This window comes from Acidovorax cavernicola (genome assembly GCF_003581445.1).
Map to the genome: position 1 here is coordinate 1 of NZ_QXMN01000020.1, position 56244 is coordinate 56244.

Sequence of the window (56244 nt, forward strand, 5' to 3'; positions counted from 1 at the left end):
GTGGCCGCCCCGGCCCCGCGCCCGGTGGCAGCACCGCCCGTGGCACAAGTCGCCGCCGTGCTGGTCGAAGCCCCCTGCCGCCTGTATGCCGACAAGGCCGATGCCGCCGCGCCGGTGCAGGGCGGCTGGCTGGTCGTCGCCGACATGCCACCTGAGGCCGACGGCCGCCACGGCGAGCCCTTCGCGGGCGATGCCGGCCGCCTGCTCGACAACATGCTGCGCGCGCTGAAACTGCACGACGGTGGCACGCCGGTGCACCTGATGCGCACGCACCGCGACGTGGCCATCGGCCAGCCCGGCAGCCCGCAGCCGATCGACACCGCCTTCGATGCCCACGCGGCGGCGCTGGCGCCGCGCGTCGTGCTGGCCATGGGCCCGCTGGCCGCGCAGAGCCTGATGCAAAGCCGCGATCCGCTGGGCAAGCTGCGTGGCCGTGCGGTCCCGCTGGCGCAGGCGAATGGCGTGCCCGTCGTAGCGACCTACCACCCCGCCTACCTGCTGCGCAACCCGGCCGACAAGGCCCGCGCCTGGGCCGACCTCTGCCTGGCCGCGGAGCAGGCCACGCCCTCGGCCTGAGGCTGGCGGGCGGGGTCCTTAAAATCGGGCCTCATGACTTTTCTCGACAAGCTGGCCGCCGCACAGCAAAAAAACGGCTCGTTGCTCTGCGTGGGCCTCGACCCGGAGCCCGCCAAATTCCCGGGGGCGTACAAGGGTGACGCCAGCCGCATCTATGACTTCTGCGCGCGCATCGTCGACGCGACGGCCGACCTGGTCATCGCCTTCAAGCCGCAGATCGCCTACTTCGCGGCCCACCGCGCCGAAGACCAGCTCGAACGGCTCATGGAGCACATGCGCCGCAACGCGCCCCATGTGCCCACGATTCTGGATGCCAAGCGCGGCGACATCGGCTCCACCGCCGAGCAGTACGCGCTCGAAGCCTTCGAGCGCTACGGCGCCGACGCCGTGACGCTGTCGCCCTTCATGGGCTTCGACTCGGTCGCGCCTTATCTCAAGCACGAATGCAAGGGCGCCTTCCTGCTGTGCCGCACCAGCAACCCCGGCGGTTCCGACCTGCAGGGCCAGCGGCTCGCGAGCGTCGAGGGCCAGCCCTTCCTGTACGAGCACGTCGCCCGCCTGGCGCAAGGCCCGTGGAACCTCAACGGCCAGCTCGGCCTCGTGGTGGGCGCGACCTACCCGGCGGAAATCGAGCGTGTGCGCGAACTCGCGCCGACGGTGCCGCTGCTGATCCCGGGCGTCGGTGCCCAGGGCGGCGACGCGGTCGCCACCGTGCGCGCCGGCTGGCGCGCCGATGCGCCGATCATCGTGAACTCGTCGCGGGCGATCATCTACGCCTCGTCGGGCGAAGATTTCGCCGATGCGGCGAAGAACGCCGCGCGCGCCACGCGCGACGCGCTCGAAGCAGCCAAGCCCTGACGGGCCTTCAGTTCCGCCTTAGGCGGGTGAAGAGCTCGAACTCCCAGTTGCGCATGCCCAGCAGCAGGGTGTAGCCCTCGCGGTCCTTGGCCGACAGCTTCTGGTCGGTCTGGTGCTGCTGCGCAAAGTCTTGCGCCACGCGCTGCAGCCGCTCCAGGAAGGCTGGCGCCAGCGACCGGCTGATCGAGCCGTGCACCAGCAGCAGCCCTTCGGCCGGACCGTCGAAACCGCCCTTGTAGTAGTCGAGCACGACGTTCTCGCGGAAGAACTCCATCACCGGACCGTGCGGGCGCCAGCGGAAGGTCTTGGCGAGCTTCAGGCGATACCGGTTGAGCGGGCGCAGCTCGATGATGCCGATGCGGTCCAGCTGCGCCAGGCAGCCGATGCACTCGGCCTCGGTGATCCGGTACGACGCCACGATCTGCTCCAGCGTCCACTGGCTCAGCACGCTGATCGCCACCAGCAGCAGCTTCTTGTCCTTGACCACGGCTTTTTCCTGCTCGTGGGTCAGCTCCTTCAGCAGCGGCTGGGCGTCGGCCACGCGCCGCGCCAGCTCGGCGAAATCGATCTTCAGGGCGCGGCAGATCGCGTCGACGCGCGACAGCGGCATGTCGCTCTTGGCCAGCATGCGCTTGACGCTGGATTCCGCCATGTCCAGCGACCGGGCGAGGTCGGCGTATGTCATGCGGGCGCTTTTGAGTTCGTTCTTGAGGGCCTGGACCAGGTCGACGGTGGTGCTCATGAAGGGAGGGTACGGGTTGAAGGTATAGAAAAAGGATACCGAAGGGTGTGAAATAGTGCCTCGTATCGATTCTCGATGCCTGGGGGAGGGCTGGCAACTAAATTCCACCCCGCCAGCCACCACCCCCACCGAGGAACGCCATGCTTCTGCCCACCCTGACACGCCGCGAACGCGGACTGCTGTTCACCTTCGCGCTGCTTTTGCTGGTCGCCTTCTTCGGCCCGGCACTGCCGGCTGCCGATGTGGCGATCGCCTCGGTGTTCGCCGACAACCGGCCGCTGCTGCACCTGCCCAACGCGATGGACGTGCTGAGCAACCTGCCATTCCTGGTGATCGGCTGCCTGGGGCTGTACCGCCTCAACCGCATCGACCGTTCGCACCAGGAGGCGCTGGCCGGATTCCCGCTGGCACCGCCCGCCAACGACCCGCCCGACAACACGCTGGACTGCGCCTGGCTGTTCTTCGCCGGCCTGATCGCCACCGCCGCCGGCTCGGCCTTCTATCACCTGATGCCCGACGCGCCCCGCCTCGCCGCCGACCGTGCCGGCATGGCCGTGGCCTTCGCGGGCCTGATCGGTATCGCGGTCTGCGAGCGGGTCAGCCAGCGCGCCGGCTGGCCAGCCGCCTGGTTCGTGCTCACGGCCGGCCTGCTGGCGGCCGAGGTCTGCCAGGAAACCGGCAACGTGCTGCCCTGGGCGCTGGTGCAGTTCGGCGGCATGGCGGTGGTGCTCACGCTGGCATTGAGCACGCCGATGCGCGGCGCCGTCGGGCTCAAGCTGGGCTGGGTGATCGCGTTCTATGTGCTGGCCAAGGCCTTCGAGCTGGGCGACCACGCCATCTACGAAGCCACGGGCCACCTCGTGTCGGGCCACACCCTCAAGCACCTGGTGGCATCGCTGGCCGGCCTGCCCGTGCTGCTGGCGCTGTGCCGCCTGGAAAAGGGCTGGCGCGCCACCCTGCTGCGGCACAATCCCGACCCAGCCGCGGTCGCGGCTTGACCCCTGAAGCGCCCGTGGCGCAGCGGTAGAAGACAAAGAGGAGATTGCATCGAATGACAACCCCCGCCGCCGCCGCAGCGCCCGCGCCCGTGGTTCATGAGCCCAACGCCCACGCCAACCAGTTCGCGTTGCTCGGCCAGCGGCGCTTCGCACCCTTCTTCTGGACCCAGTTCGCGGGCGCCGCGAACGACAACCTCTTTAAGTTCGCCTTCACCGTCATGGTGACCTACCAGCTGCAGCTGAGCTGGATGCCGCCGGCGATGGCGGGGCTGGTGATCGGGGCGCTGTTCATCCTGCCTTTCCTGCTGTTCTCGGCCACGGCCGGGCAGCTGACCGACAAGTTCGACAAGACGAAGATGATCCGCTTCGTCAAGAACCTCGAGATCGCCATCATGGTGATCGCCGCCTGGGGCTTCGTGCGTGCCGACGCGGTGGTGCTGCTGGCCTGCGTGTTCCTCATGGGGCTGCACTCCACGCTGTTCGGGCCGGTCAAGTTCGCCTACCTGCCGCAGGTGCTCGATTCGCGCGAGCTCACGGGCGGCAACGGCATGGTCGAGATGGGCACCTTCGTCGCCATCCTGCTGGGCCAGGTGGCGGGCGGGCTGCTGGTGGCGCTGCCGCAGATCGGCCACACCACGGTGGCCGTGGCCTGCCTGCTGCTCGCGCTGGTGGGGCGCGGCGTGGCGCAGGCCATTCCGCCCGCGCCGGCCACCGACCCGAGCTTGGTCATCAACTGGAACCCTTTCAGCGAAACCTGGCGCAACCTGATGCTGGCGCGCGAGAACATCGTGGTGTTCCGCTCGCTGCTGGGCATCTCGTGGATGTGGTTCTTCGGCGCGGTGTTCCTCAGCCAGTTCCCGAGCTTCGCGAAGGAAGTGCTGCACGGCGACGAGCAGGTGGCCTCTTTGCTGCTGGTGGTGTTCTCGGTGGGCATCGGCGTGGGCTCGCTGCTGTGCGAGACGCTGAGCCGCCGGCAGGTGGAGATCGGCCTCGTGCCGCTGGGCGCCATCGGCATGAGCGTGTTCGCGATCGACCTGTACTTCGCCTCGCGCGCCCTGCCGCCTTCGGCGGGCATGGGCCTGGGCGCCTTCGTGCACCAGGCCGCGCACTGGCGCGTGATGGCCGACCTGGCGCTGCTGTCGCTCTTCGCGGGCCTGTACAGCGTGCCGATGTATGCGCTGATCCAGCTGCGCAGCCAGCCCACGCACCGCGCGCGGATCATCGCGGCGAACAACATCCTCAACGCGCTGTTCATGATCGGCAGCTCGGTGCTGGCGGGCGCGCTGCTGGGCGCGGGCTTCAGCATCCCGCAGATCTTCCTGTTCACCGGCATCGCCAACGCGGTGGTGGCGTTCTACATCTTCATGCTGGTGCCCGAGTACCTGCTGCGCTTCGTGGCCTGGGTGCTGTCGCGCTTTGTGTACCGCTTCGACATCAAGGGCGACGAACACATTCCCACCGAGGGCGCCGCCGTGCTGGTGTGCAACCACGTGAGCTTCATCGACGCCGTGCTGCTGATGGCCGCGAGCCCGCGCCCCATCCGCTTCATCATGGACCACCGCATCTTCAAGGTGCCGGTGCTCGGCTGGCTGTTCAGGCTGGCCAAGGCCATTCCGATCGCGCCGCAGAAGGAAGACCCGGCCGCGTACGAGGCCGCCTTTGCGAAAGCCATCGACGTGCTGCGCGAGGGCGACCTGCTCGCCATCTTCCCCGAAGGCGCGATCACGCGCGACGGCGAATTGCAGCCCTTCAAGGGCGGCGTGATGAAGATCCTCGAGGGCGCGCGCGCCGAAGGCATCGAGCCGCCGGTGATCCCGATGGCGCTGACCAACCTCTGGGGCTCTTACTTCAGCCGCATCGAGCTGCGCGGCGGCCAGCAGGTCGCCATGGCCAAGCCTTTCCGTCGCGGCTTCTTCAGCCGCGTGGGCCTGCGTGTCGGCGCGCCCGTGCCGCCGCAGGAGGTGCAGCCCGAGACGCTGCGCCAGCGTGTGAGCAGCCTGCTCTCCGCCTGAGGCTGGCCGCGCTTTCGGTATCCCTGGGATATACCGAAGGATTCCAAAATCGCAACCGGTTGAAGTATTCGAGCCTCGCGGCGTGAAGGCGAACCATCATTCGCTCACCTTCACAGCGCCGCGAGGCCATCATGCAACCCCTCTCATCCTCCACCGTTTCGATCATCCAGCGCGGCCAGCCGGCTTCGCGCAAGACCACCCTGGCACGGTCGATGGCCGCCCTGGCTTTCGCCGTCTGCACCGCGTTCGCGGGTGTCGCGACGCCGTTGCCCGCGCAGGCCCAGAGCGAGGCCTCGGCCGCGCTGTCGCTGCTGCCCGTGGCGTCGGTGGTCGGTGCCGCCTCCGTGGTCGGCGCATCGGCCACCGCGGTGGTGGCCGTGCCCGCGGCGCTCTCGGTGGGCGGTTCGGTGCTCACGGTGATCGCGGTCGAGGCCTCGGTCGACGGCACGGTCTATCTGCTCGAGCGTGCCTCGGACGGCGCCCGCGCCAGCGTCAAGGTGATGGGGCGCGCCACCCGTGGCGTGTCGGTGGTCGCCGGCACGGCCGTGGTCGTGAGCGTGATCGGCACGGGGGTCGTGCTCTCGGCCGCCGGCGAGGTGCTGGCCTTCGTGCCCAACGCGGTCGGCCGCGCACTGCTCCACAACGAAAGACTGTCGTGAAGCCCGCCATACGCCCCGCGCTGTGGCTGGCGTTCGCGCTGGCCGCGGTGCTGCCGCTGCAGGCGAATGCCGGCCGCTCATGCGAGCAGGTCAAGCCGACGGCGGCGCTGATCGTCAAGGGCATGCAACTGGCCGAACGCACCTCGCAACAGCTCGATGCAAGCGGCGCGCGCGTGGTCATCCTGGCGCGCGCCGGGCAGGACCTGAGCAAGTACGGCCTGCGCTATTCGCACCTGGGCATCGCCTACAAGACCGACGAGGGCCCGTGGCGCGTGGTGCACAAGCTCAACCACTGCGGCACGGCCGTGGCGGCGGTCTACCGGCAGGGGCTCGGCGAGTTCTTCCTGGATGACCTGTGGCGCTACGAGGCCGCCTGGTCCGTGCCCACGCCCGCGGTGCAGCAGCAACTGCTGGCCGCGCTGCGCGAGCCCGATGCGCGCCTCGTGCGCCTGAACGTCGCGCCCTACAGCATCGTGAGCTACGTCTGGGGCCAGAAGTACCAGCAGTCGAACCAGTGGGCCATCGAGACCCTGGCCGCCGCGATGGAGCCCGCCACCATCGGCACCCGTGCGCAGGCACAGGCCTGGCTGCAGTTCAAGGGCTACGAGCCGACCACGCTGACGCTCGGCCCGCTGACCCGCCTGGGCGGGCGCGTGGGTTCGGCCAACATTGCTTTCGACGATCATCCGAACGAGAAACGCTTCTCGGACCGCATCGAGACCGTGACCGTCGACTCGGTGTTCGCCTGGCTGCCGCGCGCAGGCCTAGGCGCGCCGCAGGTCACACTCAAGCTCTGAGCGAAAAGAAGCAACGAAGAACAGAAAGAAAGAAGGAAAGACCATGAGCAAATCCCTGCGCCTGTCCGAGAAGTGGTTCCGCCGCGGCCTCTGGCTGGTGGCGTTCGTGTTCGCGAGCTTCCTGATCGGGCTGGGCAGCACGATCGTGGGCGACCTGCCGCAGGTCGAGCGCGTGCGCGTGCTCGACGACTTCATCGACAAGCCGGCGGCCGAGCCGCTGCGCGCCACCATCAAGGCGTCCGAGAAGGCCGAGGAGCAGGCCGCGCGCGACCTCGACCAGGCACAGCTGCAGCTCAACACGGCGCAGCAGGCCAGCGCCAACGCGCGCGAGACCTTCGGCAACTGGATCGCCACGCGCCGCGCCACCGCGCAGCCCGACCAGGACACCGAACTCATCGCGCGCACCAAGGCGCTCGACGCCTTCAAGCAGAAGGAAGACGCGGCGCAGCGCAAGGCCGATGCGCAACGCCAGATCGCGCTCGACGCGCGCCAGGCCGAGCAGCGCGCGCGCGAGGCATTGAGCGTGCTGGAGCACGACGCGCAGGAGCGCCTGAACGCCGAATACCGCCGCGTCGAGTTGCGCGTGTTCGCCTACCGGCTCGCGCTGACCCTGCCGCTGCTGCTGGTGGCCGGCTGGCTGTTCGTGAAGAAGCGCAAGAGCACCTACTGGCCCTTCGTGTGGGGCTTCATCTTCTTCGCGCTCTTTGCCTTCTTCGTCGAGCTGGTGCCTTATCTGCCGAGCTACGGCGGCTATGTGCGCTACGTGGTGGGCATCGTGCTCACCGTGCTGGTGGGGCGCTACGCGATCATTGCGCTCAACCGCTACCTGGCGCGCCAGAAGCTTGCCGAGCAGCAGCCCGACCAGGTGCGCCGCGAAGAACTGAGCTACGACGTCGCGTTGGCGCGCCTGGGCAAGAGCGTGTGCCCAGGCTGCGAGCGACCGGTGGACCTGAAGAACAACGAGATCGACTTCTGCCCGCACTGCGGCATCGGTCTGTTCGACCACTGCGGCCACTGCAGCACGCGCAAGAGCGCGTTCTCCAAGTTCTGCCATGCCTGCGGAACCTCGGCGGGTGCGCAGTCGCCGTCGCCCCACACACCTGTGACCGGCACTGCGCAATCGGTCACGCCGGGTGCACCGGTTCAGCCGGCCACGTAGCGGAACCGCCGCACGGTCGTGCTACAACCCCGGGCTGCGGTACGCAACGCCGTGCCGCGGGTTTTCCCATTCACATTGACGGAGCACACCCATGAGCATTTTCGGCAAGATTTTTTCCAAGATTTTCCCGTCGGCCAACGCCGCTGAAGTCGTCGCCGCACCGCCGGCGGCTGCACCGGGCGCACCGGCCGTCGCCGCACCGCCGGCTGCAATCCCGCTGGGCGACGTGCCCGCCGTCCTGGACGCGATGCCGGGCGCCGCCGGCCTGAACTGGCGCACCTCGATCGTCGACCTGCTCAAGCTGCTGGGCCTGGACAGCAGCCTCGCCGCGCGCAAGGAACTGGCCAGCGAAATCCTTTACAGCAACGGCGAGCCCGGTTCGGCCGAATGGAACATCGGCCTGCACAAGCAGGTGATGAGCCGCATCGCCGCCAATGGCGGCACGCTGCCCGCCGAACTGCGCGACTGATCCGGTCCGCGGACCGCGCCAACGAAAAAGCCCGGCTGTGCCGGGCTTTTTTTCGTCCTGTCTCGAAGAAGAGAAGGAGAAGGAAGGTGGGGGCTTAGATCCAACCGGCGTCCACCACGTAGTCCTGCGCGGTGCACATGCGCGAGTCGTCGGCCGCGAGGAACAGCGCCATCGCCGCGATATCTTCCGCCATCACACGCCCCGGCAGGCATTGCGCCGCATCGATCTCGGCGCCCGATTCGGGCTTGACCCACAGCTTGATCTGCCGCTCGGTCATCACCCAACCCGGCATGATCGTGTTGACCCGGATGTTCTGTTTGCCCAGGTCGCGCGCCAGCGAGCGCGTGAGGCCGCGCACGCCTGCCTTGCAGGCCTGGTAGACCGGGTAGCCCCGGCCCTTCATCATCCAGCTGATCGAGCCGAAGTTGACGATCGATCCGCCGCCCAACGCACGCATGTCATCGGCCACCGCCTGCGCGGCGAAGAACTGGTGCTTGATGTTCACGGCCACCAGACGATCGAAGTCGTCGCTCGTCACGTCGGCCAGTTCGTGGCGCCGGTCATTGGCCGCGTTGTTCAGCAGCACCGACACCGGCCCGAAGCGCTGGCGCACCGCGTCGATGGCGGCGGCGAGTGCTTGTGTGTCGGTCACGTCGCAGGGCACGAAGAGGGCGGGGTGTTCGCCCTGCAGCTGCGCGGCGAGCGCATCGCCGGCAACGGTGTCGAGGTCGCAGAAGCCGACCTTGGCGCCCTGTGCATGAAAGGCCCGCACCAGCGATTCGCCGATGCCGCTGGCCCCGCCCGAGATGAACACGGTGCGGCCGGCGAGCGAGGGATACCGGGCGGTGTAGGCGGAGGCAGAGGCGGTGGGCGTCATGCCCGCGAGCCTACCCCAACGCCGCCGCGCCGGCTGTCAGACGCCGCGCGCGCGGTCCGACTTGAACTGCGCCCGGAACGCCGTGAACGTGCCCGCGTCCAGCGCCGCGCGGATCTCCGTCATCAGGTTCAGGTAGTAGTGCAGGTTGTGGATGGTCGTGAGCATCGGCCCGAGCATCTCGCCGCAGCGGTCCAGGTGGTGCAGGTAGGCGCGGCTGAAGCCCTCGCGGCCGCCGTCGTTCCAGCTCACGCCCGAGGTGCCGGCGCAGGCGTGGCAGGTGCAGCTCGGGTCGATCGGCTGCGGGTCGCTCTTGTGGCGCGCGTTGCGCATCTTCAGGTCGCCGAAGCGCGTGAACAGCGTGCCGTTGCGCGCGTTGCGCGTGGGCATCACGCAGTCGAACATGTCGACGCCGTCGGCCACGCCCTGCACCAGGTCCTCCGGCGTGCCCACGCCCATCAGGTAGCGCGGCTTGTTCGCGGGCAGCCGGTGCGGCGTGTGGCCCATGATGTGCAGCATCTCTTCCTTGGGCTCGCCCACGCTCACGCCGCCGATGGCGTAGCCGGGGAAGTCCATGTCGACCAGCGCCGCGAGCGACTCTTCGCGCAGGTTCTCGAACATGCCGCCCTGCACGATGCCGAAGAGGGCGTTGGGGTTCGAAAGGCGCGCGAACTCGGCTTGGCAGCGCTTGGCCCAGCGCAGGCTCAGCTCCATCGAGACGCGTGCCTCGGCCTCGGTCGTGATGTGGCCCTTGGTGTCGTAGGGCGTGCACTCGTCGAACTGCATGACGATGTCGCTGTTCAGGATGGTCTGGATCTGCATCGAGACCTCGGGCGTGAGGAACAGCTTGTCGCCGTTGACCGGCGACGCGAACTTCACGCCTTCTTCGCTGATCTTGCGCATCGCGCCCAGCGACCACACCTGGAAGCCGCCCGAGTCGGTGAGGATGGGCTTGTCCCATTTCTCGAACTGGTGCAGCCCGCCGAAGCTCGCCATCACGTCCAGGCCCGGGCGCATCCACAGGTGGAAGGTGTTGCCCAGGATGATCTGCGCGCCCATCTCTTCCAGGCTGCGCGGCATCACGCCCTTGACGGTGCCGTAGGTGCCCACGGGCATGAAGATCGGCGTCTGGACCTTGCCGTGGTTGAGCGTGAGCGTGGCGCGGCGCGCGTGGCTGTCGGGGTCGGTCTTGAGGAGTTCGAAGTTCAGCATGGTCGTCTCAGTCTTGTTGACGCTGCAGCAGCATGGCGTCGCCATAGCTGAAGAAGCGGTAGCCGTTGGCGATGGCGTGGGCGTACAGCGCCATCACACGCTCGTAGCCGGCGAAGGCCGAGACCAGCATCATCAGCGTGCTCTTCGGCAGATGGAAGTTGGTCACCAGCACGTCGACATGCGCGAAGGCGAAGCCCGGCGTGATGAAGATGCGCGTGTCGCCGGTGGCCTCGCCGCTCTTCGCCCACGACTCGAGCGTGCGCACGGTGGTCGTGCCCACGGCCACGACGCGGCCGCCGCGCGCCTTGCATTCGGCAATGGCGCGCTGCGTGGCCTCGGGCACTTCGTAGCGCTCGGCGTGCATCGTGTGCTCGGCGATGTTCTCGGTCTTCACCGGCTGGAAGGTGCCGGCGCCCACGTGCAGCGTGACGTTGGCGCGCTGCACGCCGCGCGCGTCGAGTTCGGCCAGCAGGCCTTCGTCGAAATGCAGCGCGGCCGTGGGTGCGGCTACCGCGCCGGGCACGCGTGCGAACACGGTCTGGTAGCGGCTTTCGTCGTCGGCCGAGTCGGTGTGCGTGATGTAGGGCGGCAAGGGCACGTGGCCGCAGCGCTCCATCAGCATGTAGGGGTTCTCGCCGGTGTCGCTCTCGAAGGCGAAGCGGAACAGCGCGCCGTCTTCCTCGGGCCAGCGGCCCAGCAGCGTGGCACGGAACCCACCCACCATCTCCAGCGTGGTGCCCACCGGCGGCTTCTTGCTGACCTTCATGTGGGCCACGACCTCCTGCCCCTGCAGCACGCGTTCGACCAGCAGTTCGAGCTTGCCGCCGGTCGGCTTCTCGCCGAACAGGCGCGCCTTGACCACGCGCGTGTCATTGAAGACCAGCAGGTCGCCCGCACGCAGCAGCGAGGGCAGTTCCTTGAAGATGCGGTCGGCCGGGGCGGCGCCGGTGCCGTCGAGCAGACGGGAGGCGGTGCGTTCGGTGGCCGGGTGTTGGGCCACCAGCTCGGGCGGCAGATGGAAATCGAAATCGGAAAGCGTGAAGGCGCGCATGGTGCTTGAGGGCCGGACGGGCCCGTGCCAAGGAGGCATGGGAAAGGGAAAAAGCGGGAAGCGGGCGATTGTCCCATGGCCCGGAATCACGGCACCGCTGCGGGGTCGGCCTGGGGTTGCCGAGGCAGAATCGACGCATGGTCGATTCTTCCGTCGCGCGTGTCACGCCGTCTCCTGCTCCTCCTTCCGAAGGCGAGCTCTTCAAGAAGATCCTGGGCGGGGCCTGGATGGGGCTGCATCCCGACATCCGCCGGCGCTTCGACAAGAACCCCTCGCCGGGCAAGGCGCTGCACTACCTGGGCGCGCTCAGCGAACTGCGCTGCTCGCGCTTCGGCAAGCTGCTGGGGCACCTCACGCAGCCGATGATCCAGGGCGCGCTGATTCCCTACAGCGACAGCCACTTCCCCGTGGAAATCCAGGTCTACGCCAGGCCCGACGATCCGGCCATCTACAAGCAACGCATCTACCGCCTGCACGGGCGCCGGCCCATCCAGTTCACCAGCTTCATGCGCGAGAGCGAACGCGGCGAGGTGCTGGAGTACGTGGGCATGGGGCTGGGCATGAAGCTGGTGCTGAGCGTGGAGAACGGCAGCCTGCATTTCCAGAGCGACGGCTATTTCTGGGAAGTGTTCGGCTGGCGCATCCCGCTGCCGGGCCTGTTCACGCCGGGCAAGACCTTCCTCTGGCACCACAACGAAACGCCGGAGCGTTTCAACATCCGCATCGAGATCCGCCACTGCCTCATGGGCACCACCTTCACGCAGGTCGGCGTGTTCGAAGAGGTGCCGGAGCCGACGGCGCAGGCGCATGAACAGGCGGTGTCCGCATGATCGACACCCACCTGCTGGCCCTGCAGCTCATGGCGGCGCAGGGTGCGCTGGGCGCCTTCGACACGCTCTACCACCACGAAGGCACCGAGGCCCTGCCGCGCCGGGGCACGGCGGGGCGCGAGCTGGCGATCCACGCCACGCGCTCGTCGATCTACTGCGCGCTGTTCCTCGGGCTGTCGGCGTGGGCCTGGCACGGCGCATGGGCGTGGGTGTTGCTGGTGGTGTTCGGCATCGAGATCGTGCTCACGTTGTGGGACTTCGTGGTCGAAGACGGCAGCCGCCTGCTGCCGCCCACCGAGCGCGTGACGCACACGGTGCTGGCCATCAACGCCGGCGCGTTCATCGCGCTGCTGGCGATGAGCGCGGTCGGCTGGGCAGACCAGCCGACGGCGATGGTGTGGCAGCCGCATGGCTGGCTCAGTGCCTTCCTGGCGTTGTGCGGCGTGGGCGTCGGCATTTCGGGGCTGCGCGACGGCTTTGCGGCGCGCGCGCTGTTCAAGCAGCAGAAGCAGGCGCAGGTACGCGCCGTCGAGGCCCCTGTGCGCTTCGGCACCAGGCCGCAGCAGGTGCTGGTGACGGGCGGCACCGGCTTCATCGGCCAGATCCTCGTGCGCCATCTGCTGGCCGACGGCCATGCGGTGACGGTGTGGACACGCGACGCGCGCGCTGCCGCCTGGGGCTTCGGCGGCGCGGTGCGCTGCGTGCAGTCGCTCGACCAGATTCCTGCAGCGGACGCCATCGATGTCGTCGTCAACCTCGCGGGTGCGCGCATCCTCGGCCAGCGCTGGAGCGCGCGGCGCCAGCAGCAACTGCTGCGAAGCCGTGAAGGCCTGACGCAACAGCTCGTCGCATGGATCGCGGCACGTCCGCGCAAACCGTGGCTGCTGCTCTCGGGTTCGGCCATCGGCTACTACGGCGTGCAGCCGCAGGGCGACACCGCGGAGCTCGCTGAAGACGCACCGCCGCAGGACATCTTCATGTCGACGCTGTGCCAGCGCTGGGAGCGGGCCGCGCACGCGGCCGTGGCGCATGGCGTGCGCGTGGCCTGCCTGCGCTTCGGCTTCGTGCTGGGACACCAAGGCTCGCTGCCGCAGCTGCTGATGCCGATTCAGCTCGGCATGGGCGGGCGATTGGGCAGCGGACGGCAGTGGCTGTCGTGGGTGCATGTGCACGACCTCATCCGCGCCATCGCGCATGTGTGGACCGTCGCCGAGCCCGACACGGGTCCCGCTGACGCGCAGGCCTTCAACGTCACAGCCCCCGGCGCATTGAGCCAGGAAGCATTCACCCGCGTCGCCGCCGGTGTGCTGCACCGCCCCTGCTGGATGCCCACGCCCGCCGCGCCCGTGAAGCTGCTGCTCGGCGAGCAGGCCGACCTGCTGCTCGAAGGCCAGCGCGTGGTGCCGGCGCAGCTGCTGCGCACAGGCTTCCAGTTCATGTTCCCCGATGCCCGCAGCGCCTTGACGGACCTTTGCCGTCCACGCTAGAAGCCTTGTCCGTGCCCGCCAAGAAAGAACCGACTCCCCCCGCCGCGCCGGCGCAACCACCCGGTGCCGGCCTGAGCCTCGTGCAGCGCGCGCTGCGCAAGCTCGGCCTCGTGCGCGACATCGACTTCGCGCTCTATCTGCCGATGCGCTATGAGGACGAGACGCGCATCGTGCGTCTGGCCGACACGCGCGACGGCGACATGGCACAGGTCGAGGGCGTGGTCACCGAGTGCGAGGTGGTCTACCGCCCGCGCCGCCAGCTCATCGCCACCATCGACGACGGCTCCGACACCTGCCAGCTGCGCTTCTTCAACTTCTACCCGTCGCAGCAGAAGCAGCTCGCGGTGGGCGCCAAGGTGCGTGTGCGCGGCGAGATGCGCGGCGGCTTAGTGGGGCGGCAGATCATGCACCCGACCGTCAAGGCGGCCGGCACTGCGCTGCCCAATGCGCTCACGCCGGTGTACTCGACCGTGGCCGGACTCGCGCAGCCGGTGCTGCGGCGCGAGGTGCGATCGGGCCTGGCGCGCGCGCTGCTCGACGAGACCATTCCCGTGCAGATCGGCCTGCGCGGCGCGTGGGACCTGCGCAGCGCGCTGAGCTTCCTGCACTACCCGACGCCCGACGTGTCGATCGCCGCGCTCGAAGACCACAGCCACCCGGCGTGGCAGCGCATCAAGGCCGAGGAGCTGCTGGCGCAGCAGCTCTCGCAATTGCAGGCGCGGCTGGAACGTGCCGCGCAGCGCGCGCCGGTGCTGCCTGCGTCCGCTGAACCGGAAGCGAGTTCACTGCATGCGCAGCTGCTCGCCGTGCTGCCCTTCGGCCTCACCGGCGCGCAGCAGCGCGTGGGCGAGGAGATCACGGCCGACCTGCATCGCCAGGTGCCGATGCACCGTCTGCTGCAGGGCGACGTGGGCTCGGGCAAGACCGTGGTCGCGGCGCTGGCTGCGGCGCGCTGCATCGACGCGGGCTTCCAGTGCGCGCTGATGGCGCCCACCGAAATCCTCGCGGCCCAGCACTTCGGCAAGCTGGTCGGCTGGCTCGATCCGCTGCTGGCCGCGCGTGGCCTGCGCGTGGCGTGGCTCACGGGCAGCCAGAAGAAAAAGGAGCGCGATGCGATGTCGGCCGCCGTCGAGAGCGGCGAGGCCGCGCTGGTCATCGGCACGCACGCCGTCATCTCGGAGAAGGTGCGCTTCAAGAAGCTCGCGCTGGCGATCATCGACGAGCAGCACCGCTTCGGCGTGGCGCAACGCCTGGCCCTGCGTGGGAAAGCAGGCGGCGACCTCGAACCGCACCTGCTGATGATGAGCGCCACCCCGATCCCGCGCACGCTGGCGATGAGCTACTACGCCGACCTCGACGTGTCCACGCTCGACGAGCTGCCGCCCGGCCGCACGCCCATCGTCACCAAGCTGGTGGCCGACCACCGGCGCGACGAGGTCATCGACCGCATCCAGGCGCAGATCGCGCAGGGGCGGCAGGTCTACTGGGTCTGCCCGCTGATCGAGGAGAGCGAGGCGGTCGACCTGCGCAACGCCACCGAGACGCGCGACGAACTGGCCGGCACGCTGGGCGAGCACATCCAGGTCGGCCTGCTGCATTCGCGCATGCCCACGGCCGAGAAGGCGGCGGTGATGGCGGCCTTCACCGCCAACGAAATCCAGGTGCTGGTGAGCACCACGGTGATCGAAGTGGGCGTCGACGTGCCCAACGCCTCGCTGATGGTGATCGAGCATGCCGAGCGCTTCGGCCTCTCGCAGCTGCACCAGCTGCGCGGCCGTGTGGGGCGCGGCGCGGCGGCCTCGGCCTGCGTGCTGCTCTATGCACCGGGCGACAGCGGGCGCGTGGGCGAGGCGGCGCGCGCACGCCTCAAGGCCATGGCCGAGACCGCCGACGGCTTCGAGATCGCGCGGCGCGACCTGGAGATCCGCGGACCCGGCGAGTTCCTGGGCGCGCGCCAGTCCGGCGCGCCGCTGCTGCGCTTTGCCGACCTCGCGACCGACACGCTGCTGCTCGACTGGGCGCGCGAACTCGCGCCGGTGATGCTGCAGAAACACGCGGAACTCGCGCAGCGGCACATCGACCGCTGGCTGGGCACCAAGGCCGAATACCTGAAGGCCTGAGCGAACTCAGCGGCTGGCGTTCAGAAAGTCGAGCAGCCGGTCGAGTCCGCCTTCGTCGATGGCCAGCGTGGCGGCTTCGCGCACGGTGGGCTTGGCGTGATAGGCCACCGACAACCCGGCCACACGCATCATCGGCAGGTCGTTCGCACCGTCGCCCACGGCGATGGCCTGGGCCGGCGAGATGTCCATCGCGCGGCAGCATTCGAGCAGCTTGTCCTTCTTGGCGTCGCCGTCGCAGATGTCGCCCCAGGGCTGGGGCAGCATGTGCCCGGTCAGCCGGCCCTCTTCGATCTCGAGCACGTTCGAGCGCGTGTCGTCCAGCTGCAGCCGCTCGCGCAGGCGGTCGGTGAAGAAGGTGAAGCCGCCGCTCAGCAGCACGACGCGCAGGCCGGCCCTTTTGCAGGCATCGATGAGCGTCTCGGCGCCGGGGTTCAGGTGCAGGCGCTCGTCGTACACCGTCTGCAACGCCGACAGCGGCACGCCGCGCAGCAGCGCCACGCGCCGGCGCAGGCTGTCCTTGTAGTCGGTGATCTCGCCGCGCATCGTGGCCTCGGTGATGGCCGCGACCTCGGGGCCGCAGCCCGCGATGTCGGCGATCTCGTCGACCGTCTCGATGTCGATCAGCGTCGAGTCCATGTCGAAGGCGATCAGCCTGAAGTCCGACAGCCGCAGGGTGGAAGGAGAGGAGGAGGGGGAGAGCGTCTTGTTCATGGCGTGGGGCTGCCTGCGTTCCAGTGCTGGGTGCCGAGCCAGTCGACGAACTGCCGCGCCAGCGCGGCCACCGGCCCTTCGGTGCGGTACAGCGCATAGACGCCGGAGGCCGGCAGGCGCGGCTCGGGAAACACCAGGCGCAGCCGGTCGGCGCGGATGTCTTCCTCGAGCAGGCACCAGGGCGCCAGCGCGAGCCCCAGGTCGTTCATGGCCGCCTGCATGCAGAGAAACTGGTGATCGAACACGGGGCCCGGCAGCTGGGGCGGCACGCGCACGCCGGCCAGCTCGAACCAGCGCGGCCAGTTCTCCAGCCCGCCCGCGGCCTGCAGCAGCGGGTGGCCCAGGCAGTCGGCCATGCTGGCGATGCGGTGGCGTTCGATGAAGCGCGGCGATGCCACGGCCACGAGGTGGTCGTCCAGGCAGCGCACGCAGGTGTGGTCGGGGCGCTGCATGGGAATGCGGCGGATCAGCACGTCGCTGCCTGCCTCGGCCTGATCGAAGAACTGACGGCCCAGGGTCGACAGCTGCACGTCGGTCTGCGGCGCGAGGGCCTGGAACCCGGCCAGCCGCGGAATGAGCCACTTCATCGCCAGCGAGGGCGTGGTGCACACGCGCAGGCTGCTGCGCTGGTGGGGCGACTTCAGCGCGGCCGTGGCGCTGGCGATGCGGTCCAGGCTGGCCTGCACTTCGGCGAAGTAGTCGCGCGCGTGCGGCAGCAGCGTCGCGCCGCGCGCCTCGCGCGCGAACAGCGGCTGGCCCAGGTAGTCCTCCAGCAGGCGGATCTGCTGGCTGACGGCGCTGTGCGTGATGCTGAGTTCGTCGGCGGCCGCGGTGAAGTTGGCATGGCGCGCCGCCGCCTCGAAGGCGCGCAGCGCCTTCAAAGGGGGGAGGCGTCGGGTCACCACATGCGTACCTTGGCGAGCGGGCTTGTCTTCCTCATGTTCTTTTCGTGTTCGGTTGCGTGCCGCCTTGGAGTCGGAGGCCGGCGGGCATCGTAGACCGGGAAGCCTGCAGAAAAACTAACCGACCGCCTTAAAAAATCCGGCTGGTGGCACGCAAGGGCCGCGCCTAGCATCGCGCTTCCTTCCACCCTGAACAAGAGACATGGCTTCCATCACCATCGACAACGTCGTGAAGCAGTTCGCCAACCAGACGGTGCTGCAGAACCTGTCGCTGCATGTGCCCGATGGCGCCTTCTTCACCCTGCTGGGCCCCAGCGGCTGCGGCAAGACGACCCTGCTGCGCTGTATCGCGGGCTTCAACGAGCCCGACGGCGGGCGCATCCTGTTCGACCAGGACGACGTGACGCGCGTGTCGACCCACCACCGCGACATCGGCATGGTGTTCCAGGACTACGCGCTGTTCCCCGACAAGACGGCCTTCGACAACGTGGCCTACGGCCTGCGCGCGCGCAAGGTGCCCAAGGCCGAGATCGCCCGGCGCGTCAACGAGGCGCTGGACAAGGTGAGCCTGCTCGCACTGGCCGACCGCTACCCTGCGCAGATGAGCGGCGGCCAGCGCCAGCGCGTGGCGCTGGCCCGCGCGCTGGTGATCCGCCCGCGCGTGCTGCTGATGGACGAGCCGCTGTCCAACCTCGACGCCAAGATGCGCCTGCAGATGCGGGACGTGATCCTGGACCTCGTGCGCGAGGCCGGCATCACCACCGTGTTCGTCACGCACGACCAGGAAGAGGCGCTGGCCATGTCGGACCGCATCGCCATCATGGACCGAGGCAGCATCGCGCAGCTGGGCACGCCGGAGGAGCTGTACGGCACGCCGGTGAACGCCTACGTGGCGGACTTCATCGGCTCGGCCAACGTGATTCCCGTGCCGGCGGAGTCCGCCGGCGGCGCCGCGTCGCACGTTCGCTACCAGCTGTGCGGCCAGCAGCTCGACGGCATGCAGGGCGGCGCCGCGCTGGGCGCGCAGGGCATCCTCATCGCGCGCCCCGAGGCGTTGTCGTTGATGGCACCCGCGCCCCACGTGCCCAACGCCATCGCGGGCGAGGTGCTGCGCCGCCAGTACCTGGGCTTCAAGACTGCCTACCGCATCCGGCTGCACGACAACTCCGAGATCCGCGTCGAGCTGCATGCCGGCAACATGGTGGCCGACTTCCAGGCCGGCGATGCGGTGCAGGTGCTCGTGCCGGCCGACAGCCGCGTGGTCGCCGCCTGAACGGACGCACACCATGAAAATCAACTGGTGGCCCTGGGGTTTCCTGACCCTGCTGAGCCTTGTGCTGCTGCTGTTCTTCGTGTTCTATCCATTGGGCACGCTGTTCGTGAACAGCGTGCGCGACGAGTCGGGCGCGTTCTCGTTGTCCGGTTTCATCACCCTGCTGCAGGACAGCGAATACCTGCTCGCGTTCCGCAACACGCTGGTGCTGGGCGTGTCGGTCACGGCCTGCACCGTGGCGGTGGGCGTGCCCTTCGCCTACATGGTGGCGCGCTACGACTTCCCGCTGAAGAACCTGGTGGCCGTGCTGCCGATCATGACCATCGTGATCCCCGAGATCATCGTGGGCCAGTCGTGGCTGCTGCTGCTGGGCAACAACGGGCTGGTGACCAACCTGCTCGCGGGCGTGGGCATCACGCTGCCGACCTTCTACGGCTGGACCGGCATGGTGTTCTCCATGACGCTGGTCTACTACACCTACATCTACCTGGGCGTGCTGGCCGCGCTGCGCGGCTTCGACGGCCAGCTCGAGGAAGCCGGCCTGAGCCTGGGCACCTCGCCGCTGGTGACCAAGCTGCGCGTGCTGGTGCCGGTGATCCTGCCCGCGGTGCTGGTCAATGCGCTGGTGGTGTTCACGCTGGTGGTGGGCAACTTCGCGCTGTCGGTGGTGCTGGGCAGCAGCGTGCCGCTGCTGTCGGTCATGACGTACAACGCCTTCGTCGGCGAGATGGGCGGCAGCCCCACGCTGCAAAGCGCGATGTCGGTGGTGTCCATCGGCATCGTGGCCATCGTGCTGTTCTTCCAGAAGCGCGTGGTCGAACGCAAGATCTACACGATGACGCAGGGCCGCGCACCCGCGGTGGTGCGCGTGCGTTCGGGCGCGGCGGTGTTCTACACGCTCAGCGTGGGCGTGATCATCGTGCTGTCGATGCTGCCGCTGCTCATCGTCTTCGTGGGCGCGTTCACCGAGACCAGCGGCCCCGTGATGCGCTGGGGCGAGTGGTCGCTGTCGAGCCTGGAGCGCGCGCTGCGCGGTGCGCCCGAGCCGATCATCAACTCGCTGAAGTTCGCCTCCATGGCGACGGTGGTGGGCGTGGCCTTCGCGGTGCTGGTGAGCTACCTCACGATCAAGAAGCGCAACGCCTTCACCCAGCTGCTCGACTACATCGTGGTGCTGCCGCTGACCATCTCGGGCACGGTGCTGGGCATTGCGCTGGTGCAGACCTTCAACACCGGCTGGCTGGTGCTGGCGGGCACCTCGGGAATCATGGTGCTGTGCTACACGGTGCGCCGCCTGCCCTTTGCGGTGCGCAACGCGTCGTCGACGCTGTTCAACATCTCGGACTCCATCGAGGAGGCCTCGATCAGCCTGGGCGTGTCGCCGCTGAAGACCTTCTTCAAGGTGCTGCTGCCGGCCATGAAGGCCTCGATCATCTCGGCCGCCATCCTGATGTGGGTGACGACGATCTCGGAGCTGTCGGCTTCCATCGTGGTCTACACGGGCGGCCTGGAGACCATGCCCATCGCCATCTTCCGCCAGGTCGACGGCGGCCGCCTGGGCCTGGCCTCGGCGTACGGCGCGGCGCTGGTCAGCGTGATCCTGCTGCCCATCGTGGTGGCGATCAAGGTGTTCCGCATCAATCTGTTTTCCAGCAAATGACCCGTTCACTCACTTCAACCTGCGAGGTTTTCATGTCCTTCAAGTCCCTGGCGAAATGTGCGTTCGCGACCCTGGCCCTCACAGCAGGCATCGCGGGTGCGCAGACGGTGGTGCTCTACTCGTCCAACAACACCGAGACCGTCGAGACCGCGCTGTCCGTGGTCAAGAAGAAGACGCCCGGGCTCAACGTGCAGCAGGTCACCGGCGGCACCGGCACGCTGATGAAGCGCATCCAGGCCGAGGCCAAGAACCCGCGCGGCGACGTGCTGTGGAGCGGCGGCTTCGGCACGCTGGGCGCCTACAAGGACCAGATGGCGCCCTACAAGTCGCCCGACCTCGCGGCCGTGCCCGCGCAGTTCCGCGGCCCGAACGACCTGTGGGTCGGCACCAACGTGCATGTGATGGTGATGATGGTCAACGAGCGCCAGCTCAAGGGCATGCCCGCGCCCAAGACCTGGTCGGACCTGATGCGCCCCGAGTGGAAGGGCAAGTTCGCCATCACCGATCCGAGCAAGAGCGCCACGGCCTACATGCTGGTGTATGGCCTGCTCAAGCAGTTCGGCCGCGACGGCCTGGGCAAGCTGGCGGCCAACGCGGTCATCACCGCGTCGTCGGGCAGCACCTACAAGGGCGTGGCCGCCGGCGAGTACCCGGTGGGCCTGACCATCGAATACGCCGCGCAGGAGTACGTGGCGGGCGGGCAGAAGGAGATCAAGCTGGTCTACCCCACCGAGGGCAGCTACCTGGCGCCCGAAGGCATGTTCATCGTGAAGGGCGCCAAGAACATGGACGCCGCCGTCGCGCTGTACAACGGCCTGCTGAGCAAGGAGACGCAGCAGGAGTTGCTGGTGAAGAACTTCCGCCGTCCGGTGCGCAGCGACATCGCGGTGTCCAAGCTGACCTCGCTGCCCGACCTGAGCGCCATCAAGATCTTCCCGCTCGACCAGGAGGCGGCGTTGGCTGAATACGAGCAGCTCGTGGCCCTGTGGAACCTGGCGGTGAAGGCGCGGTGACAGACGCGGCCAAGGCGGCATCGACGCCTGTCAGCGCCTTCGATCTGTTCAAGATCGGCATCGGCCCGTCGAGCTCGCACACGGTCGGGCCGATGATCGCGGCGCGGCAGTTCGTCTGCCTGCTGCAATCGCAAGGCCTGCTGCCGCAGGTGGCCACGCTGGTGACGCAGCTGTACGGCTCGCTGAGTGCCACCGGGCGCGGCCACGGCACCGACCGCGCCGTGCTGCTCGGTCTCGCAGGCCATCGGCCAGACCACATCGACCCCGACACCATCGAGCCCGCCGTCGCGACCATCCAGCAGGAACGGCGCCTGCAGTTGCTCGGTGTGCATGCCGTGGCGTTCGACGAGAAGGAGCACCTGCTCTACATGCGCAAGAGCCTGCCGCAGCATCCGAACGGCCTGCGCTTCATCGCGCTGGACGCGCAGGGCCAGGTCCTCGCCGAGGCCGACTACTTCTCGGTGGGCGGTGGTTTCGTCGTCGATGCGCAGGGCGGGAGCGTGCGCAACGAAGCCGGCGTGCAGCGCCCGCCGCCTGCGGCCTTGCCCTTTGCCTTCGACACCGGCGCGGAACTGCTGGCGCAATGCCGCGCGCAGGGCCTGTCGATCGCCGCGCTGATGATGGCCAACGAAACGCAATGGCGACCCGAGGCCGAGGTGCGATCGCAGCTGCTGCAGGTGTGGGAGGCGATGGCCGGTGCCGTGCGCCGCGGCTGCGCGAGCACCGGCACGTTGCCCGGGCGCATGCAGGTGCGGCGGCGCGCGGCGGACCTGTTCGCGCGGCTGCAGGGCGACAGGCGCGACGCCGCACCGGACCCGCTCGCGGCGATGGACTGGGTCAACCTCTACGCCATGGCCGTCAACGAGGAGAACGCAGCCGGCGGTCGCGTGGTCACCGCGCCCACCAACGGCGCGGCGGGCGTGATCCCGGCGGTGCTGCACTACCACCAGCGCTTCTTTCCCGGCGCGGGCGACGAGGCGGTGGTCGAGTTCCTGCTCACCGCGGCGGCCGTCGGCATCCTCTACAAGAAGAACGGTTCGCTTTCGGGCGCCGAGGTCGGTTGCCAGGGCGAGGTCGGTGTGGCTTGCTCGATGGCGGCGGGCGCGCTCGCCGCGGTGATGGGCGGCACGCCGGGCCAGGTCGAGAACGCCGCCGAGATCGGCATGGAGCACAACCTGGGCATGACCTGCGACCCGGTCAGCGGGCTGGTTCAGATCCCGTGCATCGAGCGCAACGCGATGGGCGCGGTGAAGGCCATCAACGCGGCGCGCATGGCCTTGCGCGGCGACGGCTCGCACGTCGTGTCGCTCGACAAGGTCATCCAGACCATGATGCAGACTGGCGCGGACATGAAGACCAAGTACAAGGAAACCTCGCGCGGCGGCCTCGCCGTGAACATCGTCGAGTGCTGAAGCCTCAGCCCGCAGGCCGGCGCGTGAACGCGAGGATCAGTCCGAAGCCGACCATCATGCTGCCGCTCACCCGGTTGAACCAGCGCATCGCGCGGCTGCCGTTGGCCAGCCGGCGCATGCGCGCGCCGAGCAGCGCATAGAGCGCGATCGCTACCAGCTCGAAGACCAGGAAGGTCACGCCCAGCAGCATGTAGCTCGACGCGTACGCGCCGGGCACCACGAACTGCGGGAAGAAAGCCGTGAACACCAGGATCGCCTTCGGGTTGCCAGCGGCCACCGTGAACTCCTGGCGCACCAGTGCGCGCATCGAGGGCGGTGCGGCCTCGTGCGCCTGCACTTGCGCCGTCGGCACGGGCGCGCGCAGCAGCCGGATGCCGATCCACACGAGGTAGGCCGCGCCGATGTACTTGATGACATCGAACGCCAACTCCGACGCCACCAGCACCGCGCCCATGCCCAGGCCCGCGATGGCGATCATGATCGCGAAGGCCACCAGTCGGCCGCTCGCCGCGACGACGGCCGGCGACACGCCGTGTTTTGCGCCGTTGGTCACCGACAGCAGGTTGTTGGGGCCGAACGCCATGTTGATGGCGAAGCAGGCGGGCAGGAACAGGAGGTAGGCGGACAGGGTCATGGTGTCTGCGTCGCGGAGCGTTGCGGGGAGGCCATTATTCTTCCAATGCCATCCCCGGACACACCAACATCTCGACGATTGCCATGACACCACCCGATTCCCTCTTGAAGATGCGCAAGGCCGTGCCGGCCGATCTCCCCGCCATCGTTGCCATGCTGGCCGACGACGTGCTCGGCGCCGCGCGCGAACGCCCGGACGACACGGCGCTCTACGAGGCCGCCTTCCGGCGCATCGAGGCGCAGGACGGCAACCAGTTGCTGGTGGCCGAATTGCCGGAAGGCGTGGTCGGCTGCCTGCAACTGATCGTGATTCCCGGGCTGGGCCTGCAGGGCGCGGTGCGCGGCCAGATCGAGGGCGTGCGTGTGGCGTCCAGCCAGCGCGGGCAGCGCATCGGAGAGCAGATGATCGCGTTCGCCGTCGATGCCGCCCGGGCCGCAGGGTGCCGGCTGGTGCAGCTCACCACCGACAAGCGCCGCACCGAAGCGCACCGCTTCTACGAACGCCTGGGCTTCAAGGCCACGCACGAGGGCATGAAGCTTGAATTGAGGTAGCCGCTGTCGTCCTTGAGCATCCAGGCCACCGGCAGGCCTGGCCGCGAAGCCCCGCTCGCCTAACTGTCGAGCCCACCGTCCGGCATCTGCCGCGCATACACAGCAAGCACGATGCGCTCGGAGTGGATGAGGTAGTCGTTCAGCGCCGCCGAGCCTTCGGCGAACTTGCCGGCCTCGATGAGTTCGAGCAGCTTCGTGTTCATGTCCACGTAGGGCGCGTGCAGGAACTCCGGGTCTTTCAGCAGCCCGAAGGCCAGCCGCAGCTCGACCAGGATGTGGGCGAACAGCACGTTGAGCCGCTCGCTGTCGGCCAGCTCGACGATGCCCTTGTGGAACTCCATGTTGGCCGTGCCCACGCCCAGCCAGTCGCCGGCGTCGCGGCACTTCAGCGCCATCTCGACCGCCTCGCGCATGTGCTTCTTGGCGGGGTGGCGCGGGTAGGCCTGCGCCAGCGCCTGGCATTCGATGAGCCGGCGCACGCGGTAGATGTCGATGATCGACGCGATGCTCGGCACCGCCACGAACACGCCGCGGTTCGGCGCGTGCTTGAGCAGGCCTTCCTTGGTCAGCGTGCGAAACACCTCGCGCAGGGTGTTGCGCGAAATCTCCAGGCTCTCGGCCAGCGCGGCCTCCGACAGCCGCTGCCCCGGCGAGAACTCGCCCTTCACGATCTTCTGGCGGATCAGCTCGGCCACGCGGTCGTTGAGCGTGAGCGCGCCGGCGGCCGGCGAGTCGGAGGAAGAGGGGGAATCCAGTCGGGTCATGCCGGTCGGTCGGGGGGAGCAAGGAGAGGGCGCAGGGAGCCTGCGTTGTAACAGACGGCCTGACGGCCCCGCCGCGGCGACGCACCGAAACGTGCCCGTTTCAGGGTTTTCATGGGGGTATCTCTGCACTGTTGTTGGGCACACTACATGAAATTGTTCAACAACTTGTTTGAAATGAGTGATTCACAAGAAATGAATTGCTCATTCATTGGCATGAGGTTTGCATCAATCGACCGCACCGGCGTCCGCGCGCCGGTGTTTTGCATTGCAACGAAAGACCAACCATGACACCTGAAGTCCCCCTGTGGCCGCTGATCGGCGTGGCCGTGATCATTGCGGGGTTCATCCTGCGCTTCAATCCGATGCTGGTGGTGATCGTCACGGCCATCGTGACGGCGTTCGCCGCCGGCTTCAGCCCGATGACGGTCCTCACGGCCATCGGCACCGGGTTCATCAAGACGCGCAACCTGCCGCTGATCATTCTTCTGCCGCTGGCGGTGATCGGCCTGCTGGAGCGCCACGGCCTGCGCCAGCACGCGCAGAACTGGATCAGCCGCATCAAGTCGGCCACCGCCGGCCGCCTGCTGATCGTCTACCTCGCCGCGCGCGAACTCACGGCGGCCATGGGCCTGACCAGCCTGGGCGGCCATCCGCAGATGGTGCGTCCGCTGCTCGCGCCGATGGCCGAAGGTGCCACCGAGACGCGCTACGGCAAGCTGCCCGACCGCATCCGCCACAAGCTGCGCGCCTACGCCGCGGCCACCGACAACGTGGGCCTGTTCTTCGGCGAAGACATCTTCGTGGCCTTCGGCGCGATCGTGCTGATGACCACCTTCCTGCACGAGGCCGGCATCGACGTCGAGCCGCTGCACATCGCGATGTGGGGCATCCCCACGGCCATCGCCGCTTTCATCATCCACGCCTGGCGCCTGCGCCGGCTGGACCAGGCGCTGGCCCGTGAGCTGGGCGCCGCCGCGAGGGCAGAGGCACCCGTCGCCACCGCCGTGCCCGCCAACGAAGGACGCTGATCATCATGATTCTCTCGATCCAGCACCTGTACCTCCTGGTCGGCGTCATCCTCGCCATCACGGCCGTGATGACGCTGGCCGACCGCCAGCATCCCAAGCGCTACACCAGCGCGCTCTTCTGGGGCATCTACGCGCTGGTCTTCCTGGTGGGCGACAAGCTGCCGCCCGCGCTGGTCGGCGTGGGCGCCATCGGCATGGCTGTCATCGCCGGCATGCGCGGCGTCGGTGCGGGCAAGCACCGCGAACCCACGCCCGAGCAGTACCAGGCCAGCGCCGCGCGCCTGGGCAACAAGCTGTTCATTCCCGCACTGGCGATTCCGCTGGTCACCGTGATCGGCACCGTGGGGATGAGCCACATCAAGCTCGGCGGCACGCTGCTGCTCGACCCCAAGAACACCACGCTGGTGAGCCTGGGCATCGGCTGCGTGGTGGCCCTGGCGCTGGCCTGCTGGCTGACGCGCGAGACGCCCGTGCAGGGCATGCGCGAGTCGCGCCGCCTCACCGACGCGCTCGGCTGGGCCGTGGTGCTGCCGCAGATGCTCGGCATGCTGGGCCTGGTGTTCTCCGACGCCGGCGTGGGCAAGGCGGTGGCGCACATCACCACCAGCTACATCAACATGGACATCCGCTTCGTGGCGGTGGCGGTGTACGTGCTGGGCATGGCCCTCTTCACCATCATCATGGGCAACGGCTTCGCGGCCTTCCCGGTGATGACGGGCGGTGTCGGCGTGCCGGTGCTGGTGGGCGTGTACCACGGCGACCCGGCGGTGATGGCGGCCATCGGCATGTTCTCGGGCTACTGCGGCACGCTCATGACGCCGATGGCGGCCAACTTCAACATCGTGCCGGCGGCCCTGCTGGAGCTGCCCGACAAGAACGCGGTGATCAAGGTGCAGATCCCCACGGCGGCCGCGCTGCTGGTGGTCAACATCTTCCTCATGTACTTCCTGATGTTCCGTTGAGGCGCCGCGCATGACTTCCAACGCGAAGGCACCTCGCGTGCTGATCGCGGGCTTCGAGCCCTTCGAGAACGACCCCGTCAACCCCGCATGGGAGATCGCCCGCGCGCTCGACGGCTGGACCTGCGAAGGCGCCGTGGTGCAGGCCGTGCAGCTGCCCTGCGTGTTCGGCCGCGCCATCGACACGCTCGACGCCGCGCTGCCCGGCCCGCCCCTGAAACTGGTGCTGTGCGTCGGCGCGGCGGGCGGACGCACCGAGATCTCGATGGAGCGCGCCGCGCTGAACATCGACGACGCGCGCATCCCCGACAACGCCGGCCAGCAGCCCATCGACCTTCCCGTGGTCAAGGACGGCCCGGCCGCCTACTTCGCGACGCTGCCCATCAAGGCCATGGTGCGCGACATGCGCGCGGCGGGCCTGCCCGCGGCCGTGTCGAACAGCGCCGGCACCTTCGTGTGCAACCACATCTTCTATGCGCTCATGCACCGGATCGCGACGCGGCCGGCGCTGGCGCACACGCGCGGCGGCTTCGTCCACGTGCCTTATCTGCCTGAGCAGGCCGCCTCGAAGCCCGGCGTGGCGAGCATGGCGCTGGCCGACCAGGTGGAGGCCTTCCGCGTGGCGATCCGCACCGCGCTCACCGTGCGCCACGACGTGCGCGAAACCGCCGGCCGGCTGCATTGACCCGCCGCCACGACAGAAAGAAGAAGGACCCGATGAACATCGACTTGAACATCGACTTGAACAGCGACCTCGGCGAAAGCCTCGGCGTCTGGCGCATGGGTGACGACGCCGCCATGCTGGACATCGTCAGCAGCGCCAACGTGGCCTGCGGCTTCCACGCCGGCGACCCGGCCGGCATCCTGCGCACGCTGCGCCAGGCGAAGGAACGCGGCGTGGCGATCGGCGCGCACGTGGCGTACCGCGATCTCGTCGGCTTCGGCCGCCGCAACATGGACGTCGACAGCGCCGACCTGCGCGCCGACGTGATCTACCAGATCGGCGCCCTGAAGGGCCTGGCCGCCGCGGCCGGCACCGGGGTGCGCTACGTGAAGCCGCACGGCGCGCTCTACAACACCATCGCGCACGACGAGCGCCAGGCGCGCGACGTCATCGCCGCCATCCGCGAGATCGACGCGGGCCTCGTGCTCGTCGCGCTCGCGGGTTCGCCGCTGCTGGGCTGGGCCGAGGCCGCGGGCCTGCGCGTGGTGGCCGAGGCCTTCGCCGACCGCGCCTACACGCCGCAGGGCACGCTGGTGTCGCGCCGCGAACCCGGCGCCGTGCTGCACGATGCCGCCGACGTGGCCGAACGCATGCTGCGCCTGGCCAACGAGGGCACCGTCACCGCCATCGACGGCAGCGTGGTGCGCATCCGCGCCGACTCGGTCTGCGTGCATGGCGACAGCCCCGGCGCGGTCGAGATGGCGCGCCGCGTGCGCGAGCGGCTGGTGCAGGCCGGCGTGACGATCCGCCCTTTCACTTTCGACCTTGCCGAGGCAGCGACCGCATGACGACGTCGATGCGCTTTCTGCCCGTCAACCTGAATGCCGTGCTGGTCGAGCTCGACGACCTGGCGCAGACCCTGGCGCTGCTGGCCTCGCTGCGCGCCGAGCCCATCGCCGGCATCGAAGAGCTGGTGCCCGCCGCGCGCACGATCCTCATCACCTTCCGGCCCGCCGTGCTGTCGGCAACTGCACTGGCGCATGCCGTGCGCCGGCGCCGGCTCGACGCCCGCGAGACGCGCGTCGACAAGCGCATCGAGATTCCCGTGCGCTACGACGGCGAAGACATCGCCGAAGTGGCGGGCCTGCTCGGCATCACGTCCGACGAGCTGGTGCGCCGCCACACCGGCAGCGACTACACCGTCGCCTTCACCGGCTTCGCCCCCGGCTTCGCTTATCTGAGCGGCGGCCACCCGAGCCTGAACGTGCCGCGCCGCGCGGTGCCGCGCACCCGCATCCCGGCTGGTGCCGTCGGCCTGGCGGGCAGTTTCAGCGGCGTGTACCCGCAGGCCAGCCCCGGCGGCTGGCAGATCATCGGCGTGACCGACACGCCCATGTGGGACCTGTCGCGCGAGACGCCGGCGCTGCTGCAGCCTGGCGACACGGTGCGTTTTGTCGATGCCACGCTGTCGAAGGTGGCGTTGCCGGTCGCCGAGAAGGTGGCTGCATCGCCTGCACCCGTGGCCGTCGAAGGCGGCAGCGCCTTCGAAGTCCGCGCCGCCGGCCTGCAGGCGCTGTGGCAGGACGGCGGTCGCCACGGCCAGGCCCGGCAGGGCGTGTCCGCCTCCGGCGCGATGGATCAGCGCTCGCTGCAAGCCGCCAATCGACTGGTCGGCAACGCCTCGGACATGGCGTGCCTGGAACTGGCCTACGGCGGCTTCCAATTCGTCTGCCGCGGCGATGCCGTGATTGCCGTCACCGGCGCTGACGGTCCGCTCACGCTGGCCCGCGCCGACGGCGTGCAATGGCCGCTGTCGCGCTACCAGCCCGTCGCGCTGGCCGACGGCGACACCGTCACGTTCGGCGAGCCCGTCGCCGGCATTCGCAGCTACCTGGCCGTGCGTGGCGGTTTTGCCGTGGCGCCCGTGCTCGGCAGCTGCGCGACCGACACGCTGGCCCGCATCGGCCCGCCCGCCGTGGTGGCGGGCGACGTGCTGCCGGTGCGTACGGTCACCACCGGCGCCGTCGTCGGCGACGCCGAAGCACCTCCGGCCGACCTGCCCACCGTGCAGGAAGACGTCGTGCTCGACATCGTGCTCGGCCCCCGCACGGACTGGTTCACCGCCGACGCCGTCGAGCGCCTGTGCAGCCAGCCGTGGGCGGTGACACCGCAGTCCAACCGCGTCGGTATCCGCCTGAACGGCGAGCAGCCGCTCGTGCGTGCGAACACCAGCGAGCTGCCCAGCGAAGGCACGGCGCGCGGTTCGATCCAGGTGCCGCCCAGCGGCCAGCCCGTGCTGTTCCTGGCCGACCACCCGCTCACCGGCGGCTATCCCGTGATCGCTTCGGTCGCCACCCACCACCTGGACCGTGCGGGGCAGATCCCCGTGAACGCCCGCGTCCGCTTCCAACCGATGGCCGGCCCGCACCGCCCCAGCGGCTCCATCGAATCTTGAGATCGAAAGTCCTGCGATGAAAAAAGTCCTGATCGCCAACCGCGGCGAAATCGCCGTGCGCATCGCACGCGCCTGCGCCGACCACGGCGTGCAGTCGGTCGCCGTCTATGCCGACCCCGACCTGAATGCGCTGCATGTGCGCCGCGCCGACGAGGCCTACGGCCTGGACGGCCATCGCCCGGCCGACACCTACCTGAACATTCCCAAGCTGCTGGCCATCGCGAAGCGCAGCGGCGCCGACGCCGTGCACCCCGGCTACGGCTTCCTCTCCGAAAGCGCGGCCTTCGCGCAGGCGGTGATCGACGCCGGCCTCATCTGGATCGGCCCGTCGCCCTCGGCCATCGCCACGCTGGGCGACAAGGTGCAGGCCCGCAAGCTCGCACTGAAGGTCGGCGCACCGCTCGTCGCCGGCACCGCCGACCCGGTGAAGGACGCGGGCGAAGTGCTCGCCTTCGCCGAACAGCACGGCCTGCCGATCGCCATCAAGGCCGCCTTCGGCGGTGGCGGACGCGGCATCAAGGTGGCGTGGCGGCTCGACGAAGTCGAGGGCCTGTACGAATCGGCCGTGCGCGAAGCCATCACCGCCTTCGGCCGCGGCGAGTGCTACGTCGAGCAGTTCCTCGACCGTCCGCGCCACGTCGAGGCGCAGGTGCTCGCCGACACGCACGGCAACGTCGTCGTGCTCGGCACGCGCGACTGCTCGCTGCAACGACGCAACCAGAAGCTGGTCGAAGAAGCGCCCGCGCCGTTCCTCAGCGACGCGCAGCGCGAGCGCATCCACGTGTCGGCGCGCGACATCTGCGCGGCCGCCGGCTACACCGGTGCCGGCACCGTCGAGTTCATGCTCAGCGCGAGCGGCGCCATCTCCTTCCTCGAGGTCAACACGCGCCTGCAGGTCGAGCACCCCGTGACCGAGGAAACCACCGGCATCGACCTCGTCATCGAACAGCTGCGCATCGCGCAAGGCCTGCCGCTGTCCGTCAAGGAGACGCCCGCACCGCGCGGCCATTCCTTCGAGTTCCGCATCAACGCCGAAGACGTGGGCCGCGGCTTCCTGCCCACGCCCGGCCCCGTGCATGTGTTCGAAGCGCCCTCGGGCCCGGGCGTGCGCGTCGACACCGGCGTCGGCGCCGGCTCGCAGGTGCCCGGCACCTTCGACTCGCTGATGGCCAAGCTCATCGTCACCGGCGCCACGCGCGCCCAGGCCATCGCACGCGCGCGCCGCGCGCTCAAGGAATTCCGCGTCGAAGGCCTGGCGACCGTGCTGCCCTTTCACCGCGCCGTGATGTCGCACCCCGACTTCATTTCGGAAGACGCCTTCAAGGTCCACACCCGCTGGATCGAGACCGACTTCGCGAACGACGAATCGGCAGGCATGCGGCCCGATCCGCTGCCGGACGCGTCGCTGCACCGCACCGCCATCGAAATCGACGGACGGCGTATGTCGCTGGGGTTGCCGGCGGAGTTGCTGCGTGGGTTGGCGTCGGCGGGTGGGGTTGCTGCGGGCGGTGCCGTTGCTGGCGTTGCGAATGCACCAGCGGCCGATGCCGCCGCCGTGGCTGCGCCGGTGTCGGGCACGTTGCAGGGCTGGAAAGTCGCTGATGGCGACGAGGTCACCGAAGGCGCCGTGATCGCGGTGATGGAGGCGATGAAGATGGAGATGCAGGTCGTCGCGCACCGCGCGGGGCGTATCGCCTTTGCCGCGGCGGCGGGGGGCTACGTGGCGGCGGGGACGGCGATCGCGCGCATTGGCTGAGTGGGCGCCGCCGTCAAGGCTTGAGGAACAGGGCGACGAGTCCTGAAACGATGCAGGGGGCGAACGTCAACGCGGCCATGTAGGTCTCGAGACGTGCGCCTGGATCGCTTGCGTCGATGAGCAAGTGGTTTGCACCGAGGTAGAGCAACGCGGTGCAGGCCAGCGCGAGCACGAACAGTCGGGCTTTCGTCAAGCGAGACGTCCACGACGGATGTGGGCGCACGCGATGGCCGATCAGGAACAGTGTGCACACCACCGACGGCAGGGTGCCAAGCACCAGGCTGAGGGCGATCAGATTCATCTGGATCCGGCGTCACCGAGCGGCGATGACGGAATCTGCAGCGGGTTTCAGCTCTTGTCGAACACGCGCCGGTAGCGCCCGTGGCCATGCGGCTCGCGGCGGCTGGCGGTGCCCAGTATCTTCAATGCGATCGATGCGCCCGTGCCCGCGTTGTCTCGCAAGTCGGCGGCATCGGCGTCCGTCATCAGCGGCAGTGTTCCCGGTTCTTTCGCATCGGTCGCGATGACGCGGCTTTCGAAGTTGTTGAGTTCATACGCGCGAGCCTGATTGCGAAAGTTGCCCGCACGGCCCGGATTGCCTTGTGCTTCAGCTTCCTTCAGCAACCGATCGTGCGTGGCCTTCTTCTGCTTGATGGCGGCAATGAAGTCTTGCCGGTTCTCATCCGTGATGGGGCCGAGCATCCAGAATCCACCGTGCGAGTCGTGGACGTACTTGTCGAAGAAGTCGTTGGCGCCTTGCGGGACATCCTTGGCCGCGGCCACGGCGCGCAGGATGCGTTTTTGCACCTCGGTGGCGCGTGGCGGCTGATCGACGTAGCCGGCCCTGGGAACAGCCACCCGCCTGGGCTTGCTGTCCTCCTGCGCGGTCTTGACGTCCGAGAGCCAGTCGAGTTCCGACTCCCAGAGATCCTGCTGGTCCTGCGCGGTGGACGCCTTGTAGCTCGCCATGGCCTTGAAGGTGGCCTCGTCGCCCTTGGATGCGCGCCAGCGCCAGTACAGCTCCATGTGATAGCGCATGCGGTTCTGCACGGGTTCGCCGCCGTTGGCGACGTTCTGCTTTTCCTCTGTCGTGGTCCAGGCTGCGTACTCGCTGAAGGCCTTGTCGAGTCCGGGATCGACCTTGAAGTCTCGTTCGATCACCGCATCCATTTCGTTCAGTTGGCGTACTCGCACGCCTGCGGAGAGCGCCTCGAAATACATGTCCATCAAGGGAATCTGAGAAAGCAGGGCGGTACGCCCTTCGACGCCCTTTCCTTGGGACTTCGACGGGTAGCCGCCACCCAGATCGGAGTGCGCCCCCGGATAGACGAACTCTTTGGTGTTCGGCGGGTAGTTCGTGGCCCTGATGCGTGCCGTGGACAGCGGAAACGACTGGCGGATTTCGTGCGCCGCCACGTAGTGAACGGTCTGGTTGACACCGTTGATGTCCATGGTGCCATCGGCCCAGTCCTGAAAGCCTCGACCGACCGGCGACGAATCGGCCAGGCCGACAGAGGCCACGGTGTCGAAGATGCCGAGGAAATGAAGCTCCAGCGTCGCTTCCCCGATCACCATGTTATCGGCGACCAACTGGATCCACTGGCAAAAGGTGCGCGCTTCGGCCGCGCCGCGCGAAAAGCCGAACACCGACAGATGCATCTTGGTCACGCGTGGCCGCTGATCCTTGATGGCTTTCAGCAAGCGCTCTTGAATGCCCCTGAAGATGTAGGTCATCTTGGAGTCTCCCAAGCGCCACCAGGTCTTCAGCTGGTTGACGCACAGGTCCTTCATTTCATCCGGCTGGACCAGGTCGGACGTGTGATACGCCCGATGCAAGGCGTTGTAGACCTGAATCAACGCCCAATGGATGCGCGCCTCGCCGCCGGTGCCGAAGCGCTTGCCGTTGTCCAGCTCCTTCATCTCGCCGATCTCGGGGAAGTGCGTGCCGACGCCGGGTATGTAGTAACGAAAATTCTCGGCCTTGTCGTCCTTGTGCGCGTTGAAGAGACTGACGATGTTCGTATGGCTCTGGTCACGCGTGTCGCGGATCAGGTTGTTGTTGGTGCCATCGAAAAACAGGCCCACGTGAATCTCTTTGGAGCAGGTCAGTGCATCCGCCTTTCCTGGGTCGGCGCTGGCGGCACGCTGACACAGCTCGCGTGCGGTCAGCGTCCGGTCGGCGCGCGAGTGATCGCCAGGCAGCCCGGGCTGGTAGTTCTTGCCGCCCGGGTCGTTGTCCCACCAGTCGCCTGCGGGCGCATTGTCCAGCGGACGGTAGTTGGGGGACCATTGGATGGTTCTGCCTTCCGGCTCTGACCACACCAGTATCTGCAGCCCCGATTCCTTGAGGGTGCACTCGGCCGTACCGAGCGCGGTGGTCTTGAAATAGATGCAGCGCTTGTCGTAGGTGTTGGGATCGAAGCTGATCTCGTACCAGCCTTCGCGAAATGCGTCCATGTGTCGCTCCCTGGAGTTCTTTGAAATATCTCTTGGCCGCCTTGGCTCACCACTTCCAGTTGGGTGGCTTCACGGGGTAGGCGGGGCCGGGGTAGTCCTTGGCCCCTGCACCCTTGCTTGAAATGATCAGCCGAACCTCGCCTCCGGCAAGGAAGTGGATGTTGAGCGTGCTGCCAGGGACGTCGTATTTTTCGATCGGGACCACTTTCTCGTGCCACTGTTGGACGTACGCCTCTGGCCGTCTGTCACCTGGAATCCCGCTCGATGTTGCCCACCTCACTTTCGCGCTCAGGCCCGGACGCCATTTGGCGGGGTAGGAGATGCAGCACACGAAGCTCCCGCCGCCACCGTAGGCGCTTGAGTGGCCGGCGAAGATGCCATCGACGTACGGCTCGATGTGATCGCCTGTGTGGTTGTATGGACTGAGGTTGGCGCTGTAGCTTTCTGTCGTGCGTTCCTTGCTGCTGCAAGCCACCAGAGGCAGCGTCAGCAGAGCCAGCGCGCAGAGCGTCAGGATCGTTGTGCGTTTCATGGCGTGTGGCCTTTCAATGCGTTCACGTGTTGCTCCTCGAATTCCAGAGGTTTCTTGTTTGCCTCGACTCACCACTTCCAGCTCGGCGGTTTCACCGGGTAACCGGGGCCGGGATAGCCCTTGGCACCGGCCCCCATGTTGGAGATAACCAATCGAACGTCGCTCTCGGCCAGGAAATGCACGTTGAGCATGCCGCCCGGGACGTCATATCGATCGATCGGGACAACTCTCTTGTGCCAAGTGGGCTTGATGGCTTCGGGGCGCCTGTCGCCCGGAATCCCGCTCGAGGTCGTCCATTCCACCGTTGCGCTGAGCCCGGGGCGCCATTTGGCGGGGTAGGAGATGCAGCACACAAAGCTGCCGCCACCGCCATACGGCCTTGAGTTGCCGCCTCCGGCACCATCCACATAGAACTGATGGATGTAGTCCTCTGTATGGTTGTAGGCGCTGAGGTTGGCGCTGTAGCTTTCAACCGCAGGCTTCTTGCTGCTGCAGGCCACCAGCGCCAACGCACACAGAGCCAGGAGAGCAAAGCGCTTCATGAAGCCTTGCCCTCCAACGCCTTCCATAGATCGTCGCTCCAGCCCTTCATCAGGCTCGAAAGACTGGTGCCTTGTGCCACGGCCTTCCATGTATCCGACAGATCGGGATGCTGGTAGAAGTCGTCGCCGCAAGTCAGCGAGAGCACCACGAACTGCAGCCGGTCCGGGTTGCCTGCCACGTGCAGGCGGGTGGCAGCCTCGAGGGCGCGCTGGAGCCGCAGATGGAACGCGGCCCGGTCGGTCTTGGGCACCAGCTGAGACACCGTCTCGAGCAGCTGCGCAAAGATGCCATCGGCTTCCGAGGCGTCCAGAAGCGCCGCGAATTGCGGCGCATCGAGTTCGAGGTGATCGCTGGCATCGGCAGTGCCTTCTTCTGCGTCAGCTGCAAGCCAGTGGCCGACCTCGACGCCACTGCGATCAACCCACTGCCATTGCACGATGGCTTGTGCCACACGCCGTGTTTGCGGTTCTGACAGCGTTGCAAGCAGCGTAGGAAGCACACGCGCATCGCCCATGCGGCAATGCAGCTTCAAGCCGTCGTGCCGCGCCTGGGCCAGGTAGCCGAAGCAGGACTGCAGGTCCGCAACGGAATGGCCGGATGCAAGCCAGCTGAATGCGGGCGCTGCCGGGTCGATCGTGGCGAGGCGCTGCAAGCCTTCGGCACGCGCTTCGTCGTCTCGCGGCAGTTCCAGCAATTGCGGTCCGCGCGCGCCGTAAGCCTCCAGCGGCGTGTTGGCCAGCGCGTTGACATGCGACCATCCGTTAAGACGAAGCACCGAGGCCAGGCGCGCTGGGTCCAGCAAGGCTGCATCGACCAGCAACCAGAGGCCCAGGGAGGGCGAGGTGTCGGCCATGGCTTGCACTGCGTGGGCAAGGCGGACGGGGTCGATCGGATCGGTCGCGAATTCCAACGCAACGCTCACTGCAAGGCGGAGAAGGGCGCTCCGCTTTGTGCCGCCTTCAGCATGCACTCGATGCAGATGCTCTGCGGGAACAGCGGCAGCCCATAGGGCGAGCTCGTCGGCCCGGCCAACTTGCGCTGCACCGCGTGATAAGTGATCTTGCCCGGACACTCGAAGGTGATGTCCCCGTCCTGCAGCGTGATCGATGCACCCTGCGCCGTCGCGATGCGGATCTTCTTCTTGGCCGCGAACTCCACCGTCTGGTCCGTGCTCGCGATCTTCAGGGCCTCCTTGGCCTGGATGCGCAGCTCGTCGTGCTGCGCTTGGAAGTCCAGCGCGTCGTTGCCCGCGATGACCGACAGGCCCGCGTCGGCATCGGCCTTCTGTGCTCCGGCCAGCAGCCCGATGGCCTGTCCGCTGTGTACGCGCAGCACGTCGGTCAGGGCCAGATTGATGTCGCCGCCGCTGGCCAGCGTCGCCGTCTCTCCGGCCACCATCTGCAGCTGCTGGCCCGCCACCATCGCCAGGCCTCCGCGTGCGGCCAGTGCGATGACAGCGTCGCTCGTGTGCGGCACCTTGCCTTCGCCGGTGGCGATGGCCTTGTCCGCTGCATCGGCGTAGGCGGTGTCGAGCGCATCGGCCGCGACCATGCCGCTGGTGGTGCGCTCCATCGCGGCGTAGGGGGCGCGCTCCTTGTCCAGCTGGGATTCGTCAGCCTTGTTCGCACCGATATGCCCGGCCAGCTGCACGGTCTCGTGGGTCCTGGCGGCATCGCTCAGGGCCTGGCCCAGTTGCTGCACCTGCTTGAGCAGGGCCATGCCGGCGGCGAAGTCGCCCACGGGCTCCAGCTTCTGGCCGCCTGCGCCGTGGTACGTGCTCAGCAGCACGCCCTTGCCGCCGCGTAGGGCGGCGTAGCCGTCGGTGCGCAGCTCCAGGCCCTGGCCGCGGAAGCTGCCGCGGAAGTTGTCGGCCTGGTGGATCAGGTGGCCCAGGTTGAGCTGGCTGTGGGCGGTGCTCGCGTGCAGCTGCACGCGCAGCTGCTGGTTCGAATCGTCGAACACCAGCTGGCTGAAACCCTCGCCGCCGAACTCCTTGGTCTTGAAGCCGCTGAGGGCGGCTGCGTTGCGGTGGCCCTTGTCGTCGGCGCTGGCGCCGTGCCAGGGCGGGGCGTGGCCGGCGGCCAGGTTGGCCTGGGCGCTGGGTGCGGCGTCGCTGGCCTGGGCGAAGACGTCTTCGCTGTTCTCATTGTCGCGCGATGTGCCACCCGGCGTGGGCGCGATGCCGCCGTCGCCGCGTCCGTTGTACAGGGCTCCCACGATGACGGGCTGGTCCACATCCAGGTCGACGAACTTCACCAGCACTTCCTGGCCGATGCGCGGCAGCCACTGCCAGCCCATGCCGGGGCCCGCCTGGCGCTGCGCCACGCGGATCCAGCGGGTGCTGCGGTTGTCCTGGGCGTTGTCGCCACTGTTGTTGCTGCCGCTGGCATCGTTCTGCCAGTGGAAGCGCACGCGCACGTCGCCCCGGTCGTTGCAGTACAGCTCGTCGGCGCCGTTGGGCGAGGTCTCGCCCGAAGGGCCGACCACGATGGCGCTGTGCACGCCGCTGGCCGTGGGTTTGGCATGAAGCCGCGCGCCGTCGGCCGCGGCCAGCACGGGGCGCCAGGGGCGCGGGGCGTGCACGCCCGAGAAGCTGTTGGCGTAGCCTTGGGTCTGTGCGGTGGCGAGGTTGTGGGGCTGCGGGTGGATGTCGCTGTCGCTGCTTGTGCCGGTACTTGTGGCTGCAGGCACCAGCCCGAACACATCGGACTCGGCCGTGACGGCTGCGCAGGGCTGGTCGAACACCAGGTGTTCGGTCAGCTCGCCCAGCTGCGCCGCGATCGACGCCGCCGTGTCCTTGGGCAGGTTGTTGATGCCCACATGCTCGATGGTGTCCAGCAGCAGCGCGGGCTTGGCCTGCAAGCCCAGGGCGGGCGCGTCGTCGATCTCGATGCGCGTGCCCGCGCGCAGGGTGCGCACGGTGCTGTGACCCAGCATCACGTCGGCGCGGCATTCGGCCGCTTCCATCATCAATGCGGCGTAGCGCTCCAGGGTGCGGTTGGTGTCCCAGCCGCGGCTGCGGTCGTTCAGGCCGAGCACGTCGTCGTACTCCAGGCGCGGGGCGTTCTTGCCGCCCACGGGAAAGCGCGCCGGGGCGCTGCCCGTGAGCTGGCGCTTGCCGTCGACGTTCCAGGCGCTCAGGTGCACCTGGGCCACCGACTGGCGCATGCGGCGCACCAGAGCCTGCACGGCGTCGCTGCGCTCCTGCGAGCTCTTGCGGTGAAAGCGAACGGGCGAGCCTGCATCGGCGGGCTGGGTGTCGTTCGAAGAAAAGATGACGAGCTTGTGGCCCATGGGGGCCTTCGCGTCTTCCTCGATGCGCCAGGCCAGGCCTTCTTCGGCCAGCAGGCGCGAGAGAAAGTCGAAGTCGCTTTCGCGGTACTGGGTGCAGTAGGTGCGTACGGGCGCATCGGCCAGGAAGCTGTTCACTTCGGACGAGAAGGCCCAGCTGCCCGCGTCGGCATACGGGGCCAGCAGCCGCTCGATGATGTCGGCCGCGCTGCGTTGCTGGAAGACCTGGCTGCGTCCCTGCTGGGTGGCCAGCCAGAGCCAAGGCACCAGGGTCAGGCGGTAGCGCGCCAAGCCGCCGTCGGAGCCCAGGGACTCGACGGCGCGGATCAATCCGGTGCGCCGTGCGAGCGAGCCGTCAGCCAGCACGGTGACCAGCGTCAGGGGCTGGTCGATCAATGAGGACAGCGACAGGTCCGCGCGCAAGCTCAGGCACACGATGCGCAGCTCGAACAGCTGCGACACGGCCTCGCGTTGCACCCAGCCTTCCACGCGCAGTGCTTCGATGCTCTCGCGTGCGGCGCTGTTGGAGGACGATGAAGAAGAAGCGCTCGGCGCTTCGAGGCGGTACAGCCGCGCCGTCTGGCTCAGCTCGGCCCACAGGGCGCTGCGGTCAGTGGAAGGCATCGGAATTCGCGCGGGCCCGCAGGCTCATGGCTTGCATCGCTGGCCGGTCTTGCAGTCCGCCGTGGTGGCGTCTGCCTGTATGGGCGGTGGCGATGCGGGGTCGGAGGTCTTGCTGCGTTTGAGCAGCGCGGTCAGCAGGTCGGTGTCGGGATCGGGGCCGCTCGGGCGTGCCGCCGTCTGTGTGATGTTGGCGCGTGTGGTGGACTTCGCCGCCTTGCTGGTGTTGGCCGCGGTCTTGACGGGCTTGCCGTTGGCCGTCGCCTGCACGGGCTTCTTCGAGCCCGATGCGATGCGCTCCGGCTTCTGCTTCCTTGCGACGGCAGTGCCCTTGCTGTCGGGGCGCGTTGCCTTCGCAGACTTTGCTGTCGGCGGCACGGCCATGGGCTGTGCACCGATCGCGGCGAACGGTGTCGACGCCGGCTGTTGTGGTTGCTGCTGTTGTGGCTGTGGTGGTGGCGTGCTGTCGCCTTCGACGATGCGCGCAGGGGTGGGCTCCGGTGCAGCAGTTGCAGCTGCTGCGGGCACTTCGGGCTTCGGTAGTTGCACCGCAGCGGGGGCTGCCACTGGCGCAGGCGTCGCCGCTGCAACGGTCGCCGATGCATCCGCGCGCTTCGATTGCAGGTGATAGGTCGTGGCGCCGGCCACGCCGATCAGCACCGCGAGCGAGGCCCACACGCCGGGTCGTGCGAAGAAGGCGCGTGCATCGCCTTCGCGGCCGCCGAACTGCGCGAGCACGCGCGTCGATTCGCCACTGGCGGCGGCGTTCGACGGGTCCGTGGTGGGCGCGCTCGAACCGAGCAGGCTCGGTCGTTCCTTGTGGGCATCTGACGCGCCCATCATGGATGGGTGGTCCTGGCTGCGGGCATGTGATCTCTCCCCTCGGCTTTATGTGGTGCTGCGATCAACGTGACATCGCAATTTGGATGCAATGAGTTGTTGCATGCGATGGGTTCAAATTTTGAAGCGACTCATACAATTGAATCGCTCTGTTCGAACACCGTTGATCTTCTTCACTCTCTTTTGTTATTTTGCCTTGATGGTGGCTGCACTTGCCATCTTCTTGTTCCCTTCTTTTCGTGACCGTGTGTTGCGAGCGACGGTCTCCATTTCCACTGCAATTGCATTCTTTTTTATTGGAATAGGACGACGCCTCGGCTTTGTGTCCGAAGCAAGTTTTCAATTGATGCGCGACAGCGGCTCGGGTGTGCGTACTTTCGCCGTACGACATCGCTATCTGCTGCTGTCCGGCATGGGTCTGCTTATCGTGCCGGTGTTGTTAAGTGTGACTTTCGGAAGTGGCCGTGTGCTCTTCTTCGATGACTGGGCTGCGACAAGCGACCCGAAGATCGAGGCCTTGCTCAAGGGCGAGCAGCTGGTGCCGCCGCAGCCGTTGCCGCCTGAAGTCTTTGCGACCGCGGAGGTGGAGCAGGTTCGCCCGCTCACGAAAGAAGGCAGTCGGGACTGGGCTGTTCTCGATGCAGACTTTCGTAATCGTTTGCTGCTGGTCTACAAGATCATGAAAGAAAAGCACGGCTATGACCTGGCATTGCTCGAGGGTTATCGCAGCCCTGAACGACAAGCCAAACTCGCTGCATTGGGCAATACAGTGACCATGGCCAAGGCGAATCAAAGCTATCATCAGTATGGACTTGCGGCAGACAACGCGTTCTTTCGCAATGGCAAGTTGGTGATCTCGGAAAGAGACCCATGGGCCATGGAAGGCTATCGTCTTTATGGCGAAGCAGCCGAGTCCGTGGGCTTGGTGTGGGGTGGTCGTTGGTCCTTCCGGGACTACGGGCACGTGGAGTACCGCAAGCCGGGTTTCAAGTTGTCACGCAACTGAATGCCGACACGACATCTGTCGCATCGACAAGCAACGAGGCAATCAAGGGGGAGTTCAAATGGGTGAGGATCAACCCGAGGCGGACAACGATCGCCCGTGGATCGTTCTGCATGACAAGACCGACCACGGTGGCTTCGTGATCACCGCGTCCGAAAACACAAGCATCGATGACCGGCGTGTGGCACGCGTCGGCGACATGGTGTCGTGCCCGCGGCCCGGCCATGGCATCAACCCCATCGTCACGGGCAGCGATTGCGTCACGCTCGACGGCCGGCGCGTGGCGCGGCATGGCGACCGGGCCGCCTGCGGTTGCCGGCTGATCTCCAGCCAGATCGCTTCCGCGTCCGCATGACGGCGGTGCTCTCTTCTTCGGCTGCAGGCATGGCATGCGGTCACGCGAACGCGTGCACCGTTGCCTTCGCTGCGCCTGTCGCGTGACCAGGGCACTCGCGAACTCCTGATGCTGGCGCGACTGATCAAGCCCGTGCTCCTGGCCTGCGCCGTGTTCGTCACGGTGTGGGTGCTCGTGATCGTCTACTGGCAGTACACCGCGCGCATGCCGAGCACGAGCGACATCGTGCTCTACCTTGTGGTGCTGCCGCTGGCGCTCATGCTGTTCTATGGGGTGCTGCGCCGCATCCTCACCGCCGCGCCATCCGCTGCAGCGGCACCGGCCGTCGGTGCGACGGTGGCCGCAGGTGCCGGCGCTCCTTCAGCTTCGAACACAGCAGCACCCGAGGCCTCGCAGGAGCGGCTGCAGATGGCCGTACTCGCCTTCGGCCTTCGCACGCCGCGCGGCAGCGATGCCGACACGGTCGCCACGGCCGTCGGCCAGGCACAGACACCCGAACTCGTTCCCGAGCTGCGCGACGGCGAAGGCTTTCCCGTCATTGCAGGCCGCGTCGAAGGCATCGACGAGAACGAACTGCGCGAGCACCTGCGCGAAAGTTTGCAACCAGCCGGTGAAGCGCTCGATGTCGATGCATTGCCCGACGACCGGTTGCGTGCCATCCACCTGATGTCCGACGTGCTGCAGGAGTTGCTGGCATCCGCGGCCGAGGCCATCGCCAACGCCGGCGATGCGCTGTCGGTGCGCGCGCCCGGGCGCTTCGTGTCCAGCGGCAGTGTCATCCCGGGGCCGGCGTCGGCGCCGCAGCTGAACATCTCGCTGCTGTTGCCGGGCGCATGGAGCGAGAACGAACGCGTGATCGCCACGCAGTGGGTGCAGCAGCGTGTGCGCGAAGGCGATGCGTCGCAGCGCTGGCATGTCGACTGCTTCAAGAGCGAAGACGGCGTGTCGGGCATGGCGCTGCTCGACCGCATCAGTCTCTCGCTGCATCGCGAGCAACGGCCCGCGCTGTGGATCGCGCTGGCGGCCGACTCCTCGGTGTCCGAGGCACGCATCGCGCGGTGGGAATCCGAAGGCCTGCTGTACTCCACCGCGCGCCGCAACGGCCGCGTGCCCGGCGAAGCCGCGGCAGGCCTGCTGCTCGCACGCGGCGGTGACGCATTGTTGGCGCCGGCCGATGCCGTGCGGCTGTCGCGCGGCGCGAGCGGCCAGCGCGAGGCGTCTGCCGACACGGCGCGCACGCCCGATGCGAGCCTGCTCGACCGCTTCGCCCAGCATCTGCTGGCCACGTCGGCCCTCGAGACCGCCCAGGTCGACTGGGTCGTGAGCGACGCAGACCACCGCACCAGCCGCGTCACCGAAGTGGCCAAGCTCGTGCAGGAGCGGCTGCCGCATGTGCCGTTCGAAAACAACCTGTCCGTCTGCGCCACCCTGGGTCACCTCGGGGCCGCGGCCGACATGAGCGCCGTGGCGCTCGCGTGCCACCTGGCCGCGCGCGATGCACGGCATGTGCTCGCGCTTTCCGTGCAGGACGCGCACGCCCGGACGGCCCTGCTGGCCGGCCCGGCGAGCCCCGCGTCACCCGCTACTTAAACAGGACCGACTCCAAAAAACCTCTATGCGGCGATTCTTCAGTTTCCTGGCCGATCCGCGCACCTTGTCGGTGATCGGGGCCATCGCGCTCGGCGCGTTCCTGCTGCTCGGGGCACAGACGCTCGAGATCGGCGCGATCTGGGCCGTCGGCATCTTCGTGGTGCTGCTGTTGCTGTGGCTGCTCGTGTGGTTCGTGCGGCGCATGCGCACCCGCGCGGCCAACCGCAAGCTCGGCGACATGCTGGAAGACCAGGCCGAAGCTGCCGTGCGCGACAGCGACCCCGAGCGCAAGGCCGAGATCGACGAGCTGCGCGGGCGCATGGTCGAGGCGGTCAAGACCATCAAGACCTCGAAGATCGGCCAGATGTCGGGCAGCGAGGCGCTGTACGAGCTGCCCTGGTACATGGTCATCGGCAACCCGGCGGCGGGCAAGAGCAGCGCCATCCTGAACTCCGGCCTGCAGTTTCCGTTCGCCGAAAAGGGTAACGCGGTGATCCAGGGCATCGGCGGCACGCGCAACTGCGACTGGTTCTTCACCACCGAAGGCATCGTGCTCGACACGGCGGGCCGCTATTCCATCCACCAGGAAGACCGCAAGGAGTGGTTCGGCTTTCTGGACCTGCTCAAGAAGTACCGGCCGAAGGCACCCATCAACGGCATCATCATCACGGCGAGCATTCCCGAGCTGATCGGCAGCCGGCCCGACTTCGCCATCCAGCTCGCGAAGAACCTGCGCCAGCGCATGCAGGAACTCACCGAGCGGCTCGAGGTGTTCGCGCCGGTGTACGTGATGTTCACCAAGGCCGACCTGATCACCGGCTTTGCCGAGTTCTTCGGCGACAGCGACAAGATGGAGCGCGACCGCGTGTGGGGCGCCTCGCTGCCCTACGACGGCGACGAGAAGCAGGATGCGGTGGCCCTGTTCGACAAGCGCTTCGACGAGCTCTACATGGGCCTGAAGGAAATCAGCGTCTCGCACTTCGCGAACCACCGCAGCAGCGATCCGTCGCCCGAGCTGCTGATCTTTCCGCTCGAGTTCGCGGCCATCAAGCCCGCGCTGCGCGCCTTTCTGGCCACACTGTTCGAGAGCAACCCGTTCCAGCACAAGCCGGTGTTCCGCGGCTTCTACTTCACCAGCGCATTGCAGGAAGGCACGATGCGCAGCCTGTCGACCGAGCGCATCGCCAAGCGCTTCGGCCTCACGCTGAGCAACGCGGCCACCAAGTCGAAGGAGATCTATTCGCAGAACGGGTTCTTCCTGCGCGACCTGTTCTCCAAGGTGATCTTTGCCGACAAGAAGACGGTGCGGCAGTTCTCCAGCCCCGTGAAGGCGCGCGTGCGCTACGTGAGCTTCTTCGCGTTCGTCGCGGTGCTGGGCCTGCTGCTCGGTGGCTGGACCTGGTCGTACCTGGGCAACCGGCAGCTGGTGGAGAACGTGCAGGCCGATCTCGACAAAGTGGTCAAGCTGCAGGCCAGCGACAACGGCCTGCGCACGCGCTTCGAGGCGCTGGGCATCCTGCAGGACCGCATCGAGCAGCTCGAGAAATTCCGCAACGACCGGCCGCTGTCGCTGTCGCTGGGCCTGTACCAGGGCAACCAGCTCGAGGACAAACTCGTGGCCGAGTACTACGGCGGCGTGAAGCAGCTGATGCTGGCGCCGGTATCGGACAACCTGCAGGCCTTCCTGCGCGAGGTCAACGCACACCCCGACCGTCTGAAGCGCGCCGATGCAGTGGCCGCGTTGACGGGCGGTGCCGCACCCGCGCCGCTGCCGGTCGCCGGTGCCGCCACCACGGCCCCGGTCGCGGAAGGCGGCGGCCTGTATGCCGGCTCCTCGCCCGCGGACGTGCAGGACGCCTACAACGCGCTCAAGACCTACCTCATGCTGTCCGACAAGCGGCAGGTGGAGACGGCGCACCTCACCGACCAGATCTCGCGCTTCTGGCGCGGCTGGCTCGAGAGCAACCGCGGCGACATGCCGCGCGCGGCCGTCATCCGCGACGCCGAGCGCATGATCACCTTCTACCTGCGCCGCGTGGGCGACGACAACTGGCCCGCGCTGGCCGACACCAACCTCGCACTGGTCGAGCAGACGCGCGACAACCTGCGCCGCGTGGTGCGCGGCATGCCGGCGCGCGAACGCGTGTATGCGGAGATCAAGGCACGCGCCTCGACGCGCTTCGCACCGATGACCGTGGCGCGCATCCTCGGGGCCACGGCCGGCGGCGCCGAGAGCGAAGGCACCCTGGCCGGCAGCGTCGCCATCTCGGGGGCGTTCACGCGCGAGGCCTGGCAGCAGTACGTGGACGATGCGATCCGCGACGCCGCGAACAAGGAAACCTCGAGCAAGGACTGGGTGCTCAACGTCGCCGGCAACGACGACCTGACGCTCGAAGGCAGCCCGGAGCAGATCCGCAAGACGCTGGCCACCATGTACAAGCTGGAGTACGCCAAGGAGTGGCAGCGCTTCCTGCAGGGCATCGCCGTGAAGGACATGGGCAGTTTCGAACAGGCCGTGGTGGCGATGAACCAGCTCGGCGATCCGCAGAACTCGCCGATCCGCAAGGTCTTCGACACGGTGTACGACCAGACTTCGTGGGACAACCCCTCGCTGGTCAACGCCGGCCTGCAGCAGGCGCGCACCGGGGCCTTCAACTGGTTCAAGCGCCTCTTCAGCCGTGCCACGCCCTCGCAGGTCAACGTGAACGTCGACCTCAACGGCGGTGCGACGGAAATCCCCATGGGCCCGATCGGGCGCGAGTTCGCGGGCGTGGCGCGCCTGGTGGTCGAGCGCGACAACACCTCGCTGCTGCGCGGCTACCTGGGCACGCTGTCCAAGCTGCGCGGGCGCTTCAACCAGATCAAGAACCAGGGCGACCCCGGACCGGGCGCGCGCCAGCTCATGCAGCAGACGCTGGAAGGCAACGGCTCCGAACTGGCCGACGCACTCAAGTACGTCGACGAGCAGATGCTCACCGGCATGGACGCCGCACAGCGCCAGGCGCTGCGCCCGCTGCTGGTGCGGCCGCTGCTGCAGGCCTATGCAGTCACGGTCCAGCCGACGGCGGTGGAGGTCAACAAGATCTGGAGCGCGCAGGTGCACCAGCCGTTCCAGCAGTCGCTGGCCACCAAGTACCCGTTCGCCGCGAACGCGAAGATCGAAGCCTCGCCGGCCGAGATCGCGCAGTTCTTCGGACCTGAAGGCGCCATCGGCAAGTTCGTGACGACCACGCTGGGCTCGCTGGTGATCCGCCGCGGCGACCTGCTGTCGCCGCGCGCATGGGGCGACCAGGGCCTCACGCTCAGCCCCGACTTCGTGAACGGCTTCGCGCAGTGGGTGGCACCGCTGTCGGGCGGTGCCGCGGCCGGTGCCGGCGGCAGCGCGCAGCCGCAGACGCTGTTCCAGATCCTGCCGCAGCCCGTGTCGGGCCTGACGGAATACATGGTGGAAATCGACGGCCAGCAGCTGCGCTATCGCAACACGCCGCCGCAGTGGTCCAACTTCGTCTGGCCCAACGCACAGGGCACGCCGGGCGCGAAGATCACCGCCGTCACCTTCGACGGTCGTACCGTCGAGCTGATCAACGAGCCGGGCAACTTCGGCCTGGAGCGCCTGCTCAGCACGGCGCAGCGCACGAAGTTGCCCGACGGCAGCTTCGAGCTCACATGGGCGCGCGACAACGCGAGCGTGACCGTCAAGCTGCGCGTGATCCAGAACACGCAGTCGGCCGGCTCGGGCGGCGATTCGCCGCAAGGCAAGGGCCTGCGCGGCACGGTGCTGCCGTCGACGGTCGCGGAGATCGGCGTGCCGGCGCAGCCGCGCGCCGCAGCGCCGGCCCAGGTGCCAGCGCAAGTGCCGGTTCAGGCGCCGGCCCAGGTATCGGTGCAGGCAGGGGGAGCAGGAAAATGAGCGCGCCACAACAGCTGTGCTATTTCGGCAAGTTGCCCGGTCGCGGCGACTTCGTGAAGGGCATGTACAACCCGCAGCTCATCAAGGTGTTCGACCACTGGCTGTCGCAGACCATGGAGATGCTGTCGGAAGACCCGCGCTGGAAGCTGATCTACGACAACGCGGCGCCGATGCACTTCGTCTGCCTGGGCTCGCGCAGCCGCGTGGCGATTGCCGGGCACGTGCGCGCCAGCCGCGACGAGTCGTCGCGCCGCTACCCGTTCCTGGCGGCCACCTCGGTGGACGTCGACGAGGCGCTGGACTTCATGCGCGGTGCGCCGATGCTCATCGGCCCCTACTGGGACCGCATGGCGGCGCAGGTGCAGTCGCTGGCGGCCGGCACCGACCTGGACAGCGAGCTGAAGAAGTTCGAGGCCATCGACCCGGCCATCGAGACCGGCTTCAAGAAGTCGGCGTCACGCGCCACCTACGCGGCGTTCACGCATGACACCAGCCTGCTGCGCATCGAGCAGATGCTCAACTTCGACGGCCACAAGGTGTCGCTGCGCCGCGCCATCCTGGCGCTGGGCCTGCTGCTGCAGCCGGTGATGGCCAGCGCGGTGTCGCACCTGGAAAAGGGGCTCACGCTGCCGCTGCCGCGCGACCCGGTCGACCGCTCGCTGATTGCCACCTTCTGGCTCGAACTGGTGTCGCAGTTCCTGGCCAAGGCCGACTTCGAGCTGGTGCTGCTGATCACCGAGATCGACGGTCGCTCGCGGCTGGTGATCGGCTTCAACGGCCTGTCGCCGCGCAGCCTGCAGAGCGTGCTGCACCCGCAGGTCTACACCGAGCACAACATCGACATCGACAACCCGGAGTGGGTCGAGGACACCATCCACAGCAACTACGCGATGTTCAAGCTGGTGAGCTACCTCGACCAGCCGCAGCTGCCGCTGGACATCGTGCTCACCGCCTTTCGCGAAGTCTTCATCGGGGAATGACACGGTCATGAATTGTTCTTTGCGCGTTCTCGTGCTGTCCATGGCCTTCGGGCTCGCGCTCGCGCCGGCCGTGCAGGCCCAGCAACCACAGCAGCCAGCCGCGGCAGGCGCCACCGCCGCCCGTGTCGAGACCACGCCCGCAGCCATTGGCAAGGGCGAGCCGGTCGTGGCCGGCGGGCAGGTGCCCGACGAAGCCACGCGCGCCGCCGTCATCGAGGCGCTGCGCCGCATCTACGGGCCCAGCGGCGTGATCGACAAGATCGAGGTGGTGAGCACCGTCAGCATGCCGGCCAACTGGGCTGCCAACGTGCAGCGGCTGATCACGCCCTCGCTCAAGGAGATCCATCGAGGCCAGTTCCAGATCGAGGGCACGCAGATGGCGCTGAGCGGCGAGGTCGGCAACGAGGCGCTGCGCCAGAAGATCGTGAGCGACATGGCGAATGCGCTCAACCCGACCTACACCATCAAGAACAGCCTGCGCGTGCCCGCGTCGGAGCAGATCGCGGTCGACCAGGCGCTGGCCAACCGCACCATCGAGTTCGAACTGGGCAGCGCCACGCTCACGGGCAAGGGCCGCGCCATCCTCGACGAGATGGCGCCCATCCTGCAGAAGCTCACGAACAAGTCGGTGGCGGTGGTGGGCCACACGGACAACGCCGGCAACCGCACGTCGAACCTGGCGCTGAGCCAGTCGCGCGCCGAAGCGGTGAAGGGCTACCTGGTGGGCAAGGGCATCGACCCGCTGACCCTCACGACGTCGGGCGTAGGCCCGGACCAGCCGGTGGCGAGCAACGCGACCGACGAGGGGCGCTCGCGCAACCGGCGCATCGAGTTCCGGGTCGGGCGCAACTGAAGAAATGAAAAGAAAAAAGGCCCGCGTCGCGGGCCTTTTTCGTTCATGCAGCGCGTACTCAGCGCGACTCGTCGTCGCCCTTGGGCAGGTCGAGCAGGTCCACCAGCTGCGCCAGTTCCTGCTCGTTCTTGATCACGTTGCGCAGCCAGGCGTGCAGCGGCATGTCGGCCCAGCGCGCGGCCTTGTTCGCCATGTAGGCGGCCGGGCTCGAAGGCTCGGTCTGCTCGAAATAGGCCGCCACTTCCTTGAGCTGTGCAATGGCCTGCGCACGGCTGTGGATGCCGGGCGGCAGCGCGGCGGGCACGTGCGTGACCGCGTGGTACGAGGGGGATGAATGGGGCATGGCGGCGTCGAAGACAGGTTCGATGCGGGAAGGGGCGGCCGGCGCACTGGCGGCCGGTGCCGCGGCGGTGGCTTGCTGCTGCGCCGCGCCGTTGTCGATCGGCACGCCGGCCTCGCGCGCAAAGCGCTCGACGGTCTGGCGGATGGCGGTGGCCGCGTCCTTCGCAGCGCGAAAGCTCGGGCCGTTCGAGGCGGTGCGCTCGTCGAACACGGCCTCGAACTCGGCCAGTGCCTGCTCGCAGGCCTGCACGTCGCGGTGCGTCTTCTGCAGGAACTTCGCGGGCGTGGCGCGGCGCAGGCGGTCGAACTGGTCGAGCGTCACCTTGTTGCGCTGCAGCTCGTCGGCCTGCGCCGGTGTGCGGCGCACGGCCTGGTCGAGTGCCAGCGCGGTCTCCCAGACCAGCGCGCTGTGGCCGCTGCTGCCGTCGCTCACGATGGGCGCGCGCTGCAGCAGCTCGACCGAACGCGAGATCAGCCAGGTGACGGTGCCGATCCGCATCTCGATGTCGCCGCCCTCGGGCTCGGGGTGCAGCGCGTCCCAGTACTGGCGGCACAGGCCGGTGAGCAGGCGGTAGCCGTCGGCCAGCCCCTCGAAGCCGCGCTGGCTGGCCAGCGCATCGGTGAGCCACACGGCCAGCCGCAGGTCCTTGGTGGAGGCGCGCAGCAGCTTGTCGCACTCGGCGATCACGAAGGGCCAGTCGGCCTCTTTCAGCTCGATGACCCATTCGCCTTGTTCGAGCGAGGGGTCGTCGTGCTTGCGCGCTTCCTGGATGGCGTCGAACTCGCGCGAGAACAGCATGTCCTCGCCGCAGGGCTTGGTCTCCGAGATCGGGGCCAGCAGGGCCGCAAGGTCGAGCCGGTTCGTCGTGGCCGTCATGGCAGCGAGATCGTCAGGTTGGCCTGGCGTGGGCCGAGCTTCACGATGTCCTGGTAGCTCGCGAGCGCGCCCTGCGTGGTGCTGCCCAGGTGCGCCGACAGGCCGACGAAGCCGAGCAGGCCGATGAGCGCGAACAGCGCGGCCACCACCCACTGCGGCGCCTCGCGCTTGAGCGAGTGCGAGATGAGATCGGGCAGCGGCCAGTGCGGCGCGAAGGGCGTGCGCTTGCCGCGCGCGTTGGCGATCTCGTCGCCCACGCGCGCCGTGAGGTAGGCCAGCTTCTCGGTGCCGTCGATGGCGTACTTGCCCTGGAAGCCCAGCAGCAGGCACATGTAGAACACCTCCAGCGTCTGGATGCGCGCGGCGCCGTGGGCCCGCTCGACCTCGAGCATGTTGAAGAAGTTCTCGCCCGCCAGCTGGTCGCCGAACATCGTGAGCTGCAGCGGCCGGCGCTCCCACTCGGAGCGGATGGCGAACTCGGGCGCCGAGAGCACGAACTCGTCGACCGTGGCGCAGAAGGCGTACTTGGCGGCGTGGATCTGCTCGGCCGTGGCGTCGAGCTTGCGCGCGTTGCGCTCGAACTCGCCCAGGTAGTTGCGGATGCCCGTGAGGAACTGTTCGGTGGTGGCGGGCTGCTGCTTCTTCTTCAGCAGGAACAGCATCACGAAGCCGTCGTACAGCAGGTCGAGCAGGCTGGAGTCGGCACCGGGGGCCACGCCCGCGGGCGTGAACGACGCGGCGGGCGCGTCGGCGCCCAGCAGGGAAGGGGCCTTGTTGAGGGTGGTGTTCATACGATCAGTCGGATCAACCGGTCACGGCGATCAGTTCGAGTTGCATGTCGGGAATGCCGGCCGGCGCGTAGATGGTGACGCTCTGCGCCTGCAGCATGCGGTCGTACAGCTGGCTCTTGCTGTCGATGGAGAAATACAGGGCGCCCGCGCGGATCGGGATGGCCGGCGGCACCTGCGGCGCGTAGACGATGCGCACGCCCGGCATGGCCGAGAGCACGAGCTTGTCGACGTCTTCGGGCGCGCCGATCTTGAAGCGCTGCGGCACCACCTCGGCCAGCTCGGCGGCCGGCATGCTGGCGGTGACCGACATGTAGAACACGGTCTTCTCGTCGATCTTTCCGGAGTCCAGGCGCCCCAGGTAGAAGGCGTTGCGCGTCTCGGTGAGCGCGATCGCGAAGTAGCGCGTGGAGATGACGGTGTCGAGCAGGTCGCGCACGATGCGGTCGAGCTCGGCGAAGGCCGGGCCTGGCTTCTCGTGGTCGTACACCGGCAGGTCGTTCAGCGAGTAGGTCTTGGCGAAGGTCATCAGCGCGCCGGCCAGGCTCAGCAGTTCCTGGAACAGCCGCTCCGGGTGCAGCGACGGGTGATGGAACAGGTGCGACAGCGAGGCGAAGGCCGCGTTGGCCGTGTGCAGCAGCCAGAACGAGGCGATGTCGCCCGAGCGGAACTCGATGATGTTCTTGCTCGGCTCGCGGTGGATGCCGTACAGCGAGTTGACCTTGGCCTGCAGCACGTCGAGCAGGCGGCGCAGCTGCTGGAAGACGGTGGGCGAGGCCTCGATGCTGGTGCACGGCGGCACGAAGCTGCGGTCGATCTCGAAGCCGCCCGCGGCGGTGCGGCGGATGCGGATCACGGGGATCGACACGAACTGCTCGCGCGGCTCGGTGTCGGCCAGCAGCTTCACGCTCTTGCGCAGGAACACCACCTCGGCGCTCACGGCGTTGGTGTACAGGTCGAGCGACTGCGTCGCGTCGCTGGTGTAGCGCGCGGCAAAGCTTTCTTCGTTGGGGTCGGTGTAGTTCTTGCCGAGTTCCTTCACCGGGTGCAGCACCAGGTAGAAGGTGATCTCGTTCTGGCCCGGGCTCAGCGTGTCCAGCGAGATGGGCGGGGGCAGCGCGTCGGCCTGCGGGGCCGCGTAGGGCTCGCCGTCGGGGAACACCAGCGACAGCTGCGAGGCCCGCAGCATGCCGCTGGCCAGCGCATCGAGGTCGAAGCTGATGGAGCGCACGCCCCAGAAGTACGGATGCAGCGCCTGCGCCGTGGCGCGCAGGCGCGCCTCGTGGTACGCGTCTTGGCGCTGGAAGTGCTGGGGGCGTAGGAACAAGCCCTCGCCCCAGAGGACCTTGGCTGCATAGCTCACGTTGGATCGACTCCCCTGAATTTTTTTCGAATGTATTGCATCGTCGTTTCGACTCGGACAGGCCCGCCTTCGGCTGCGCCCTGGTGGTTCAGGCGGGCGACGGCCGGCAAGTGACCGGTCCCAACAGGTTGAACCCGCCCGTGGGCGCGGCGCCTTGTGCGTTCTGCTGGCCGACCACCGCGCCCTGCGTCACCGTGAGCGCGCAGGCGTGCGCGCCCATCACGATGCCGGTCTTCTCGGCGTCCGCGGCGTTGAAGGCGAAGCGCCAGCGCTGCGCGTCGGGCGAGTGGAACAGCACCACCACGGCCACCGCATTGGCGGTGCGCGGCACGGTCTCGGTCCAGGTGTATTGCTGGTCGGGAATGAGCGTGATCTCGCGGCTTTCGACGAGGTCGTCGCCCAGCTGCGTCTTGTCGCGTCCCGGCGTGACGAAGGCGTCGAAGGACGACTGGTAGAAGCCCGTCGTCTCCTTCAGCTTGTAGATGCGCATCACCACGGCCAGCGGCCGGTTGCGGCCATCGGCGTTGAGGTTCTTGCCGGCCGCGATCGACATCGTCACCTTGCGCGGGGGCTTCTGCGACTCGGGCAGCTCGGGCTTCTTCAGTCCGCTCGCCTCCAGCGCGATGTTGGCGATCGTGAGGGCCGGCGAGCTGCACCCGCCGAGCATCAACATGGCCAGCAGCGCGCCAGATGTAATTAATGTTTTCATTAAAGGACGAGCCGTAACAAAATTCCGATGGACCAAATAGGATTAAACCATTTCAAACATGACTTTCGATTAGGAAATTAGCATTAATCCTCTCCCGTCATTTGCCATCAATGCAGATGTAGTATCGTGGATTGTTATTGTCACCGGTCGCAAATTAATGAATGATTGCGGCCTGCTAAAAAGTCAGATCAGGGGGGAATGTGTCGATTCGAAAAATCATGACTCGCACGATGATTGCCGGAGCCGTGGGGGCTACCGTCTTTTTGTCGGCCTGTACCACCACGCCGGACGCCGCCGTTGCCCAGGCCACCGCGGCCTACAACAAGAGCCTGGCCGACGCCGATGCCGCCGCGGCGGCAGCCACCGGTGACAAGGCGCCCGTCATCCGCCAGTATCAGCAGATCGCCACCGAGAACCCGACCCGCGGCGAGCCGTGGTCCCGGATCGCCCAGATCTACTTCAACGAAGGCCGTTACAGCCTGGCCATCTCGGCCGCCGAAGAGTCGCTGCGCCGCGACCCCACCAGCCGCCAAGCCAAGAGCATCACCGCCGTGGGCGGCCTGCGCCTTGCGGCCCGCTCCATCGAGGACCTGGGCAAGGACAGCAGCCTGAGCGGCGACGCCAACGCCGACGCTTACCGCCTGGCCGCCCTGCTGCGCGAAACCCTGGGCCTGTCGGTCCTGGTGCCCGCCGGCCCCGAAGCCAAGCCGCCACCGCCGCGCCGCGCCGCGGTGGCCAGCCCGCCGCCCGCGCCCGTGTCGTCCGCCGCGCCGACCCCGGTTGCCGCACGGCCTGCCCCGGTCGCCGCAGCGCGCCCGGCACCTGCCGCGCCGGCCCCGCGCGCGAGTGGCGGCAATCCATTTGACGCGCTCAAGTAATTATTTCGGTTATCGAATTGGTTTTTAAACCAATGTATTAACGAATGGATGTGCGGTGTCCGAATAGGCCGTACAACTTTGTAATTCGTTTCTCAGTTCTATTGCGAAGGTATTGAAGCTTATGGCGACCAAAAGACAGAGCGTGCAGAAGCGTCTTCAAAAAGTGCGCCCGCCGCGCGTGCAACTCACCTATGACGTCGAACTCGGCGACGCCATCGAGAAAAAGGAATTGCCTTTCGTCGTCGGCGTGATCGCCGACCTGGCGGGCCAGTCCGAGGTGGAGCAGCCCAAGCTCAAGGACCGCAAGTTCGTCAGCATCGACCGCGACAACATGGACGACGTCATGAAGGGCGTGGCCCCGCGTGCCGCCTTCCAGGTGCCGAACAAGCTGGACGGCCGCGGCGGCAGCTTCGGTGTCGACCTCACCTTCAACTCGATGGACGCCTTCTCGCCCGAAGCCGTCGTCGACCAGATCGAACCGCTCAAGCGCCTGCTCGACGCGCGCACCAAGCTGGCCGACCTGCGCAACAAGATGGCCGGCAACAGCAAGCTCGAAGACCTGCTGGCCGACGTGCTGAACAACACCGAGCAACTCCAGCGCCTGGGACAGGGCGCCGGCAAGAAGGACGAAAGCTGAACATGACCGCGCAAGCACTCTCAGCATCCAGCGGTGCCGCTTCGTCGGAAGCTTCGGTCGACCTGCTCGACCAGATCGTCGAGAAGAGCAAGGTCGCCAAGTCCGACGCCGAACACACGCGCGCCAAGGACCTCATCGGCGAGCTGGTCAGCCAGGTCCTCGAAGGCTCGGTGATCGTCTCCGACAACGTGTCGGCCATGATCGACGCCCGCGTGGCCGACCTCGATGCCCTCATCTCCGCGCAGCTCAGCGCCGTGATGCACGCGCCCGAGTTCCAGAAGCTGGAAAGCACCTGGCGCGGCCTGGAGTACCTGGTCAAGGAAACGCCGACCGGCACGATGCTCAAGATCAAGGTCATCAACGCCACCAAGCGCGACCTCATCCGCGACTTCAAGGCCGCCGTCGAGTTCGACCAGAGCGCGATGTTCAAGAAGGTCTACGAAGAAGAGTTCGGCACCTTCGGCGGTGCGCCGTTCGGCGCGCTGGTGGGCGACTTCGACGTCACGCGCCAGCCGGAAGACATGTACTTCCTGGACCAGATGGCGCACGTGGCGGCTGCAGCACACGCGCCCTTCATCGGCGCGGCCTCGCCCGAGCTGCTGGGCCTGGAAAGCTTTGCCGACCTGGGCAAGCCGCGCGACATGGCCAAGGTGTTCGACACCGTCGAGTACGCCAAGTGGAAGTCGTTCCGCGATTCGGAAGACTCGCGCTACGTCGGCCTCACGCTGCCGCGCTTCCTCGGTCGCCTGCCGTACCACCCGCGCGAAGGCACGGTGGTCGACAGCTTCAACTTCGTCGAGGACGTCGACGGCACCGACCACGGCAAGTACCTCTGGTGCAACGCCGCCTGGGCCTTCGCCACGCGCCTGACGGCCGCGTTCGACGACTTCGGCTGGTGCGCGGCCATCCGCGGCGTGGAAGGCGGCGGCCTGGTCGAAGACCTGCCCACGCACACCTTCAAGACCGACGAGGGCGAGATCGCCCTGAAGTGCCCGACCGAGATCGCCATCACCGACCGGCGCGAGAAGGAGCTGAGCGACCTGGGCTTCATTCCGCTCGTGCACTGCAAGAACTCCGACTACGCCGCCTTCTTCGGTGCGCAGTCGCTGCAGAAGGCCAAGAAGTACAACACCGACAGTGCCAACGCCAACGCCGTGCTGTCGGCGCAGCTGCAGTACATCTTCTCGGTGTCCCGCATCGCGCACTACCTCAAGGCCATGATGCGCGACAAGATCGGCAGCTTTGCCTCGGCGCACAACGTCGAGCAGTTCCTCAACCGCTGGATCGCGCAGTACGTGCTGCTCGACGACAATGCGACGCAGGAACAGAAAGCCCAATTCCCGCTGCGCGAAGCCGCCATCCAGGTCGGCGAAGTGCCCGGCCGGCCCGGCGTGTACCGCGCGGTCGCGTTCCTGCGGCCGCACTTCCAGCTGGATGAACTGTCTATTTCACTGCGCTTGGTCGCCGATCTGCCGAAGTCAGTGAATAAGTAAGGAGGCAGATCGGGAGGCGCGGCCGCCAGGCCGTGTCGCAACACGGTAACTATTGAGTCAATCAATCAAAGAAGGGGAAGAAACATGAAAGATATCTACGTCAAGTTCGGCAGCCCGGCCATCAACGGCGAGTCGCAGGACAAGGACCACAAGGACTGGATCGAAGTCAGCTCGTGGCAGCACAGCATCGTGCAACCGCGCTCGGCCACCGCGTCGACCGCCGGCGGCCACACCGCCGAGCGCTGCGAGCACGGCGAGATGATCTTCACGAAGGACATGGACGTCGTCAGCCCGCTGCTGTACCAGCACGCCTCGGGCGGCACCACCTTCGACGAAGTCACGGTGCAGTTCTACCGTGCCGACGGCGAAGGCAAGCGCGTGCAGTACATGGAGATCAAGCTCAAGTACGTGCTGATCGCCAGCGTGAACCCGAAGGTCGTGAGCACCGACGTGGCCAGCGTGCCGAGCGAGACCTTCTCGCTGAAGTACGCCGCCGTGCAGTGGAAGTACACGCAGCAGAAGATCGGCGGCAACCAGGGCGGCAACTCGCAAGGCG

At 67.7% G+C, this 56244-nt stretch carries 51 protein-coding genes (1 of these 51 only partly in view); 32 read left to right on the top strand and 19 right to left on the bottom strand.

Annotation, left to right across the window (positions count from 1 at the left end; genetic code table 11):
* Together D3H34_RS16540 and pyrF are read left to right on the top strand one after the other, a co-directional pair.
* A partial coding sequence (locus tag D3H34_RS16540; RefSeq protein ID WP_119554867.1) for a uracil-DNA glycosylase family protein occupies positions 1-576 on the top strand: 576 nt, incomplete at its 5' end.
* A 33-nt stretch (positions 577-609) separates the two neighbouring features.
* Positions 610-1434, top strand: a complete 825-nt coding sequence (pyrF, locus tag D3H34_RS16545; protein ID WP_119554869.1) for an orotidine-5'-phosphate decarboxylase — start codon at positions 610-612, stop codon at positions 1432-1434.
* 7 nt (positions 1435-1441) lie between these two features.
* On the opposite strand, the gene D3H34_RS16550 is transcribed toward pyrF, so the two are convergent.
* The gene (locus tag D3H34_RS16550) at positions 1442-2176 is read right to left on the bottom strand and encodes a helix-turn-helix domain-containing protein (protein ID WP_056577067.1); all 735 of its coding nucleotides are present in this window, start codon (positions 2174-2176) and stop codon (positions 1442-1444) included.
* 140 nt (positions 2177-2316) lie between these two features.
* Between D3H34_RS16550 and D3H34_RS16555 the strand changes: the two genes are divergently transcribed.
* The 6 genes from D3H34_RS16555 to D3H34_RS16580 all read left to right on the top strand — a co-directional run bounded on the left by D3H34_RS16555 (position 2317) and on the right by D3H34_RS16580 (position 8270).
* Positions 2317-3174 carry a hypothetical protein gene (locus tag D3H34_RS16555; protein ID WP_119554871.1) on the top strand — a complete coding sequence of 286 codons (858 nt, stop codon included), beginning with the start codon at positions 2317-2319 and terminating at the stop codon, positions 3172-3174.
* Between the two features lie 53 nt (positions 3175-3227).
* Positions 3228-5186: an MFS transporter gene (locus D3H34_RS16560; RefSeq protein ID WP_119554873.1), complete on the top strand. Its 1959-nt coding sequence runs from the start codon at positions 3228-3230 to the stop codon at positions 5184-5186.
* A gap of 212 nt (positions 5187-5398) precedes the next feature.
* Positions 5399-5845: a hypothetical protein gene (locus D3H34_RS16565; RefSeq protein ID WP_286185841.1), complete on the top strand. Its 447-nt coding sequence runs from the start codon at positions 5399-5401 to the stop codon at positions 5843-5845.
* Positions 5842-6642: a DUF2145 domain-containing protein gene (locus D3H34_RS16570; protein WP_119554876.1), complete on the top strand. Its 801-nt coding sequence runs from the start codon at positions 5842-5844 to the stop codon at positions 6640-6642. Before D3H34_RS16565 ends, D3H34_RS16570 begins: the two co-directional genes overlap by 4 nt.
* Before the next feature lie 43 nt (positions 6643-6685).
* Positions 6686-7801, top strand: a complete 1116-nt coding sequence (locus D3H34_RS16575) for a zinc ribbon domain-containing protein (RefSeq protein ID WP_119554878.1) — start codon at positions 6686-6688, stop codon at positions 7799-7801.
* 91 nt (positions 7802-7892) lie between these two features.
* Positions 7893-8270: a DUF3597 domain-containing protein gene (locus D3H34_RS16580; RefSeq protein WP_119554880.1), complete on the top strand. Its 378-nt coding sequence runs from the start codon at positions 7893-7895 to the stop codon at positions 8268-8270.
* A gap of 94 nt (positions 8271-8364) precedes the next feature.
* On the opposite strand, the gene D3H34_RS16585 is transcribed toward D3H34_RS16580, so the two are convergent.
* The 3 genes from D3H34_RS16585 to queA are packed head-to-tail and all read right to left on the bottom strand — an operon-like array spanning position 8365 to position 11407.
* On the bottom strand, positions 8365-9147 hold the full coding sequence (locus D3H34_RS16585; protein ID WP_119554882.1) for an SDR family NAD(P)-dependent oxidoreductase: 783 nt from the start codon (positions 9145-9147) through the stop codon (positions 8365-8367).
* Between the two features lie 36 nt (positions 9148-9183).
* The gene (gene tgt / locus D3H34_RS16590) at positions 9184-10356 is read right to left on the bottom strand and encodes a tRNA guanosine(34) transglycosylase Tgt (RefSeq protein ID WP_119554884.1); all 1173 of its coding nucleotides are present in this window, start codon (positions 10354-10356) and stop codon (positions 9184-9186) included.
* Between the two features lie 7 nt (positions 10357-10363).
* Positions 10364-11407 (bottom strand): tRNA preQ1(34) S-adenosylmethionine ribosyltransferase-isomerase QueA, encoded by a 1044-nt coding sequence (queA, locus tag D3H34_RS16595; RefSeq protein ID WP_119554886.1) that lies wholly within the window; start codon positions 11405-11407, stop codon positions 10364-10366.
* Positions 11408-11544: 137 nt separating this feature from the next.
* On the opposite strand from queA, the gene D3H34_RS16600 reads away from it, so the two are divergent.
* Genes D3H34_RS16600 through recG form a run of 3 tightly spaced genes read left to right on the top strand, consistent with a single transcriptional unit; the run spans position 11545 to position 15844 of the window.
* Complete coding sequence (locus D3H34_RS16600; RefSeq protein WP_119554888.1) at positions 11545-12237, top strand: DUF4166 domain-containing protein; 693 nt, start codon at positions 11545-11547, stop codon at positions 12235-12237.
* Positions 12234-13724 (top strand): TIGR01777 family oxidoreductase, encoded by a 1491-nt coding sequence (locus D3H34_RS16605; protein WP_119554890.1) that lies wholly within the window; start codon positions 12234-12236, stop codon positions 13722-13724. The genes D3H34_RS16600 and D3H34_RS16605 overlap by 4 nt, the downstream gene beginning before the upstream one ends.
* Before the next feature lie 11 nt (positions 13725-13735).
* Positions 13736-15844 carry an ATP-dependent DNA helicase RecG gene (gene recG / locus D3H34_RS16610; protein WP_350308482.1) on the top strand — a complete coding sequence of 703 codons (2109 nt, stop codon included), beginning with the start codon at positions 13736-13738 and terminating at the stop codon, positions 15842-15844.
* A 6-nt stretch (positions 15845-15850) separates the two neighbouring features.
* Here recG and serB read toward each other — a convergent pair whose 3' ends face one another.
* Positions 15851-16555: a phosphoserine phosphatase SerB gene (gene serB, locus D3H34_RS16615; RefSeq protein ID WP_119554895.1), complete on the bottom strand. Its 705-nt coding sequence runs from the start codon at positions 16553-16555 to the stop codon at positions 15851-15853.
* Positions 16552-17457, bottom strand: coding sequence for a LysR substrate-binding domain-containing protein (locus D3H34_RS16620; protein ID WP_119555056.1), 906 nt, complete (start codon positions 17455-17457; stop codon positions 16552-16554). Before D3H34_RS16620 ends, serB begins: the two co-directional genes overlap by 4 nt.
* 202 nt (positions 17458-17659) lie before the next feature.
* Between D3H34_RS16620 and D3H34_RS16625 the strand changes: the two genes are divergently transcribed.
* The 4 genes from D3H34_RS16625 to D3H34_RS16640 are packed head-to-tail and all read left to right on the top strand — an operon-like array spanning position 17660 to position 22815.
* Complete coding sequence (locus D3H34_RS16625; RefSeq protein ID WP_119554898.1) at positions 17660-18730, top strand: ABC transporter ATP-binding protein; 1071 nt, start codon at positions 17660-17662, stop codon at positions 18728-18730.
* 13 nt (positions 18731-18743) lie between these two features.
* Entirely contained in the window at positions 18744-20390 is a 1647-nt protein-coding gene (locus D3H34_RS16630; protein WP_119554900.1) for an ABC transporter permease, read from the top strand.
* A 32-nt stretch (positions 20391-20422) separates the two neighbouring features.
* On the top strand, positions 20423-21403 hold the full coding sequence (locus D3H34_RS16635; protein WP_119554903.1) for an ABC transporter substrate-binding protein: 981 nt from the start codon (positions 20423-20425) through the stop codon (positions 21401-21403).
* Positions 21400-22815 (top strand): L-serine ammonia-lyase, encoded by a 1416-nt coding sequence (locus tag D3H34_RS16640; protein ID WP_119555058.1) that lies wholly within the window; start codon positions 21400-21402, stop codon positions 22813-22815. The genes D3H34_RS16635 and D3H34_RS16640 overlap by 4 nt, the downstream gene beginning before the upstream one ends.
* A gap of 4 nt (positions 22816-22819) precedes the next feature.
* Here the strand turns inward: D3H34_RS16640 and D3H34_RS16645 are convergent, their stop codons facing one another.
* Positions 22820-23449 (bottom strand): LysE family translocator, encoded by a 630-nt coding sequence (locus D3H34_RS16645; RefSeq protein ID WP_119554905.1) that lies wholly within the window; start codon positions 23447-23449, stop codon positions 22820-22822.
* A gap of 83 nt (positions 23450-23532) precedes the next feature.
* On the opposite strand from D3H34_RS16645, the gene D3H34_RS16650 reads away from it, so the two are divergent.
* A complete protein-coding gene (locus tag D3H34_RS16650) occupies positions 23533-24000 on the top strand; it encodes a GNAT family N-acetyltransferase (protein ID WP_119554908.1) in 468 nt (155 codons plus the stop codon).
* Positions 24001-24059: 59 nt separating this feature from the next.
* Here the strand turns inward: D3H34_RS16650 and D3H34_RS16655 are convergent, their stop codons facing one another.
* Positions 24060-24764 (bottom strand): GntR family transcriptional regulator, encoded by a 705-nt coding sequence (locus tag D3H34_RS16655; RefSeq protein WP_286185818.1) that lies wholly within the window; start codon positions 24762-24764, stop codon positions 24060-24062.
* A gap of 284 nt (positions 24765-25048) precedes the next feature.
* Between D3H34_RS16655 and D3H34_RS16660 the strand changes: the two genes are divergently transcribed.
* Genes D3H34_RS16660 through D3H34_RS16685 form a run of 6 tightly spaced genes read left to right on the top strand, consistent with a single transcriptional unit; the run spans position 25049 to position 31626 of the window.
* Positions 25049-25792 carry a DUF969 domain-containing protein gene (locus D3H34_RS16660; protein WP_119554910.1) on the top strand — a complete coding sequence of 248 codons (744 nt, stop codon included), beginning with the start codon at positions 25049-25051 and terminating at the stop codon, positions 25790-25792.
* Between the two features lie 5 nt (positions 25793-25797).
* Positions 25798-26754: a DUF979 domain-containing protein gene (locus D3H34_RS16665; RefSeq protein WP_119554912.1), complete on the top strand. Its 957-nt coding sequence runs from the start codon at positions 25798-25800 to the stop codon at positions 26752-26754.
* A gap of 10 nt (positions 26755-26764) precedes the next feature.
* Complete coding sequence (gene pcp / locus D3H34_RS16670; RefSeq protein ID WP_119554914.1) at positions 26765-27436, top strand: pyroglutamyl-peptidase I; 672 nt, start codon at positions 26765-26767, stop codon at positions 27434-27436.
* A gap of 44 nt (positions 27437-27480) precedes the next feature.
* Positions 27481-28263, top strand: a complete 783-nt coding sequence (locus tag D3H34_RS16675; RefSeq protein WP_205736739.1) for a LamB/YcsF family protein — start codon at positions 27481-27483, stop codon at positions 28261-28263.
* Between the two features lie 8 nt (positions 28264-28271).
* Positions 28272-29870, top strand: a complete 1599-nt coding sequence (locus tag D3H34_RS16680; RefSeq protein ID WP_119555064.1) for a 5-oxoprolinase subunit B/C family protein — start codon at positions 28272-28274, stop codon at positions 29868-29870.
* Positions 29871-29886: 16 nt separating this feature from the next.
* Positions 29887-31626 carry an acetyl/propionyl/methylcrotonyl-CoA carboxylase subunit alpha gene (locus D3H34_RS16685; protein ID WP_119554916.1) on the top strand — a complete coding sequence of 580 codons (1740 nt, stop codon included), beginning with the start codon at positions 29887-29889 and terminating at the stop codon, positions 31624-31626.
* Positions 31627-31639: 13 nt separating this feature from the next.
* Here D3H34_RS16685 and D3H34_RS16690 read toward each other — a convergent pair whose 3' ends face one another.
* The 7 genes from D3H34_RS16690 to D3H34_RS16720 all read right to left on the bottom strand — a co-directional run bounded on the left by D3H34_RS16690 (position 31640) and on the right by D3H34_RS16720 (position 39913).
* On the bottom strand, positions 31640-31927 hold the full coding sequence (locus tag D3H34_RS16690; protein ID WP_119554917.1) for a hypothetical protein: 288 nt from the start codon (positions 31925-31927) through the stop codon (positions 31640-31642).
* A 47-nt stretch (positions 31928-31974) separates the two neighbouring features.
* Positions 31975-34083: a T6SS phospholipase effector Tle1-like catalytic domain-containing protein gene (locus tag D3H34_RS16695; RefSeq protein ID WP_119554919.1), complete on the bottom strand. Its 2109-nt coding sequence runs from the start codon at positions 34081-34083 to the stop codon at positions 31975-31977.
* Positions 34084-34129: 46 nt separating this feature from the next.
* Positions 34130-34615: a DUF3304 domain-containing protein gene (locus D3H34_RS16700; RefSeq protein ID WP_119554921.1), complete on the bottom strand. Its 486-nt coding sequence runs from the start codon at positions 34613-34615 to the stop codon at positions 34130-34132.
* Positions 34616-34683: 68 nt separating this feature from the next.
* Positions 34684-35157, bottom strand: coding sequence for a DUF3304 domain-containing protein (locus tag D3H34_RS16705; RefSeq protein WP_119554923.1), 474 nt, complete (start codon positions 35155-35157; stop codon positions 34684-34686).
* Positions 35154-36068 carry a DUF4123 domain-containing protein gene (locus D3H34_RS16710; RefSeq protein WP_119554925.1) on the bottom strand — a complete coding sequence of 305 codons (915 nt, stop codon included), beginning with the start codon at positions 36066-36068 and terminating at the stop codon, positions 35154-35156. The genes D3H34_RS16705 and D3H34_RS16710 overlap by 4 nt, the downstream gene beginning before the upstream one ends.
* 8 nt (positions 36069-36076) lie before the next feature.
* Positions 36077-39073 carry a type VI secretion system Vgr family protein gene (locus D3H34_RS16715; RefSeq protein WP_119554927.1) on the bottom strand — a complete coding sequence of 999 codons (2997 nt, stop codon included), beginning with the start codon at positions 39071-39073 and terminating at the stop codon, positions 36077-36079.
* Between the two features lie 24 nt (positions 39074-39097).
* On the bottom strand, positions 39098-39913 hold the full coding sequence (locus tag D3H34_RS16720) for a hypothetical protein (RefSeq protein ID WP_119554929.1): 816 nt from the start codon (positions 39911-39913) through the stop codon (positions 39098-39100).
* A 160-nt stretch (positions 39914-40073) separates the two neighbouring features.
* Here D3H34_RS16720 and D3H34_RS16725 point away from each other — a divergent pair, with 160 nt between their 5' ends.
* From D3H34_RS16725 to D3H34_RS16750, 6 genes are read left to right on the top strand one after another with little or no spacing between them, the layout of a single operon-like run.
* Entirely contained in the window at positions 40074-40916 is an 843-nt protein-coding gene (locus D3H34_RS16725; protein ID WP_434057696.1) for a M15 family metallopeptidase, read from the top strand.
* Positions 40917-40974: 58 nt separating this feature from the next.
* Complete coding sequence (locus tag D3H34_RS16730; protein ID WP_119554933.1) at positions 40975-41268, top strand: PAAR domain-containing protein; 294 nt, start codon at positions 40975-40977, stop codon at positions 41266-41268.
* Between the two features lie 60 nt (positions 41269-41328).
* Entirely contained in the window at positions 41329-42858 is a 1530-nt protein-coding gene (locus D3H34_RS16735) for a hypothetical protein (RefSeq protein ID WP_119554935.1), read from the top strand.
* Positions 42859-42883: 25 nt separating this feature from the next.
* Positions 42884-46768, top strand: a complete 3885-nt coding sequence (gene tssM, locus D3H34_RS16740) for a type VI secretion system membrane subunit TssM (protein WP_119554937.1) — start codon at positions 42884-42886, stop codon at positions 46766-46768.
* On the top strand, positions 46765-47748 hold the full coding sequence (gene tagF, locus D3H34_RS16745; RefSeq protein ID WP_119554939.1) for a type VI secretion system-associated protein TagF: 984 nt from the start codon (positions 46765-46767) through the stop codon (positions 47746-47748). Before tssM ends, tagF begins: the two co-directional genes overlap by 4 nt.
* A gap of 7 nt (positions 47749-47755) precedes the next feature.
* The gene (locus tag D3H34_RS16750; protein ID WP_119554941.1) at positions 47756-48601 is read left to right on the top strand and encodes an OmpA family protein; all 846 of its coding nucleotides are present in this window, start codon (positions 47756-47758) and stop codon (positions 48599-48601) included.
* A 58-nt stretch (positions 48602-48659) separates the two neighbouring features.
* Here the strand turns inward: D3H34_RS16750 and tssA are convergent, their stop codons facing one another.
* From tssA to tssJ, 4 genes are all read right to left on the bottom strand, one after another.
* Positions 48660-49820 carry a type VI secretion system protein TssA gene (gene tssA / locus D3H34_RS16755; RefSeq protein ID WP_119554943.1) on the bottom strand — a complete coding sequence of 387 codons (1161 nt, stop codon included), beginning with the start codon at positions 49818-49820 and terminating at the stop codon, positions 48660-48662.
* Complete coding sequence (gene icmH, locus D3H34_RS16760; RefSeq protein WP_119554945.1) at positions 49817-50611, bottom strand: type IVB secretion system protein IcmH/DotU; 795 nt, start codon at positions 50609-50611, stop codon at positions 49817-49819. The genes tssA and icmH overlap by 4 nt, the downstream gene beginning before the upstream one ends.
* A 13-nt stretch (positions 50612-50624) precedes the next feature.
* Entirely contained in the window at positions 50625-51971 is a 1347-nt protein-coding gene (tssK, locus tag D3H34_RS16765; RefSeq protein WP_119554947.1) for a type VI secretion system baseplate subunit TssK, read from the bottom strand.
* 88 nt (positions 51972-52059) lie between these two features.
* Positions 52060-52680 (bottom strand): type VI secretion system lipoprotein TssJ, encoded by a 621-nt coding sequence (tssJ, locus tag D3H34_RS16770; RefSeq protein WP_119554949.1) that lies wholly within the window; start codon positions 52678-52680, stop codon positions 52060-52062.
* A gap of 218 nt (positions 52681-52898) precedes the next feature.
* Here tssJ and D3H34_RS16775 point away from each other — a divergent pair, with 218 nt between their 5' ends.
* The 4 genes from D3H34_RS16775 to D3H34_RS16790 all read left to right on the top strand — a co-directional run.
* A complete protein-coding gene (locus D3H34_RS16775; RefSeq protein WP_286185823.1) occupies positions 52899-53558 on the top strand; it encodes a tetratricopeptide repeat protein in 660 nt (219 codons plus the stop codon).
* Between the two features lie 121 nt (positions 53559-53679).
* Positions 53680-54195 (top strand): type VI secretion system contractile sheath small subunit, encoded by a 516-nt coding sequence (tssB, locus tag D3H34_RS16780; RefSeq protein ID WP_119554953.1) that lies wholly within the window; start codon positions 53680-53682, stop codon positions 54193-54195.
* A gap of 2 nt (positions 54196-54197) precedes the next feature.
* Entirely contained in the window at positions 54198-55688 is a 1491-nt protein-coding gene (gene tssC, locus D3H34_RS16785) for a type VI secretion system contractile sheath large subunit (RefSeq protein ID WP_119554955.1), read from the top strand.
* 84 nt (positions 55689-55772) lie between these two features.
* A protein-coding gene (locus tag D3H34_RS16790) for an Hcp family type VI secretion system effector (RefSeq protein ID WP_062474768.1) crosses the window boundary here: on the top strand, positions 55773-56244 show its 5' portion. The gene runs 41 nt beyond the window's last position; only the first 472 of its 513 coding nucleotides appear in the window; the start codon lies at positions 55773-55775; its stop codon lies beyond the right edge, outside the window.

Excerpts from the sequence above, each read along its gene's own strand:
- tssA (WP_119554943.1), bottom strand. The coding sequence starts at position 49,820 with ATGACGGCCACGACGAACCGGCTCGACCTTGCGGCCCTGCTGGCCCCG.
- D3H34_RS16555 (WP_119554871.1), top strand. The coding sequence starts at position 2,317 with ATGCTTCTGCCCACCCTGACACGCCGCGAACGCGGACTGCTGTTCACC.
- D3H34_RS16655 (WP_286185818.1), bottom strand. The coding sequence starts at position 24,764 with ATGACCCGACTGGATTCCCCCTCTTCCTCCGACTCGCCGGCCGCCGGC.
- D3H34_RS16775 (WP_286185823.1), top strand. The coding sequence starts at position 52,899 with ATGACTCGCACGATGATTGCCGGAGCCGTGGGGGCTACCGTCTTTTTG.
- D3H34_RS16580 (WP_119554880.1), top strand. The coding sequence starts at position 7,893 with ATGAGCATTTTCGGCAAGATTTTTTCCAAGATTTTCCCGTCGGCCAAC.
- D3H34_RS16635 (WP_119554903.1), top strand. The coding sequence starts at position 20,423 with ATGTCCTTCAAGTCCCTGGCGAAATGTGCGTTCGCGACCCTGGCCCTC.
- D3H34_RS16685 (WP_119554916.1), top strand. The coding sequence starts at position 29,887 with ATGAAAAAAGTCCTGATCGCCAACCGCGGCGAAATCGCCGTGCGCATC.
- D3H34_RS16550 (WP_056577067.1), bottom strand. The coding sequence starts at position 2,176 with ATGAGCACCACCGTCGACCTGGTCCAGGCCCTCAAGAACGAACTCAAA.
- D3H34_RS16730 (WP_119554933.1), top strand. The coding sequence starts at position 40,975 with ATGGGTGAGGATCAACCCGAGGCGGACAACGATCGCCCGTGGATCGTT.
- D3H34_RS16565 (WP_286185841.1), top strand. The coding sequence starts at position 5,399 with ATGGCCGCCCTGGCTTTCGCCGTCTGCACCGCGTTCGCGGGTGTCGCG.
- serB (WP_119554895.1), bottom strand. The coding sequence starts at position 16,555 with ATGAACAAGACGCTCTCCCCCTCCTCCTCTCCTTCCACCCTGCGGCTG.
- D3H34_RS16665 (WP_119554912.1), top strand. The coding sequence starts at position 25,798 with ATGATTCTCTCGATCCAGCACCTGTACCTCCTGGTCGGCGTCATCCTC.
- D3H34_RS16585 (WP_119554882.1), bottom strand. The coding sequence starts at position 9,147 with ATGACGCCCACCGCCTCTGCCTCCGCCTACACCGCCCGGTATCCCTCG.
- tssC (WP_119554955.1), top strand. The coding sequence starts at position 54,198 with ATGACCGCGCAAGCACTCTCAGCATCCAGCGGTGCCGCTTCGTCGGAA.
- tssB (WP_119554953.1), top strand. The coding sequence starts at position 53,680 with ATGGCGACCAAAAGACAGAGCGTGCAGAAGCGTCTTCAAAAAGTGCGC.
- D3H34_RS16750 (WP_119554941.1), top strand. The coding sequence starts at position 47,756 with ATGAATTGTTCTTTGCGCGTTCTCGTGCTGTCCATGGCCTTCGGGCTC.
- D3H34_RS16645 (WP_119554905.1), bottom strand. The coding sequence starts at position 23,449 with ATGACCCTGTCCGCCTACCTCCTGTTCCTGCCCGCCTGCTTCGCCATC.
- D3H34_RS16690 (WP_119554917.1), bottom strand. The coding sequence starts at position 31,927 with ATGAATCTGATCGCCCTCAGCCTGGTGCTTGGCACCCTGCCGTCGGTG.
- D3H34_RS16715 (WP_119554927.1), bottom strand. The coding sequence starts at position 39,073 with ATGCCTTCCACTGACCGCAGCGCCCTGTGGGCCGAGCTGAGCCAGACG.
- D3H34_RS16605 (WP_119554890.1), top strand. The coding sequence starts at position 12,234 with ATGATCGACACCCACCTGCTGGCCCTGCAGCTCATGGCGGCGCAGGGT.
- D3H34_RS16680 (WP_119555064.1), top strand. The coding sequence starts at position 28,272 with ATGCGCTTTCTGCCCGTCAACCTGAATGCCGTGCTGGTCGAGCTCGAC.
- queA (WP_119554886.1), bottom strand. The coding sequence starts at position 11,407 with ATGCGCGCCTTCACGCTTTCCGATTTCGATTTCCATCTGCCGCCCGAG.
- tgt (WP_119554884.1), bottom strand. The coding sequence starts at position 10,356 with ATGCTGAACTTCGAACTCCTCAAGACCGACCCCGACAGCCACGCGCGC.
- D3H34_RS16720 (WP_119554929.1), bottom strand. The coding sequence starts at position 39,913 with ATGATGGGCGCGTCAGATGCCCACAAGGAACGACCGAGCCTGCTCGGT.
- D3H34_RS16660 (WP_119554910.1), top strand. The coding sequence starts at position 25,049 with ATGACACCTGAAGTCCCCCTGTGGCCGCTGATCGGCGTGGCCGTGATC.
- D3H34_RS16705 (WP_119554923.1), bottom strand. The coding sequence starts at position 35,157 with ATGAAGCGCTTTGCTCTCCTGGCTCTGTGTGCGTTGGCGCTGGTGGCC.
- tagF (WP_119554939.1), top strand. The coding sequence starts at position 46,765 with ATGAGCGCGCCACAACAGCTGTGCTATTTCGGCAAGTTGCCCGGTCGC.
- pyrF (WP_119554869.1), top strand. The coding sequence starts at position 610 with ATGACTTTTCTCGACAAGCTGGCCGCCGCACAGCAAAAAAACGGCTCG.
- D3H34_RS16575 (WP_119554878.1), top strand. The coding sequence starts at position 6,686 with ATGAGCAAATCCCTGCGCCTGTCCGAGAAGTGGTTCCGCCGCGGCCTC.
- tssM (WP_119554937.1), top strand. The coding sequence starts at position 42,884 with ATGCGGCGATTCTTCAGTTTCCTGGCCGATCCGCGCACCTTGTCGGTG.
- icmH (WP_119554945.1), bottom strand. The coding sequence starts at position 50,611 with ATGAACACCACCCTCAACAAGGCCCCTTCCCTGCTGGGCGCCGACGCG.
- D3H34_RS16625 (WP_119554898.1), top strand. The coding sequence starts at position 17,660 with ATGGCTTCCATCACCATCGACAACGTCGTGAAGCAGTTCGCCAACCAG.
- D3H34_RS16560 (WP_119554873.1), top strand. The coding sequence starts at position 3,228 with ATGACAACCCCCGCCGCCGCCGCAGCGCCCGCGCCCGTGGTTCATGAG.
- D3H34_RS16695 (WP_119554919.1), bottom strand. The coding sequence starts at position 34,083 with ATGGACGCATTTCGCGAAGGCTGGTACGAGATCAGCTTCGATCCCAAC.
- D3H34_RS16650 (WP_119554908.1), top strand. The coding sequence starts at position 23,533 with ATGACACCACCCGATTCCCTCTTGAAGATGCGCAAGGCCGTGCCGGCC.
- D3H34_RS16700 (WP_119554921.1), bottom strand. The coding sequence starts at position 34,615 with ATGAAACGCACAACGATCCTGACGCTCTGCGCGCTGGCTCTGCTGACG.
- tssJ (WP_119554949.1), bottom strand. The coding sequence starts at position 52,680 with ATGAAAACATTAATTACATCTGGCGCGCTGCTGGCCATGTTGATGCTC.
- D3H34_RS16600 (WP_119554888.1), top strand. The coding sequence starts at position 11,545 with ATGGTCGATTCTTCCGTCGCGCGTGTCACGCCGTCTCCTGCTCCTCCT.
- D3H34_RS16630 (WP_119554900.1), top strand. The coding sequence starts at position 18,744 with ATGAAAATCAACTGGTGGCCCTGGGGTTTCCTGACCCTGCTGAGCCTT.
- pcp (WP_119554914.1), top strand. The coding sequence starts at position 26,765 with ATGACTTCCAACGCGAAGGCACCTCGCGTGCTGATCGCGGGCTTCGAG.